Origin of the sequence: Streptomyces alfalfae (assembly GCF_004127445.1) — a bacterium.
In the GTDB taxonomy this organism is placed as follows: Bacteria; Actinomycetota; Actinomycetes; order Streptomycetales; family Streptomycetaceae; genus Streptomyces; species Streptomyces alfalfae.
In genome coordinates this window covers 224,163-279,709 of record NZ_QEXM01000037.1, presented here as the reverse complement: position 1 = coordinate 279,709, position 55,547 = coordinate 224,163, and the positions used below count along the sequence as shown (strand labels likewise).

Here is a 55,547-nt window from a genome sequence, read left to right as displayed (position 1 = left end):
TTCTTCGAGAAGAAGCGCGGCGTGCGCACCGCCGCCTCCGCCCTCGTCCTGGCGGCCGCGGCCCTGTGGCCCGTGACGCCCGCCTCGGCGGCGGCACCCGCCCCCACAGCCGACGTGAGCTGCGCCCTGCGGCCCGGCGTCACCCACACGGACACCCTGGGCAACACCTTCACCGGCGATCTGTACTGCACCAACGCCCCGGGCGACCTGTACGGACGCCCGGCCTTCGACGCCCCCGTGACCGGTCGGCTGAAGACGACCCAGAGCTGGTTCGTCTGCTACTCGATAGGTGAGGCGCACAAGGGCGGCAACAACGTCTGGTACTACACGCAGGGCGACGAGACGGTGGAGCTGCCGAGCATCAAGGCCTGGGGGAACATCCCGGCGAGCAGCGTCCTGACCAGCACCGATCCCTTCCCCGGGCTGCCCCGCTGCCCCTGGCACTGAGGACCGGGGCGGGGTGGCGCGGGCCGTGCGCCGGACGCCGTGCCCGCCACCCCGCCGCCGGGGCCCTGATCACCTAGACTCGGCCAATGGCCAAGTACTTCGACGTGCACCCCGACAACCCCCAGCGGCGCAGCATCACCACCGTGGTCGACAGCATCCGCTCCGGCGCGCTCATCGCGTATCCGACGGACTCCTGTTACGCGCTGGGCTGCCAGCTCGGCAGCCGCGAGGGGCTCGGCCGCATCCGGACGATCCGCCAGCTCGACGAGCGCCACCACTTCACCCTGATGTGCCAGAACTTCGCGCAGCTCGGTCAGTTCGTGCACCTGGACAACGACGTGTTCCGCGCCATCAAGGCCGCCACCCCCGGCCGCTACACCTTCATCCTGCCCGCGAGCAGGGAAGTCCCCCGGCAGCTCCTGCACCCGAAGAAGAAGACCGTCGGGGTCCGCATCCCCGACCACACCGTCACCCAGGCACTGCTCGCCGAGCTGGGCGAGCCGCTGCTGTCCAGCACCCTCCTCCTGCCCGACGAGGAGGAGCCCCTCACGCAGGGCTGGGACATCAAGGAGCGGCTCGACCACGTCGTGGACGCCGTCCTCGACTCCGGGGACTGCGGCACCGAGCCCACCACGGTCATCGACTTCTCCGACGGCGAGGCCGAGATCGTCCGCCGCGGGGCCGGGGACACCTCCCGCTTCGAGTGACCGCCCGCTCGGTCCCGCCGTCCGTGACCACGGTCCGCACGGCCCCCGGCCTGTGATCTTCCTCGCTGTGCCGTCGGGCCTCGCGTCCGCGCGCGGGAGGGCCGCAGCGCCGGTGGGACACCGCTCTCACGCCTGTGCGGAACCGGCGGGACCACCCGCCCTCCTCCGCCGTTTCCCCGGGGTGGGCATCGCCTCACCGGACGGGGCGCGTTACTGTCACCGGACCGCCCGGGGAGCCACCGTGCCCACTGCTGCTCCGCCGGGCGTTCAGCGGTCCCATCACGAACCTGGCAGAGGGAGACTCATTGACCGACGACCAGCCGGCGCCCCGGTCAGAGGCCGAGCAGACCTCTCCTCTCGGGCCGGAGACACGGCGGCTCGCGGCCCAGACGGCAGAGCTGCGGCGGCAAGTGGCCCAGCTGGAGGTGCAGCTCCGCTCCCGCACCAAGATCGCGCTGGCCGAAGGCGTCCTGGTGGAGCGGTACGGCCTGCCGGACACCGAGGCGGCGTTCTCGCTGATGCGCCAGGCGTCGCAGCGGGCCAACATCAAGCTGCACCAGGTGGCCGTCGCGGTGGCCCGCACCTCGGGCCCGAACCCCGGTGCCGAGTCCTGGTTCGAGCCGCGGCCGCCGGAGCCCGCCCCGCCCCTCGGCGCGCTCGGCTCCGGACCGCTCGACGCGGGGAACCAGGGAGAGGTGCTCGGCACCGCCCTGAACCGCGTGCTCGACATCACCGGCACCGACATGGGCAACGTCCAGCTGGTCGAGGACACCACCCTGCGCATGGAGAAGCACACCGGCCTGAACCGGGAGTTCACCGACTTCTTCGCGTTCGTGGACGGGGGCACCTCGTGCTCACGGGCCGCCGTCGCCAGTAGCCAGGTCACCGTCAAGGACGTGGCGACGTCCCCCGGTTTCGACGACCTCTCGCGCCGTGTGATCCTCTCGGCGGGCAGCCGCGCCTGCCACAGCGTTCCGCTGGTCGACGGGTCGGACACCGTGCACGGCGTCATATCCTCGCACCACGCGCGGCCCCTGATCGGCTTCACCGGCGCACAGCTGCGGGCGCTGCAGGCGACCAGCCGGGCCACCGGGGCGTGGATCGACTGGCACCGCCGCACCGTCCTGCCGCGGGCGCTGGAGGATCTGCACCGGCTCGCCCTCGCCCGGCAGGGCTGAGCGCGCGCACCCGCCGCCCCCTCGCCCTTCACCGGCGGTTCCTCGCGGAATCTTCACGTCGACGCGTAGTTCCCTCCCCGCTCGCGCGGGCACCCGCAAGGGGTCCTCGACGGAAAGGGGAGCGACATGATCACGGTCGCCGTCCTGCTCCTGCCGGGTCTGGCGCTCCTGCTCCTGCTGATGGCGCGGCTGGAGGACCGGCTGCTGGCCCCCGGAACCCGGCCCCGCACCGCCCGGCACGCCCGCCGGCACCACCTGCGCCTGATCCGAGGCGGGGGCGAGGTGACGCCGGAACGGGAGAGCCGGCACATCCGCGCGGCCCGGCCGCAGCGCAGAAACGCCGCCTGAGCAGGCGTGCGGCTCCCCTGCCGCAGGTTCTGCCGCCGTGGGCGTGAAAGTCTACGGTCATGACGACGAACGACTACGACCGCGTACGCGCGGGGATCGAGGCCATGACGGCCTACATTTCCGGTGAGCCCGCGATGGACGCGTACATCGCGGACATACGCGCGAAGGACGGCAATCTCGACCATCTCGCCGACAGCGCCACCGCGTTGTGCGCCGCGCTGCTCTTCCAGATCGCCGGAATGACCGGGAAGACCCAGCACGAAGTACTCCAGGAACTGGCCCATGGGCTGAACCGGAGCGAGGCGGAGCAGCAGGGGTGACCGCGCACCCCGCGCCTCGGGACACGGAGTGGGGCCTGCGGCGCACCGCCCTGCGCCGTACCCCCGTGTCCATGTGGAACGACGACGTCTCCGACTGGGCCGCGGCCCTGACGTACTACGCGATCCTGGCCCTGCTCCCCGCCCTCCTCGTCACCGTCAGCCTCATCGGCCTGGTCAGCCCGGACACCACGGAGGCGCTGATAGCCGTGGTGACGGACTGGGCGCCCGCGCAGTCGGGGCGCGCCCTGCACGCGACGCTCAGCGACATGGCGGACGCGCGTTCGGCGGCGCTGACCGTGGTGGTGGCGGGGGCGGTCAGCGCGGTGTGGTCCGCGTCCAGTTACTCGGCCGTCTTCCGGCGGGCGCTGCACGCGATGCACGGGGTGGAGGACTGCCGGCCCGTCTGGCGCAAGGCGCACCGGGTGCTGATGACCGCGGTCACGCTGCTCGCGCTGCTGGTGGCGAGCGCGCTCCTGCTGGTGCTCAGCGGTCCGCTCGCCGAGGGGGTGGGCCGGCGCGTCGGCGTCGGTGACGCGGGGCAGACGGCGTGGGGGCTCCTGAAGTGGCCCGCCCTGCTCTGCCTGGTGGCGCTGCTCGTCCTCGTCCTGTTCCGCAACGCGCCGCCCGCCGCCCGCGGCTGGCGCCGCAGTCTGCCCGGTGGCGTGCTCGCGGCGCTGCTGTGGCTGGTGTCCTCGGCGCTGTTCACCTGGTACGCGTCCGGGTTCGGCAGCTACGGCAAGCTCTACGGTTCGCTCGCGGGTGTCGTGGTCTTCCTGGTGTGGCTGTGGGTGTCCAACCTGGCGCTGCTCGCCGGGGCGCAGTACACCGTGGAGCTGGCCCGCGTGCGGGCCCCCCGCCCCGCGGTGACCGAGGACGGCTGCGCCGGTCAGGCCGCTCCGTCGTAGGGCGTGACGCGGCGGTAGGCGGCCCGGGCGTAGAGCAGCCGGCCCGTGGCCGTGCCGATGAGGGCCGCCGCGAGCAGGCAGGCCATCCAGCCGGGGTCCCGGTGCCCCGCCCAGGAGATCTCACCCGTGGGGTGGGTGGCGAACACGTTCAGCAGGGCCCAGCAGAGCAGCGCGGTCCCCGGCGCCGCGGCGAACCGGCCGAACGCGCCGAGGGCCGCGGCGAGGAGGGAGAGCGCGGCCAGCGCGAAGCCGGTGCGGTCGAGGGCGCCGAGCAGGTCGAACACGCCGATGAGCGCGAAGGAGCCCCAGGAGGCGGCCGTCCAGACGAAGGGCGTGGCCATGGGTTCGGGGACCGGCCTCGCGCCCCTGGCGATGTGCCGCCACTCCACCGCGTCCCCGGCGTGGTACCGCCACTGCGTCATCGTCGATCCTCCCCGCCACCGGGCCCGGGTGCGCCACCGCACCGGGCCCGCCCCGGCTTCTCGCTCGTGCGGCGCGACCGCCGCACCGGACCGGAGCCACGGTCCGCGATCCGGTGAGCAGATTGTCGCACCAGATCCGAGGGGTGCGTTCCGCTCCGCGGCGGCCCGCCCTCCGGCCGGGCCCGGTCCCGCCGTCAGCCCTGGGTGAGGCGGCCGACCTCCTGCGGGTCGAGACCGGTGAGCTGCGCGATGCGGGGCGCGGGGATGCCCGCGGTGAGGGCGCGGTGGACGAGCGACTCCCGCTCCCGCGTGGTGTCGCGGAAGTCCAGCAGTTCGGACTCGATGTCCGTCACGGACCGCGGCGCGCAGGCCTGTTGGACCCGGATGGTCTCCTCCGGGCTCAGCGGGACCGGCAGCCGTTCGGCCTCCTCCGGGATGATCGCCTCCGTCTCCGCGGGGAGGATCCGGACGAACTCCGACGAGGCCGACACCCCGTGGGCGTGCAGCCATCCCTGGACTGCGGGGGTCTCACGGCACTCCAGCTCGCCCACCGCGGCGAGGGGCGCTCCGATCAGGGGGTGGCGTGCGGGCAGCAGAAACAGGCAGGCGTCGTCGGCCATGGCGGCAGAACCGTTCTCTCATCGTAGGTCAGCGGCGTCTGATGCTAACGCCGCCGAGCGCCGCGGATGACCCTCTCCCCGGCCTTCCTGACACCTGCCCGGAGAGGGCGGTGGCGCACCGATCGGCTGGTGCGGCGCATCAGGTGGCCGGGTCCGGGTATCGGAGCGGGGAAGCGGACCAGAGAGGCAGGCACTTGATGTTCCCTTCGCAGGACGTAGTCAAGCTGATTCTCCGGGACCACCGGATCGCGGAGGATCTGCTGCGGCAGTTGCGCCACGGTGGTCCCTCCGAACGCCGCCACGCGCTGCGGGACTTCGCCCAGCTGTACCTCGCCCATGTTCGGGCCGAGGAGGCGGAGGTGTATCCCGCGCTCAAGCGGTACGGAGGCATCGACAACGGCCAGATCCGGCGCGGTCTCGCCCGCCACGACGAGGGGACCGAGGCCCTGCTCGATCTGCTGGAGGCCGACGAGCGGAGCCCCTGCGCCTGGGACGCCCGGCTCGATGAACTGGTCACCGCGGTGACCGACTACGCGGACGAGACGGAGCGGACACTCCTGGCGGACGCCCGCGAGCGGGTCACCCGGGCCGGCCGCACCCGTCTCGGCGCCGCGTTCGCGCGCGAGCGCGCCCAGCAACTGCGCGTGTGCAGCGGGGACGTGGACGACGTACGACGCATGATGCACGGCTGATCACCGGCTCGGCCCGCCGGGGCCGCGATCCGACGCGCGCCGCCACCGCGGGGAGCCGAGCCCTTGGCGAAAGGCGGAGGCAGTAATGGCATGGACACGCCGAACAGCGCGCGCACCTCGTCACGAGGGCCCGGCGCGGGTCACCGGGGAGGCCGAGCCGCGCAGAGCGCCGCTGTCGACGCCGGCGCGGGTGGCCGCGATGCTCGTCGCCTTCGCCGGGATGGTCGCCTTCGCGGTGGTGCTCGCCCGGCTGACGCTGGAGCCTTCGGCGGCCTCCGAGGCGCTGACCCACAGCAACTTCACGCCCGGGGACTCCATACGGGACTACCTGGCGCAGCCGGGCTTCCGTGACACGGTCAAGCAGATCGGCGGCAACATCCTGCTCGGGGTGCCGTTCGGCATGCTGCTGCCCGTGCTCCTGCCCCGCACCCGCGGCCTGGTCAGGGTGGCGCTGGCCACCGCGTTCACCATGGTCCTCGTCGAACTGGCGCAGGGCGCCTTCGTGACGGGCAGGACCTTCGACATCGACGACGTCATCCTCAACACCACGGGCGCGCTGCTCGGCTATCTGCTCCTGGGGCGCAGGCTCGGCCGGGCCGTGCATCCCCGGCGGCATCACTGGTGGCACCGCTTCACCCGGCGCGAGGCCCGGAAGGGGCGGTGAATTCACCTCCGCCTCGGAAGTGAAATGTCACCCAACGCGTTTATTCGCCGCGCATATGGTTACACGGTGTAGCGGAAGCCTCGCATGAGGGAGTCTTCGCGGAAGGGCAGGCACATGTCCGTAAGCATGCTGGCCATCCTGGGCGCGGCCGTGGCGATCATCACTGCGCTGCTGCTCGCCCGCCCGCTGAACCAGACGAGCACCGACGACCTCCGGCGCCGCTTCGGTCCCGAGTTCGACCGAGCGGTGGCGAAGCACCGAGGGGACACGGCTGCCGCCGAACGGGAGCTCAGTGAGCGCCTGCGACGCTTCGGCGGCCTCCGCGTCAAGGGGCTGAGCACGCCCACCCGTGAGCGGTACCGCGCCGAGTGGGCCGATCTGCAGGCACGTTTCATCGACGCCCCCGGCCAGACGGTGGCGCGGGCCAACGCCCTGCTCAACCGGCTGGCCGTGGCGCGCGGCTTCCCCGCGGAGTCCCGCGAGCGCCAGGCCGACGCCCTCTCCCTGCACTGTCCGCGGCACGCCCACGGCAGTCGCGAACTCCACGAAGCGGCGCGGCGGGCGGCGGCCGGCGAGGCCGGTGTCGAGGCCCTGCGGCACGCCATGCTCGCCGGACACGACCTCTTCCACGAGCTGCTGACGCCCCGCCCGCAGGACCGCAGGGCCGACGCGCTGAGCGGCCACACGCGACCGCACCGCCGTCCGTTCGGCCTGCCGACCCAGCGGTCGGCGCACCCCACCCGGCACTGACGAGCGTCACACCGGGACGGTCCCGCGCGCGGGGGAGGCCTGCCCTCCCCCGCGCGCGGAGCCGTGAACGCACGCCCATACTCTGTGCGGATGTTGGTCTACGCCCCGGCGGCCCTCCTTTTCCTCCTCTTCTGCTGGCGGATGCTGCGCGAGAGCCGCAGGTTCGGCAACGCGGTGATCCTCGGACTCGCCGCGGTCTGCGGACTCATCGCCTGGATGTCGCGGCTGCTGCGATCCGGTTCGACGACAGGCACGGTCATCGCCTGTGCGCTGCTGGCGCTCGGCGCGCTCGGCATCCTCGTACTGACCTGCCTGCTCTTCCTCAACGGGCTGCGGATGGTGCGCAAAGAGGGCCGGAGCCCCACCAATCTGCTCTCCCTGATGGCCGCCCTCGCCATCGTCGGTGTCATCGCCCTGGTGGTCACGGCGTCGCTCGTACGGAGCCCGGTTCTCCTCGGGGCGGGCGCTGCCGCCCTCGGGCTCTCCGGCTACCTGTCCTTCCTCTTCCTGTGCTTCGTCTGCTACGCCTTCCTCTACGGGCGGCTGCGGGTCCGCCGCAAGGCCGGCTTCGTGGTCGTGCTCGGCTCAGGTCTCATCGGCGGCGACACGGTGCCGCCGCTGCTCGCCAGCCGCCTCGACCGGGCGCGGAGCGTGCACGCGATGCTCTCCCGGCGCGGCGGCCCGCCGGTCCTCATCACCTCGGGCGGTCAGGGCCCCGACGAGAAGCTGCCGGAGTCGCACGCCATGGCCGACTACCTGACGGCCCGCGGCTTCCCCGCCGAACTGATCGAACGCGAGGACCGCTCGACGACGACGGAGGAGAACCTGCGCTTCAGCAAGGCCATCATGGAGCGGGCCGACCCCGGCTACCGGTGCGTCGTCGTCACCAACAACTACCACGCCTTCCGCGCCGCCCTCACCGCCCGGCGGACCGGCGTCAGGGGCCAGGTGGTGGGCTCGCCGACGGCCGCGTACTTCTGGCCCAACGCGACGATCCGCGAGTTCGCCGCCGTCCTCGTCGCCTACAAGCGGATCAACACGGCAGTCTGCCTGCTCTTCGTCCTGGCCGGGGTGCTCGTCTGGGCCACCCGCTAGAAACCCGTCCCGACACACAGCGGTGGCCGGGAGGTCTTCCTCCCGGCCACCGCTGTGTCCCGCGTCCCGTGCCCGGCGCGGGCCGGACGAAGGAGGGCGTCTCAGCCCGCCGCCGCGAGCGTGGCGTCGATCTCCCCGCAGAAGTCGTCGAGGTCGTCCGGCGTGCGCGAGGTGATGAGGTCCCAGCCCTCGGCGCCGCAGTGCATGACGGCCTTGTCGACCCAGGCGCCCTTGGCGTTGCGGATGTCGGTGGCGACCGAGGCGTACGAGGTGAGCGTCTTGCCCTCCAGGACGCCGGCCTCGACGAGCAGCCACGGGCCGTGGCAGATCGCGGCAACCTTCTTGCCGCTGCGGGCGAAGGTGCGTACGGCCTCCACGGCGTCCCCGTCGAGCCGCAGGTTGTCGGCGTTGATCGTGCCGCCGGGCACCACGAGCAGGTCGTACGAGGACACGTCCGCGTCCGCGATCTTCAGGTCCGGCCGGACCGTCTTGCCGGGGTCCTTGTCGCCGACGAGGGTCTGGATCTCCTCCGCCGAGACGGCGGCCACGTCGACGTGCGCGCCCCGGTCACGCAGGTGCTGCACCGGCACGACCAGTTCGTCCTGCTCGATCCCGTAGTTGGAGACGACCGCCAGGACGCGGCGGCCGTTCAGGGTGTTCTCAGCCATGGCGCTGCCTTTCCTTGCTGCTGTGGTTGCTCAGTGCCGTGCACGGCCGGTGAACAGGCGGTACACGAACAGGACGATGACGGCGCCGACGATGGCGGCGATCCACGTGGACAGGTGGAAGAAGCCGTTGATCGACTCCACCCCGAAGATCACCTTGCCGAGCCAGCCGCCGAGCAGGCCGCCGACGATGCCGATCAGCATGGTGACGATCGCCCCGCCCGGGTCCTTGCCCGGGGTCAGTGCCTTCGCGATCGCTCCCGCGATCAAGCCGACCAGAATCCAGGCGATGACGCCCACGGTGCTACCTTCCGTTCACTTTCGATGTCGATCGGGACATTCCGGTACCCGTCTTCAGCATGACCACACGCCGAGGGACCGCCAGACGGGTCCGGCGACCGGAGTAGCCGGTCGTGACGATCGAGTGCCCCGCGCCCGAGGCGGCATTCGGGACCAACGTCCCCCGTGAGGCGGGAAGGAGGTCCCGGAACGGGAACGACGCCGGCCCCGGCCGCCGGCCCGTGTGGGCCGGCGGCCGGGGCCGCTGGTCGGCAGCCGTGGGCCGTGGGTCAGTGGAGCTTCTTCACGGCCGTGACGGTCGTCTTCTTGAAGTCGGCGACCTGGGCGTCGTCGAAGTCGCCCATCTGCCCCCACTGCACGAGCGTCACGGTGGTGCCGTCACGGCCCACCGAGAACATGTTGATGTCGGTGGCGCCCCACGAGGCGTTCGTGTGGACGCCGTAGACATGCGCGCCCTCCTCGACGTTCAGCTTGCCGTAGTACTTCTGCTCGGCGGTGATGTCGGGGTTCTCCGCCATCACCTTCTCCGCGCATCCGTCGAGCTTGGAGCGCAGCAGGGCCGCGTAGTCCTTGGCGCGCCGCTCGCTGCTCTCGACGACCGTCACCTGAAGGGCGCCGGTGTCCAGCTCCGTGCGGTAGGCGCGGTGCACGGAGGTCGACGGGAACGCCTCGCCGACACACATCGGCAGCGGGTCCGGCTGCCCCGCCGTGACCGGCCCCGCGGTCCAGGCGGACGTGGCGTGCGGCGGCAGCTCGGACGGTGCGAGGAAGCGGGGCGTCCCCGCCGCGGCGGCCGGCGCCGTCCCGGCGGCGACACCGGCCGCCGCCACCACGGCTGCCGCGGCGACCAGGCCCCTGTTCACACGCGTGCTCTTCATCATCGTGTCCCCCAAGTCGTCGGCGGATTCCTCCGCCTTACCGCTCTGACATCCCTTACGACCCGCCGGACCCCGCGTACGTTGTCCTCCCGTACGTCACAGCTGTGTCCCGCATGTCACCGAACGGCAACAGCGCCAGGTCCCGTGCGGGCGTCAGACGAGCCCCGTCACGGTCACCGTCACCCGCGGGTCGTCCGCCGTCCCGGCCGCGCGCCGCACGGCCTCGGTGACCGCCGCGCGCACCGCCCGGGTCACGTCCACGGCCCGGTGACCGCGGCGCAGCACGACGTGCACCTCGGCGTGCCAGTTCCCGGCGTCCCGCGTCACCCGCACCCCGGAGGCGTACGAAGGGCCGCCGGACGCGGCGCCGCCGGGACGCACCCGGGCCATGGTCCTCGACGCCCGGACCAGCTGGGCGAGCCCCGGCCGCAGGAAGGCGACGCCCGCAGTGGCGAGCACCGCCCTGCCCACGGCCTCGGTCAGCTCGCCGGAGGCCAGTTGCTCGGTCACGGCCGCTCCTCGCGCTCGTCGATGATGTCCGCGATCGTCACGTCGACGGCGACGACCCGCATGCCGAGCTCGCTCTCGGCGGCTTCGAGGACCCGTCGGCGCACCCTGTCCGCGACCTCCTGAAGACCCCAGGTGAGCGCCACCTCCACCGCCAGGCGGATGACGACGGGGCCACGCGGCACGGCCTGCCCCGAAGCGGCGCCTGGCCCCTGGCCGGGCACGCCCTCGATGCGGCAACTGCCCGCCCGCACCCCCGGCAGGGTCTCGGCCGCCGCGCGGACCACCCGGGCGGCGGCGGCCTCCACGATCCAGGCGTCCTCGTCGTCCTCGCCGAGCGGCAGCGTGCGGCCCGGCCGCAGTTCGAGGCGGACCACGTCCATGACGCGGCCCACCAGCGCCGACGCGTCCGGCTCCGCCTCCGCGGGTTCGGCGTCCCTGGCGGTGGAGACGACGTCCTCCAGGCGCCGCAGCGACGTCAGCGCCTCGGTGCAGTGCGGGCACCCGTCGGAGTGGGGGTCGGGCTCGCCGGTCTCGTGGCGCTCCCAGACGCTCCACAGCTCCCTGCCGCAGGGCAGCGGCTCACGCTCCGCCCGGTCGAGCGCCGCGTCTCCCCCGCCGACGGCGCCGTACCCCTCGCCCGGTCCTGTCCCCTCGTTCACCGCCATGCGGCCATCGCCTCCGTGAGATAGCGCCGCGCCCTGAAGACGCGGCCACGCACCGCCTCCGGACTGATGCCGACGGACTCGGCGATGGTTTCGTAGGCGAGGCCGTTGAGTTCGCGCAGCACCCAGCAGACCCGTTGCTCCGGTGAGAGTCCCGCCATCGCCCGGGACAGGTCGGCCACGGCCGCGTGGGACTCGGCCACCCGGGACGGGGACGCCTCGTGTTCGGGCGCCTGGGGTTCGGGCACGCCCTCCAGGTCGACGGAGGGCCTGCGCGAACGCAGCACGTTCAGGCACCGGTTGGTGACGATGCGGTGTATCCACGTGCTGAACCGCGCGTCCCTGCGGAACTCCGGCAGCTTGCGCCAAGCGCTCACGAACGACTCCTGTACGGCGTCCTCGGCCTCCGTCCGGCTGCCGAGCAGCCGCGTCGCGAGCCGCAGCAGAGCGGGGGCGTGGCGGCGCATCAGCTCCTCGAAGGCCTCTTCGTCGCCTTCCCCGGCGCGCACCGCCAGCAATCCGTCGTGGCGCTGTGCGGACGCGTCCGCTCCGTCCTCCTGCGGCGTTCCGCCCCGGTCCCCGGGCACACGCGGCTCCTCTCGTCCAGGCCGTGCTCCTACGACACATGGAAGGCCGTCCGCGTTACGCGGCGAGGGCACGTTACCCGCCGCGGCGAAGAAATCTTCTGAGGCGCGTAACGGCGTTCCGGCATCCGTGTCGGACAGATGAGAGTGGGCGAGGGCCGGGCGCATCCGTGGGGCACGCGGTGCTGGCGGCGGCCCTGGTGGGCGCGGGCGCCGCGCTCGCCTCCGCGACGGAACCCGTGCGGGGCCGGCTGCCCGCGGGGTGGCCGCGGCTGCCGGCCGACCGGGTGTGGCTCGACGAGGACGCCCTCGGGCGGTGGCGCGACCGGGGGTGGTGGACGCCTCTGGTGATCGCCGCGCTCTGCCTGGGGGTGGTGCTGTTCCTGTGGTGGGCCGCCGGCCGACTGCGCTCGGGGCGGCTGCGGGAGCTGGCGCTCGGCCGGGCGGACGTCACGCTGTCGGGCGCCGCGCTGGCCTCCGCGGTGGCGGAGCGGGCCCGTGCGGTGCGGGGTGTGGCCGATGCGCGGGTCGTGCTGCTCGGCCGCTCCGCGCGGCTGCGGGTGCGGGTCACCGTGACGCTCGCGTCCGACGGGGTTCCGGGGGCGGTGCTGGGGGCATTGGCTCGGGAGGCCCTGGCGGAGGTGCGGGGGGTTGCGGCGCCGCGGGGGGTGGAGGCGGAGGTGCGGGTGGCCTCGTCCCGTTCTCGCCGGGGGTGGTTGTCGGGGCGGGGGCGGGTTCGCTGAGGCGGGCGCTGCGTGCTGGGCGTGGCCATGCTCGGCCCTCGCGCGGTTCCCCGCGCCCCTCGAAGCCTTCCCCTCGCCGGAACCTTGGCCCCCCCGGCCCGGCCCTGCTCGCCCTTCTGCGCAGTTCCCCGCGCTCCTCAAAAGCCTTTCCCCCTCGCCGGAGCCTTGGCCCCCCGGGCCGGCCCTGCTCGCCCTTTTGCGCAGTTCCCCGCGCCCCTCAAAAGCCTTTCCCCCTCGCCCAAGCCTTGGCCCCCCCGGCCCGGCCCTGCTTGCCCCCCCCGCACCCCTCAAAGCCTTCCCTGTTCGCGCAGGTCACCGCACCGCCCGCACGTTCATCGCAGGGGGTCGCAGCAGGCGTCTCTCTTCATCAGGCGGGAGGTTTCCAGCCAACCGCCCGGTGGTGGGGGCTGGTGGTCGAGGGGGGTGTAGGCCTCGGTCAAGTCCTTCGTGCGGTGGTGGACCCCGGCGCGTACGACCTCCGTCGTGCGTACCAGCGTGGCGAAGTCCGTGAAGGGGTCGCCGTCCACCACCGTGAGGTCGGCGATCTTGCCGGGGCGCACCGTGCCCAGGTCCTCGTCCAGGCCGAAGAGTCTGGCCGGCAGGACCGTCGCCGTGCGCAGGGCCTCCGCCGGGGAGAGGCCGCCGCGGTGCAGGGCCCGTAGGCCCAGGTGGAGTGCGAGGCCCACCGGGACCAGGGGCTGGTCGGTGCCCAGGGCCACCAGGCCGCCCGCGGCCAGGATGCGGCGGTAGATGTCGGTCTCCGTGCGCAGCGTGGCCAGTTGCGCGGCGGTCGGCGGGACGCCCGCCGCGTCCTCGATCTGCGCGACGTCCCACGGGGGCATGACCGCGGTGACCCGCGGGTCCCGCGCGAGGCCGGGGTCCGCGCCCAGCAGCGGCGCCGAGGTGAACGGCGTGGCGATGAGCGCGAAGCCCGTTCCGTAGACGGCGAGAACGTCGTCCCACGCCTTGCCCGACGCGGTCACCGCGTGGCCGAACTCCGCGCGCTGCGTGGCCTGGAGATGCGTCGTCAGGTCCTGGCCGAGCTGAACGCCCGGCGAGAGCAGGTGCCCGCCGCACCGCACCCCGAGCCGGTCGTGCGCGAAGCGCGCGGCCTCCCGCATCACCCAGCCCGGCGCCCGTACGTAGGTCTTGACGAAGTCCCAGTCCAGCGCGGCGCCCCGCGCCAGCGACCGGCGCAGTCCCGCCCGGCTCGTGTGGGCCCGGCCCATGCTGTACGCGACCCGGGCGCCGTCGAGCAGTTCGCCCGCGGTGAGCAGGCGCGGGCCCGCCAGCTCGCCCGCGGCCACGGCCTCCCTGACGCGGGCCTGCTCGAAGGCGAACCCGCCGAGCGACACCGCCGTGGTGATGCCGTACGTCAGTTGCCCGACCGTCTGCCGGCCTCCGTACGTGCTCTGCCAGGGGTGCGTGTGGCTGTCCCAGAGGCCGGGGACGACCGTGCGCCGCGAGGCGTCGACGCGGCGGTCGGACCGCGTGCCCCTGCGCGCGCGGTGCGGTTCCACCGCCTGGATCCGGCCGCCGCGGACGATGATGTCGACGTCTTCCCGGGTCCCCTCCCCCGTGCCGTCCCACAGCTGCCCCGCATGCACCACCAGGTCGTCGGGGGCGGGCCTGCGGCTGTTCAGGGAGACGGGGACGGTGCGCGGACGGCCGCCGTCCGCCGCGATCGTGCGCAGCCGGGTGCCCGACAGGTACAGGAGCGTGCGCGAGTCGCCCGACCAGGACGGGTGGTCGGCCGGTTCCTCGGTGAGGAGGCGCGGTTCGCCGCGCGGGGCGCCGTCGGCGGTGACGGGCAGGACGTGCAGCGCGGAGTCCACGATCACGGCCAGGTGGCGGCCGTCCGGTGACCAGACGGGTCCGGAGTCGTAGCGGTCGGCGAGCGAGGTGTGCGGGGCGACGGCGTGCAGGTGGTCGTCGCCCGTGGTGGTGTCGACGACGCGGATGAGGTTGTAGCCCTCGCGGAAGCGGAAGTTGAGCCGGTTGCGGTCGCACAGGGCGAGGTGCCGTCCGTCCGGTGACCAGCTCGGCCTGCCGGGCAGTCCGCCCCCGCCGAGCGGGGTGGCGAGGGTGCGTTCGGCGCCGTCCGCCAGGTCGCGGACGATCAGCCGTCCGGTCAGGTCGAGGCAGGCGAGCCGCTGTCCGTCGGGCGAGAGCGCGGGGTGGACCCGGCCGCCGGTGGCGAGCGGTGTCTCGGCGCCGGTGGCGAGGTCGTGCCGGTAGACGCCGAGCAGTCCGTCGCGGTCGTCCGCGTAGACGAGCGACCTGCCGTCCCTGGCCCAGCTGGGGCCGAGCACGTACGTGGTGGCGGTCGCCCTGCGCAGCCGGCGCGGCCGGCCGCCTCTCGTGTCCGCGAGCCAGAGGGAGTTGAGCGCGGCGAAGGCGACGCGCCGCCCGTCCGGTGAGAGCGCGGGCAGGTGGATGCCGCGCACGGGACCGCCCCTGCCGAGGCCCAGGTCGTACTCCTTGACCCGGTACCGGGGGCGGTCCACCGGCACGGTGGCGTCGAACGGGATCGCCTCGGCCGTGCCCGGGTCGTCCGGGCGTACGAGGGTGAAGCGGCCGTCCACGGTGAGCAGCAGCCTGCCGTCGGCGGTCCAGCGGGGCGGTACGGGGGCGATGTCGCCGTCGAGGGCGACGGGGGCGCCGTCGACGACGAGGGCACAGGATGCGTGGGGCGCGGCGGTGACGCGCAGGTAGGCCAGGCGGTCGCCGTGGGCGGCGACGGCCGGGGTCATCACCTGGGCGGCGGCGGTCTCGGTGTGGACGGTGGCGACCGGGCCCGCTCCCCCGGCGGCTACCGCAGCGACGGTGCGGGCTTCGAGGGCAGCGCCCCGGGGCCCCGTGACGGTCGTCCCCCGGACGAACAGGACGCGCTTGCCGTCGGGTGACCAGGTGGGGTCGAAGTCCTCCCAGTGGCCGTCCTGGAGGGGGCCCTCCTGTCCCGGCAGGCCGGTCACGCGGGTGATCTCGCCGTCGGCCAGGTCGAGGACGTGGATGCGGTAGGGGCCGCCCTTCACGGGGTCGCCGCCGCGCTCCGACGCGAAGGCGATGCGGGCGCCGTCCGGTGACCAGGCGGGGCCGCGGTCGTCCCAGGGCCCCTCGGTGCGGCGGCGCAGCCCGGTGCCGTCCGGCCGCATCGTGTAGAGGTGGAAGCCGCCGTCGCGGTACGCCCCGAAGGCGATCAGTCGGCCGTCGGGCGAGTACGCGGGCCGGTTGGGCTCCAGGTCCGCGGGGGTCAGCGGCACGGCTTCGCCGCCCGTGCGGGGCGCCGACCAGAGCATGGCCTGCGCCTCGGCGACGAGCGGGCCGCCGCCGGGCGGGAGCGTGGCGGCCCCGTTGGTGACGCGGGTGAAGGAGAGGGGCACGCCGGTCCGCGGGCGGGCCCGGGCCGGTGCGGCCCCCAGGGCCACGAGGGCCCCGCCCGCCCCGGCGGTGACGATGAGCTGACGACGGGACAGAGGCAAGCCCGCGGCGCTGCGGTCACAGTCCATGGCAGAGCACACTCGCGCACCGCGGGGGCCGGGGCAACACCCCACGGCGGTGGCGCGTGCTCTTTTCGGTCACGCGCCCCGGTCACGCGCCCCGGCTCACCGCTTCTCGGGGGCCGTCCCGTCGAGTTCCCGCTTGAGGTTGCGCAGGGTCCGGTCGATGTTGCCGGTCTGGAAGGCGGCGAACGTGTGTCCCCGGGTGGCGATCCGGTCGAAGGCGTTGGCCACGGCGTCGGGCCACGAGCGCCGGTCGTCCGTCCAGGTCTCGGTCACGCGCGTCGCCCCGCCCGGCACACCCTGGGCGCTCGTGGCCGCCTCGAAGCGGTACTCCCAGGTGGCGATGGGGCCGCGCAGGCGCGGGCGCTTGAGGCCGATCGCGTGGACGCGGAAGGCGAAGCAGGCGCCCGGGTCCGCCCGGGTCACGGTGCAGCGCGTGGTCCAGCGGACGGCGCCGCGCTTGTTGTGCCCCACGAAGACCTGGCCCACCCGGGCGGGTCCGTCCGCGTCGGCGAGGGTCGCGCCCAGGTTCTCCGGGCTCCACCGCCCCATCTGCGCAGGGCGGCCGACCTGCTCGTACACCAGTGACGGCGGTGCTTCGACCACGATGCTGCGGGACACGCTGAACGTGCGGGCCATGGGGTACTCCGTTCCTCGGCCCGCGACATTACCCGTCGGTAAGGATCGAGGGAAGCGGCGCCTTCGGGTGGGCCGGCCGCGCCCGCTCCGCCGTCAGCGCGTTGATCATCCTGCGGGCCAGCAGCGGATCGGCGGGCAGCGTGTGCGCGGCGAACCAGCGCGCGGCCGCGGGGTCGGGCGAGGGCTCCACGAACTCGACGCCCGCGTAGTCGTCGAGCGGCGGGTCGTACACGTAGCCGCAGACGAGTCCGTGGTCCACCAGGCGGTCGAGCAGGGCGTCGCGGTCGTGGACCAGGAGGGGGACTCGGAAGAGGGGCGGCGGCCCCTCCAGCGCCGAGCGGTCGCGCAGCGCCCGGCCTGCCCAGGCCGTCTGGCCGAGCAGCGAGACACCGACGCGCCTGCGGCCCAGGTCGCCCTCCAGTCGCGCCATGCGGAGCTTCAGCTGGGCGCGGACGAGGGCGCCGTGGCGTGAGCGGAAGCCGTGCAGGTCGACGCGGACCCAGGACTCGTACGCGGCCAGGCTCGGCGCGAGGCGGCCCGCCCCCGCGAGCTGCCCCGGCCGCAGGGCCATGCGGAAGGTGTCGCGTTCGAGGAGGCCCAGGCGCTGCATCGTCCGCCACACGGGACGCACCAGCCCCGAGGAACGCGCGGCCGAGCGGATCAGCGGGCGGAGGGTGGTCGTCAGATCGTGGCGCAGGCGGCGCGGCGTCAGGAGTTCGTCGCGCAGGAGCTCCACCTCGCGCCGGGTACGCGCGTCCTCGACGGCGAGGAAGCCGCCGGCCATCGCCGCCACGTGCTTGGACAGGCTGAACGCCGCCGCGTCGCCGAACGTCCCGATCGGCTGCCCGTCGACGCGCGTGCCGATGGCGTGCGCCGCGTCCTCGAACAGGGGGATGCCGAGCTGGTCGCAGCGCTTGCGCAGGGCGACGACGCGGTCCGGCACCCCGTAGAGGTTCGTGGTCAGGACCGCGTCCACGTCGCGCCACGTCGACTCCGGCACGGCGGCCGGGTCGATGTTGCCGTCCCAGGCGGACACGGGAGCCTGTACCGGGCGCAGGCCCGCCGCGAGGACCACGAAGAGGATCACGTCGTCGTTGACCGGTGACATCAGCACCCGCGCGCCCGGCCGGCACCAGCGCCGCAGTGCCAGGTAGAGCGCGAGCCGGGCCGACGGCGTGTAGACGCAGCCGCGCCCGAGGCGCCGGGTCATCTCCTCGGCCAGCCGTGCTCCGTAGGGCATGGACATCCCGCCTCTTCCGCTTCGTCGCCGTCGAAAGGGTCCGCCCGGGAGAGTCCAGGGCTCTCGGGGGCAGAGCGGGGCCGGCCTCGTGCGGGGCAGCCGGCCCGTGGAGAGGAGGTGCTCAGGGCGTGCGGACCGGCCGGGCCGCGGGGGCCTCGGACGCGCCGGACGTGCGCAGGGCGCCGACCGCCTTGAGGAGCCGGTCGGCCGGTTCCCGCAGCCGGGGGTGGGCGAGGACCGTGTTGCGCAGGCCGCGCACCGGTCTGCGCCACATGCGGTGCACCGCCGCCACGGGGTGGGGCCGTGTCGCGAATCCCTCCCCGACCCGCAGCTCACGGGTCTTGAGCCAGTCCTTGTACTCCTTCTCGCCGCGCCCCATGTCCATCAGGCGCACCCCGCGCGAGGCCGCGGCCTCGGCCATCCGCAGGTGCATCAGCAGGCCGGGCGAGTAGTAGCCGAGCTCGGGGTCGTACGCGGTGAACCAGGCCGCGAAGACCGTGCGCGACGTCGGCCCGAAGTGGGCCGCCACCGGGCGGTCACCGGCGTACACCACGGAGAGCACCCCGGCGAAGTGCTCCTCGCGCACCTCGAAGAGGTGGTCCACCAGGTCGACGATCCAGGGCCGCGCGAAGCGGTCCATGCGCCCCGTCCTGCGGTACTGGGCGGACTTCCACCGCATGAGGGTGCGCAGCACCTTCGGGTCGCGCTCGTCGTAGACGAAGCGCATGTCGCCGATGTCGCGGCCCAGGCGGCGCTCCTTCTTCAGCGTCGTCCTGGCGAGCTTCGGGTACGCCTCGCGCAGCCACCGCGCGTAGTCCCCGTCGCCCGGCCGCAGGTCGAGGACGGGTGAGGCGAACGTCCCCGTGACGTGTCCGCCGAAGGGCTTCTGCTCCTCCACAAGGTGATCGAACTCGAAGACGGAGAGGCCGCAGGCCCGCAGCAGCTCCTCGGTGTCCCAGATGACGCCGGGGCGGTGCACGAGGGCTTGGCAGTCGGAGAGGCCGAGGCCGATGGCCCGGCCGACGCCGAAGGAGTTGCGCTCGTACGGCAGGAAGCCGACCGGACGGCCGCTCTCCCGCAGGACCGCCACCAGCGAACGGCCGCGGTGGCGGCCGACGGCCTCCGCGAACTCCGGGGCCAGGAAGGGGTTCGCGTACTCGGGCGACTCGTCCATCGCCTGGTGCCAGGCGGAGCGGGTCGACGCACTCAGGTCGTCGGGTCTGTGGATGGTGATGCGCACCTCTAGATCAGCCGCCCTTCCCCGTGGTCCACGGGGGGTGAGCCGTGCGCGCGGCCGGCCGATACGGCGTATGGGCCGTTGCTCCTCGATCGCATGGGCGACCACTCCCCCCATGACGCTCTCGCGTCCTGCTGGTCTCCGGATACCGTGCCGCTCCGCGCGCACGCCCGTGCCACGGTCGGTGCCCCATGCGAACGGCGCGGCGGGCTCAAAGGTCGCGAACCCGTACGCACGTGTCAAGAGCGCCGACCGGCCCGGCGTCTCACGTGGCCCACGGGACGGTGGAGTCGTGCGGTTCGCCGTGCGCTCTCGCGATCTGGGCCAGCGCCTCGCGCAGGCTGGCCGGCCGCAGCGTCCCGCGCACGGCGGGTCCCGCCCAGCCGGGCCCGCCCAGCATGACGACGGGCCTGCCCCTGGCGCCCCGTACGCCCCAGCGGAGGTCGGCCAGGTGCCGGGCCAGCGGCACACTCGCGGTGGACCGGGACTGCGACCAGAGGAAGACGACCGGAGGGCCCGTCCTGCGGGCCGCGGCGGAGACCGCCTCGACGGGCACGGCCGCGCCGAACATGCGCTGCGGCACGCCCAGTTCACCCAGGGCGGCGCTGAGCGCCTCCAGCGGGAGCGAGTGCTGCTCGCCGGGGACGCAGGCCAGGATGAGCGGGGCCGCGGCGGACGGGGCGACGGGGGCGGTGGCGCAGCGGTGCAGGGTGCGGGAGACGTGCCAGGACAGCAGGTGCTCGACCTCCACGTACCGGTCGCCCGCCTCCTCCCACTTGCGGCCCACCGCGTGCAGCGTCGGCGTGATCACTTCCTGCCAGGCGTCGACGAGGCCGTGCCGCTCCACCGCGGTGGTCAGCAACTCCTGGACGGCGGACGCGTCGAGGCGGGTGGCCGCGCGCGCGAGGCCCTTGCGCTGCCGTACGAACATCTCCGGCGCCGAGGGCCGGGTCCGGCGCGCCCGGCGGGGCCTCGGCACGGGCGCGGAGGGCTCCTCGCCGGTCAGTTTCAGCGCCGCGTGCGCGGCCTCGGCGGGCGGCACGCCCGCGGCGGTGAGCCGGCCCATCTCCTCGACCATGGCCACGTCCCGCTCCGACCAGCGGCGGTGGTGGCCGGGCTCGCGCCGGGCGGGGCCGAGGCCGTATCTGCGGTCCCAGGTCCGCAGCGTCGTCGGTGACACCCCGAGCCGCCTGGCGAGCGCGCCGGTGGAGACTCCGGCGTCCTCCGGTCCGCCGTCGACCGGACGCTCCCGCGCCTGGTCCTCGCGCCCTTCCGGGCGCCCCCCTGAGTCATCCATCCGCCCACGATACGACGCACGACCGACGCACGTTGCGGCGCGAACGCGGCTGTTCCCAAGATGACCCCGCCGCGGCCGGGACCGTGGTGCGCCTGCCCGGTTCCGACCGGAATCAGGGCGGTTGCCGACCGATCCGAGGAGCTGACGAAGCGTCGATGAGTACAGCGGTGTCACCGTGGCCCGTCGAGGGGCCGGACACGGAGGCGGAGCTGGCGTCGGGGCTGGCGCGCGGTGACGAGTCGTGCCTCGTCACGCTGTTCCGCCGAGGGGGGCCGCGCGTGCACGCCCTGGCCCGGCGCGCCCTCGGCGACAGCCGTGAGGCGGAGGACGTCACCCAGCAGGTCTTCCTCGCCGCGTGGCGCGGCCAGACCGGCTACCGGCCCGAACTCGGCACCCCCATGGCCTGGTTGACGGGCATCACGCGGCGGAAGATCGCGGACTGCCTGGCGGCGCGGGCCCGCAGGGCGGCGCTCGTCGAGGGCGCGGGGGCGCGGTACATCCCCTGGCACACCGGCCCCGGGGAGGCGGAGGCCGCCGTCGACCGGGTGCTGCTGACGCGGGCGCTCGCGAGACTGCCGGTGCCGCAGCGGACGGTGCTGTGCCTGGCGTTCTACGAGGACCTCACCCAGCCGCAGATCGCCGAGCTGACGGGGTGGCCGCTGGGCACGGTCAAGAGCCACGCCCGGCGCGGGATGCGGCGCCTGCGTCTGCTCCTGGAGGACCCGGCTTCTTGAGGCGCCCGCTTCCCTGGGGCCGGACGTGCCGGAAAGCCGGCGCGACGCACGCCCGTCCGGTGCATCCGTGGGGCCCGCTCCGGCGGAAGCACGTGACAGCCTGCCGTGCCGGTCACCGTCACGCGGCCCGCAGATCCGCCGTGACCCCGCGGTCTGTGTGTCTCAGCGGAGTCGGCGCCGCTGAGGCCGGCCGCCGTCGTCCGTGCGACGGCGGCCGCGGGGCCGCGGGCGGTGCGCGCGTCACGCCGCCCGCGGCCCCGCTTCTCGCGGGAGCCCACGCCCGTCAGGCCGCGGACGCCTTGTCCGCGATGACGCGCTCCTCGCCCACGGGGTGGGTCACCTGGTGCACCAGCGCGGCGAGCGCGCCGCCCACCATGGGCGCCACGATGAACAGCCAGAGCTGCGACAGGGCGCCTCCCCCGGCGAACAGGGCGGGGCCCAGGCTGCGGGCGGGGTTGACCGACGTGCCGGTCAGCGGGATGCCGACCAGGTGGATGACGGCCAGCGCGATGCCGATCGGCAGCCCGTCGAAGCCGGTGACCGCCACCCGGTGCGTGACCCCGAGGACCACGAACACCAGCAGGAACGTCAGCACCAGCTCGGCGAGGAAGGCGCCGCCGATGTTGATGCCGACCGCGGACCGGCCGCCGTAGCCGTTGCTGCCGAAGGAGCCGCTCGTCCGCAGCCCCGGCACCTGCTTGGCGAGCAGGAAGAGCAGGGCCGCGCCGACGATGCCGCCGACGAGTTGGGCGACCCAGTACGTGACGGCCGTGCGGACGTCGATGCGGCGCGCGACGAGCATGCCGAGGGTGACGGCGGGGTTCACGTGGCAGCCCGAGATCGGGCCGAGCGTGTAGGCGAGGGCCAGCAGCGTGAATCCGAAGGCCAGCGCGATGCCGAGGGTGCCGATGTACTCGACGCAGAGCACCGCCGACCCCACGGCGAAGAAGACCAGGAGCAACGTACCGAGGAACTCCGAGATCACCGCTCGTTTCTCCACGACTGTCTGCACAGCTACCACCTCGCAGGCTCTGCCGGACTGTCCGGTCATCCTCCCTTCGGCCGCACGTGTCCGCCTTCCGGGCGCCCGGGGCGAAGCGGGAGAAGACGGGCGGCGGGCCGTGCGGACGACGCCCTCCCCGGGCCCGGCCGTGTCCCTCGCGGCGCCTCGCGCCTCGGTCGCCCGTACGCCCGAACGAGTGATGCGGTTGGTGAAGACCGGTGATTTCGCCGATGCGCTGGGGTGGGGATGGCCCGGACAGTGGCCGCTGCCGACAGACGCCTTCCCCCGAAAGGAACCCACCGTCGTGCAGCAGACCAGCAACGAGACCCGGCCCACCACCACGACATCCCCCGGCAGGCACCGGACCCGCAGCCGCCTCCTGCGGTCCGGCCTCGCCGCCCTGCTGGCCGCGGGCGGCCTGGTCGCCGCCCAGAGCCCCAGCGCGGGCGCCGCGGACAACCCCTACGAGCGGGGCCCGGCGCCGACCGTGTCGAGCATCGAGGCATCGCGCGGCCACTACTCCGTCTCCGAGGCGCGCGTGTCGTCCCTGAGCGTCAGCGACTTCGGCGGCGGGACGATCTACTACCCGACGTCGACCAGCGACGGCACGTTCGGCGCCGTCGCGATCTCGCCCGGCTACACCGGTACCCAGTCGTCCATCTCCTGGCTGGGCCCGCGCCTCGCCTCGCAGGGCTTCGTCGTCTTCACCATCGACACCCTCACCACGCTCGACCAGCCCGCGAGCCGGGGCCGCCAGCTGCTGGCCGCGCTGGACTACCTGACCGAGCGCAGCTCCGTACGCGGCCGGATCGACGGCGACAGACTCGGCGTCATGGGGCACTCCATGGGCGGCGGCGGCAGCCTCGAAGCCGCCAAGAGCCGTCCCGCGCTCCAGGCGGCGATCCCGCTGACCGGCTGGAACCTCGACAAGAGCTGGCCGGAGCTGCGGACGCCCACGCTCGTCGTCGGCGCCGACGGCGACACCATCGCCCCGGTCTCCTCGCACTCGGAGCCCTTCTACGAGAGCCTCCCCGGCTCCCTCGACAAGGCGTACCTGGAACTGAACGGGGCGAGCCACTTCACCCCGAACACCTCCGACACCACGATCGCGAAGTACAGCGTGTCGTGGCTCAAGCGCTTCATCGACAACGACGTGCGCTACGAGCAGTTCCTCTGCCCGCTGCCGCGTCCGAGCCTGACCATCGAGGAGTACCGGGGCAACTGCCCGCACACCTCCTGAGCGACGCCTTCCGCATCGGTTTACGCGGAAGTAACCTAACGGTCGTGGCCGGACCGACGACCGTGACGACCCCCTTCCGGACAGCTGGCCGGAGCGCCCGGCTGCGCGCCGTCGACGCCCTGTCCGACGGCGTGCACGCGGGCCGTGGCGGCGCCCTCGTGCTCGCCGCGGCCCCCGGGCTCGGGCGCACCGCGCTGCTCGCGCACGCCGCCCGCGCCTTCCGCTCCCGCCACCCCTCGGGCGCGGGCACGGTCCTGAGCACCCGGGCCGTGCCCGCGGAGAGCCTGATCCCTTACAGCGGACTGCACTCCCTGTGGTGTGCGGGAGCGGACTTCCCCGCGCCGCCGGAGTCGCCGGGGGCCCTGCTCGCCATGGTGCGCGACCTGGCGGGCCGCGGCCCCCTCCTGCTCTGCGTCGACGACGTCCACCTGTGGGACGCGGCGTCCCGCGCCGCCCTCGGCTTCACCGCCCGCCGCCTGGTCGGGCCGCACCCCGCCGGCCTGCTCGTCTCCGTCACCGAGCGCCGTGCCGACGACCCGCACCTGGCCGAGCTGCCCGTCCTGCGCCTGGACCCGCTGGCCCCCGATGAGGCGGGCGCGCTCTTCGACGAGCTGACCCGGGGCGAGGCCGCTCCCGCCGTGCGGGACGAGGTGCTGCGGGCCGCGGGCGGCAATCCGGGGCTCCTGCACGGCATCGTCGCCGGACTGACCCCGCCCCAGCTCTCCGGGCGGGCCGCCCTGCCGCGACCGCTGCCCGCGAGGCCCGCGCCGTCCTGCGGCGGCCTGGCCCCCGAGACCGGGCAGGTGCTGCTGCTCGCCGCCGCGGCGCATGTGCCCGGGGCCGAGAGCGCGGGCGCCGACGCCGATCTCGTCCTGCGCGCGGCGGGGGCAGCGGGCCTCGACGGCGCGGCCCTCGTCCCCGCGGAGGCCGCCGGGGTCGTGCACCTCGCGGACGGCCGCGTCCGCTTCGACACCCCCGGCCTGCGGGAGAGGCTCTACGCCGACGCCCCGCCCGCCCGGCGCCGGGCCGCCCACCGGCTGCTCGCCGCCGCGCTCGACGACACCCGCACCCCGCCGCTGCTCCGCCGACTGCACCGGGCGCTGGCGGCGGCCGGCCCCGACCCCGCACTCGCCGCCGCGCTGGTGGCCGCGGCCGACGACACGGGCACGGGCGTCGGCCACGCCGAGCGCGCGGCGGCCCTCGCCGCGGCGGCGGACCTCACGGAGGCGGCGCGGGAGCGCGCGCTGCGCAGGACGGCGGCCGCCGACCACGCCCGGCTCGCGGGCAGACCCGCCCGTGCCCGGGAGCTGCTGGCCACCGCGCGCGCCGAGTCCACCGACCCGCTGGTGCGCGGCGCCGTCGAGCTGACCCGGGGCCGGCTCGCGCTCGGCGACGGGCCCGTGGCCGACGCCCGCGAGGCGCTGCTGCTCGCGGCGGAACTGCTCCTGCCGCACGACCCGGACGCCGCCGCCGAGGCCCGGTTCTGCGCCATGGCGGCGGCCTGGGACATGGGGGACGCCAGGGCGTACCTCTCCGCGCTCGGCACTCCCCTGACCGCCACCGCCCCGGTGGCCGCGCCCCCGGCGGCCCCTTCCGCGATGGCCGCTCCGCCCGCGCCCGCTGCGCCCGCGGCCCCTCCCCCAGCGGCCATTTCCGCACGGCGGGACCGTACGGCCGCCGACCCGCAGGCCGAGGAGTACCGCGCCGCCATGCTCGTCGTCATGCGCGGCCGGCTCAGCGCGGCGAGCCGTCGGCTGCGCAACGTCGTCGACCAGGGCGAACGGGCCGACGACCCGGGGCGGCTGCTGCGGGCCGGGGTCGCCGCGCTCGTGGCGGGGGACCTCGCCGCGGCCTCCCGTGTCAACGCCCGGGCGCTGGCCGCCGCACGCGCGACGGGCACCGACATCCACGTCCCGCAGGCCCTTGAGCACCTGGCCTACGCCGAGCTGCGCGCCGGGCGGCACGCGCGGGCGCGGGCGCACGCCGAGGAGGGGCTGCGGGCCGCGGCGGCCACCGGGCAGTGCAACATCGCCGCCCAGCACCACGCGATCCTCGCCCTGGTGGCGTCGGTCGAGGGTGACGGCGAGGCGGTCACCGCGCGGGCGGCGGCCGCCGCGCGGATCGCCGACCGGCACGGCCTCGCCCAGGCCGCGACGCTGGCCCAGTGGGCGCTGGCCCGCCATGAGCTGAGCCGCGGGCGCGCGCCGGAGGCCGCCGCGCGGCTCGGGCCCGTGGTGCGGCCGGGCCCGCGGCGCGGCCACTTCGCGGTGCGGATGCTCGCCGTGCCCTGCTACGTGGAGGCGGCCGTGCTCGCCGGGGAGGGCGAGCGGGCGCGGAGCTGTGTCGCGGAGTTCGCCGAGTGGGCGGCCCAGGGCGCCGATCCGCAGGCCCCCGCGCAGCTGGCCCGCTGCCACGCGCTGCTCGCGGGCCCCGAGGAGAGCGACGCCCTGTACGCGGTGGCGCTGGCCCGCCACGAACTGTCGGGCGGCGACTTCGAGCACGCCCGCACCCAGCTCCTCCACGGCAAGTGGCTGCGCCGCAGGCGCCGCCCCGGCGAGGCCAGGGGCAGGCTGCGGGACGCGCTGATCTCCTTCGAACGGTGCGGCGCGCGTGCCTGGGCCGAGCAGGCGCGGGCCGAGCTGCGCGCCACGGGCGAGGCCGGGGCCGCGGAGCCGCCCGAGGGCCCGCTGTCGTCTCTGACCCCGCAGCAGCTCAGGATCGCCCGCCGCGTCGCGGAGGGCGCCACCAACCGCGAGGTGGCCCGGCACCTCTCGGTGAGTCCGCGGACCGTCGACCACCACCTGCGGAACGTCTTCGCACTGCTCGGGGTACGCTCTCGCGTCGAACTGTCCCGGCTCGTGGCCCGGTGCGAACAGCTCTCCCCGCACGACGGACGTTAGGGCCCGGGGCACCGGTTCCACCGGTTTCTGTTATCCGGACCAGGGCCGTGCGTCTCCCTTGTCGCCGGAGGAGAACAGGTCTCACAGAGAAAGCGGACACAGCGTGAGCAGCGAACGCCAAGTCGCGAGGGTCAGGGCGGCACAGGACGGGAACCAGCAGGCTCAGGACACCCTGGTGTCGGAGTACCTGCCGCTGGTCTACAACATCGTCGGGCGGGCCCTGAACGGGCACGCGGACGTGGACGACGTGGTGCAGGAGACCATGATCCGGGTCCTTGGCGGTCTGGACGGCCTGCGCGACCCGGAGAACTTCCGCAGCTGGCTCGTGGCGATCACCATGAACCAGATACGCGGGCACTGGCGGGAGCGCGCCACCGGCGCGATACCCGGCGGTGGCGGCCTCGGCGACGGGTACGACGTCGTGGACCCGGGCGCGGACTTCGTGGACCTGACCATCACCAGACTCGGCCTGTCGGGCCAGCGCAGGGAGACCGCGGAGGCCACCCGGTGGCTCGACGAGGACGACCGGGCCCTGCTGTCGCTGTGGTGGCTGGAGGCCGCGGGAGAGCTGACCCGGGCGGAGGTCGCCGAGGCGCTCGAACTGTCCCCGCAGCACGCGGCGGTACGGGTGCAGCGCATGAAGGCGCAGCTGGAGACCAGCCGCGTGGTGGTCAGGGCCCTGGCGACCGAGCCGCGTTGTGCGGGGCTCCAGCAGATAGCCTCCGGCTGGGACGGCGTGCCGTCCGCCCTCTGGCGCAAGCGCCTGGCGCGCCACGCCCGTGACTGCGCGGTCTGCACGGACCACTGGTCGAACCTCGTGCCGGCCGAGCGGCTCCTCGTGGCGCTCGCCCTCGTGCCCGTCGGGGCCGCCCTCACCGGCGCGGTCACCCGTCCCGGTCTGGTCACGGTCGGCTTCGCCGAGGACGCGCCCCTCTCCGCGCGGGTCCTCGCGCGCCGCGCTCGCGCCAAGCGGCAGCGCCGGACGGCGGGGGTGGCCGCCGCGGTCGCCGCGCTCGTCGCCGGGGGCGCGGCCGTGCACCTGCTCACGGGCCCGGAGGAGGACGAGAGCGCCAGGGCCACGGCCGCCGCCCCGGCCGAGTCCGCCGCCACGAAGACCGCGAAGAGCGCGTCGCCCTCCGCCCAGCGCTCCGCGTCGCCCTCGGCGAAGCCGTCCCCCGGCAAGAGCGAGTCCAAGGACAAGGGCGAGACGAAGGAGAAGGAGAAGGCCGGGGACAAGGCGACGAAGAAGCCGAAGCTCACGCCGACGCCCACCAAGGCCCCGCCGAAGCCGAAGCCGGAGGCGTCCGCTCCCCAGGTCCCCAGTGGCACCGCCGACCAGGTCATCTCGCTGGTCAACGCCGAGCGCGCGAAGGCGGGTTGCGGCCCCGTCCGCGCCAACTCCCAGCTCGCCACGGCCGCCACCAGGCACTCCGCGGACATGGACGCGCGGGACTACTTCGACCACACCAGCCCGGACGGCACCGACCCCGGCGACCGCATCACCGCCGCCGGATACCGGTGGAGCACGTACGGCGAGAACATCGCCCGCGGCCAGCAGACCCCGGCCGCGGTGATGGACTCCTGGATGAACAGCTCGGGCCACCGCGCCAACATTCTCAACTGCGACTTCAAGGAGCTGGGCATCGGCATACACCGCGCGTCCGGCGGGCCGTGGTGGACCCAGGCGTTCGGCGCCTCCCGCTGAGCGCGGCCCGGGGCCGCCGGACACGGCGCCGGGCCTCAGCCGACGTGCTGCGAGTGGAACTGCTCCAGGCGGCGCTGCGCCAGGGAGAGGGCGCCGCGCTGGCGGCCCGGCACCTGCCGGCGCAGGGCGATCATGGCGGGGCCGAGGGCGCGTACGGTCTCCGCGTCGCGCACGCGGTCCCAGAGGTGGTGCGCGCGGTCCGCCGCGGCCTCCACCTCCGGTGAGTCGGAGGTCTGGCCGGCCGCGAGGCGGGCCGCGGCCACCGCGAGCCACGTCTCGCAGCCGCGCGCGGGGTCACCGGCGAAGCGGGCGAGGTCGGCGCGGACTTCCATCCAATGGATGACCTCGTTCGAACCGGGGCCGTGCGTGCGCAGCGCCGCCTGCTCCCACGACGCGGCGAGGGCCGCGGCCTCGCCGTGCCGTCCCGCCTGCACGGCGGCGGTGATGGCCGCGTGCGGGTCGGCGGGCTGCCCGGGCGGTGTCTGCGGCGGGTGCGCGGGCGGCGCCGCCGCGGGGTCGAGGGCGAGCACCAGGTCCTTGGCGTCGTCGCCGAGGGACTGGGCGACGGCCTGCTGGTGGAGCTGGAGGGGCGGCGGACGGTGCCCGCTGCGCAGGACCGTGGCGAGCGCCTTCATGTACGCGGGGTCCGCGGGCGTCCTGCGGCGGGCCGGCGGGGCGATGCGGCCGTACAGCGCGACGCCGGGTCCCAGGTCGAGCGGGTGCGCGGCAAGGGCCTGCCAGCTCTCGGCGTCGGCGTGCAGGTCGGCGAAGACCGTGGTGCCGCCCGCCGGGCGCATCCGCACCTCCTGGGCGATCCAGTGCCACGGGAACCCGGTGTACCGCATGGTGGCCGGGGTGGTCCTGGCCAGCGCGAGGTGCGGCATGCGCTGGCGCTTGTCCAGGTGCACCTGTCCGACCAGGTAGACGGTCAGGGGGCCCGGCGTCATGGCCGCGGCGCGCAGCCGGGTCAGGACGGTCTGCGGCTCCAGCGGATCGGCCAGTTCCACCACGCTCGCGGTCGCGGTCCCGGCGAGCGCCGCCGGGGTCACCGCCGCGAGTACGGGCAGGACGGAGGCCGCGTCGACCAGACGGCTCTTGTTCACGGGGGCCGCCGCGACGAGCAGCGCAGTACCCGGCACCGGCCCCTCCCTCTCGATCACCACGTCAGCACCGTATCCGCTGCCTGCGCCGGGCACGACAACAGGGCGATGATCCGTGCGAATTGGTGGTGGTTGCGGCCGGTTCGGCCGGCCCGGGAAGCGCCCCCTCCGGTCACCCGGGGTACGCCGGATGGCACAGTCGGCGTGCGCCCCGAGCGTTCGGCCACTGTCCTTGGTGAGATGGAGAACCACATAGACGGCCCGCTCAGGGCGGGCCCCACCACACGACGTGAGGCCCTGCGCCTCGCCGCGGGACTCCTGGCGGGCGGCGCCCTGTCCCTGGGGGCCGCACCGGTCAGCTCCGCGGAGCCCTTCCCCACCGGAGCCGAGGACGACTGCGCGCTCGACTACGACCCGCAGTTCGAGGCGGCGCTCGCCGAGGCGGACGCCCGGTTCCCCGCGGAGGAGGACGAACGCAAGTCCGCGCCGCGCCCACGCCGCATCCTCCCCCTGCGGCGGCGCTACCGGGTCAGCGCCCGCTACGGCATCCGCGGCCCGTGGGCCGCGGGCCACCACACCGGTATCGACCTGGCGGTTCCGAACGGCACCCCGGTGTACGCGGTCGGCGGCGGGCGGGTCGTGCTGGCCCGCTGGTCGGGTGCGTACGGCATGGCCGTGACCGTGCGGATGCCGGACGGGCACTACGCGGTCTACGCCCATCTCTCCCGCATCTCGGTGCGGCGGGGCGCCCGTATCCGCACCGGCGCCAGGATCGGGAGCAGCGGCGCGACGGGCCGGGCGACGGGTCCGCACCTGCATCTGGAGATCCGCGTCCGGCGCGGCTACGGCTCGGACGTGAACCCCGTCACGTACCTGGCCCGGAGCGGCGCCCGCCTGTAATCACTGTGCGTAGTCATGCAGTTGACACCCCATCAGTTCCGGTTCTCGCTCAAAGTTACCGACGGACAAGGGTACGAACACCGCTGAGCGGGAACGATGGACATGGGACCTCAGTGCCGCCCTGGACCGTGACGGCGTCCGAACCCGGTCCCTCCAGGTCAGGCCGCCCATCAATGACTACGCTCCGTGAATTCCGTGAAGGAGGCAGGAAACTGCTGAACCGTGAGACGGACACTGCCGACTTCACCTTCGGCCTGCGTCACCGCGTGGTGAACGGCACCGATGTCCTTACGTTCTGGGGCGAGCTGGACGCCTGGGCCGATCAGGAGCTCAGCCCCCGTGTGACAACCCTCCTCGACCAAGCGGGCCACCAGGTCGTGGCCGATCTCAGAAAGGTGACGTTCCTCGACGCCGGCGGCCTGCGGCTGCTGGTGCGCATCCGCAAGCGCGTGACGGCCGACCGGGGCACCCTGTGGCTCGTCCCCGGCCGACCCGGCAACTGGCGGGTGCTCCGCCTCACCCGGCTCGACCGCGCGTTCACCATCCCGGCCAGCGCGCCGTACGTGGACGGGCGGACCGGCGCGGGGACCGGCTTCCGCTGAGCGGCATGCCTGGCGGGGGTACCGCCCCGACCGCATGAAGCGGTGGCGGCGGGGCATCCGGGAGCCATGCATCTGCCTTCGATAACAGCGCGAGGAAAGGGCCACGCCCGGCGGGCGGCCAAGGGCCGGACCGCCGACGCGGTGGCCCGGGCCGGCTTCGTCGGCCGTGGCGTGATCTACCTCCTCGTCGGGGCGCTCGCCCTGCGGATCGCCTTCTCCGACGAGGGGCAGCGCCAGGCCGACCGCGGCGGCGCCGTGGCCGAGCTGGCGGACCGCCCGTTCGGGAACGTCCTGCTGTGGCTGCTCGGGCTCGCCCTGGCCGGGATGGCCCTGTGGCGGCTCTCCGAGGCCGCGTTCGGCCAGGCCGGGCCCGACGGCCACAAGGCGAGCAAACGGGCCACGTCCGGCGCGCGTTTCCTCTTCTACTGCTTCGTCTCCTACTCCGTCCTCGCCTACGCGGCCGGCGACGAGGGAAGCGGCAGCGGATCGAGCGACAAGCACACCAAGGACGTGACGGCGAAGATCCTCGACTGGCCGGGCGGCCAGTGGATCGTCGCGGCCGCGGGCGCCGGTGTCGTCGTGGCGGGGATCTGGATCGCCGTACGCGCGATCATGCGGAAGTTCCACAAGCGGCTGCGTCTGTCCGAGATGCCCCGGCGGGTGCGCCAGGGCGTCGACGTCCTCGGTGTCGTCGGCGGAACCGCGCGGGGCGTGGTGTTCGGCGTCGCCGGCGGCTTCGCCGTGGCCGCGGCGGTGCGGCACAAGCCGGGCGAGGCCAAGGGCATGGACAACACCCTGCGCTCGTTCACCGAGACCGGTGCGGGCCCCTGGCTGCTCGCGCTCATCGCGGTCGGCCTCGTCGCCTTCGGCCTCTTCTCCTGGGCGAACGCCCGCTGGCGCAAGGTCTGAACCGGCGCCATGCGGGGGAAGGCGCGGCGTCAGCGCTGCGGGGCGAACGCGAACCGCACGCCGGTCAGCCGCGCGGAGACCTCCCACAGCCGGCGGCCGACCGCGGCGTCGGCCGCCCCCGGCGACAGCTCCACCCGCCGCGGGACGCCCCGCAGTTCCGCGGGGCCTCCGGGCCCGATGAACTCGCCGCCCAGGACGCCCGGATCGGTCGCCGCGCGAAGCTGTGACCGGGCGCCGTCCGCGGGACGCTGGGCGAACAGCGGGTTGCAGATGCGGCCGAGCAGCACGCGCCAGAGGCCGATGGGCCCGTTGAGCTGGAGGTTGGTCGCGGTGTAGCCGGGGTGGGCGAGCACGCTGCGCACCGGGCTCCCCGCCTCGGTCAGACGCAGGTGGAGCTCACGGCCGAAGACGGCGTTGGCGAGCTTGGACTGGTTGTAGTACGCCATGGGCCGGTAGCGGCGCTCGCCGTGCAGGTCGTCGAAGAAGAGCCGCCCCTGCCGGTGGTTGACCGAACTGACCGTCACCACACGCGGATCGCGGCCGGCGGCCAGCAGGTCGAGCAGCAGCCCGGTGAGCGCGAAGTGGCCCAGGTGGTTGACGGCGAACTGCAGCTCGTGCCCCTGCGCGCTCAGCGAGCGGGGCGGCGCCATCACACCGGCGTTGTTGACGAGCACGTCGAGGCGGGTGCGGTCGGCCCGGAGTCCGTCGGCGAAGGCGCGGACCGAGTCGAGATCGGCCAGATCGAGGCGGCGCACCTCCAGGCTCGCACCGGGCTGCTCCGCGGTGATCGCGGCGACCGCCCGGCGTCCCTTCGCCTCGTCCCGCAGGGCGAGGATCACATGCCCGCCCCGGTCGGCGAGCGCCCGCGTCGTCGCGAGGCCGAGTCCGCTGCCCGCCCCCGTGACGAGGAACACCCGGCCGGTCTGGTCCGGCATCTCATCCATGGTCCACTGTCGCCGCGTCATGCGGCACATGTTGCCCTCACTGGCACTGAGTGTCAACGCGTACCTTCAGTGCCATACATGGCAAGGGATGTACGATGACGGGGTGAACCATCGCCCCGAAATGACCCTGGCCGAGCGCAAACGACGGCTCGTCTCCGACGAACTGACCGAGTCCGCGCTGCAACTGCTGGCGCTGAGGGGTTTCGACGCGGTCACCATCGACGAGATCGTGGCCACCGCCGGCGTCTCCCGGCGCACCTTCTTCCGGTACTTCGCGTCCAAGGAGGACGTGGTCGTCCGGTTCCTCGCCGACATGGGCGCCGGGATGCGCGCGGACCTCGCGGAGCGCCCCGTCGGCGAACCGCCGTCGGTGGCGCTGCTGCACGCCGTGCGGGTCCCGCTGGCCACCTGCGCCGCCCACTCCGAACGGGCGCTGCGCGTGGTGCAGTTGATCCTGCGCACGCCCGCCCTGCTGGGGCGGTTCCTGGAGCGACAGGCGCAGTGGCGGGACGATCTGGCGCGGGAACTCGCGCACCGGCTCGGGCTCGGCCACGAGAGCGCCCTGTATCCGCGCCTCGCCGCCGGGACGGCGCTGGCCGCCTTCGACGCGACGCTCCAGCGGTGGAGCGACGCGGACGGCGCCGAGGACCCGGTCGCCCTCCTCGACCGGGCCTTCGCCGTGATCGCCCCGGCGCTGGACTCCCCCGAGGGGCGGTAGCCCGGGGCGGACACCGGGCCACCGTCAGCGGCGCCTCAGACGACCGCCCCCGTCCCCCGCTCCTTGCCGTGCCGCGCCTCCAGCGGGCTGTACGCGTCGGTGGAGGTCTTGCGGGGCCCGGCGGTCGGCGGCTCGGCGGGGCTGCGCTCTTCGAGGGCCACGGCGATCGGCACGGCCGTGAAGACCGTCGACGCCATGCCGACCACGACGCCGGTGATCAGCGCCAGGGAGAAGTCGGCGAGCGAGTCGCCGCCGAGCACGGCCAGCGCGGCGAGGATGAACAGCGCGCCCATGCCGGTGTTGACCGTGCGCGGCAGGGTCCGCACGACCGCGCGGTTGGCGAGGAACGCCAGACCGGCGCGCGGATCGCGGCGCCTGGCCTCGCGTACGCGGTCGAAGACGACCACCGTGTCGTTGACCGAGTAGCCGATCACGGTGAGCACCGCGGCGAGGAAGACGCTGTCGACCGGCTTGCCGAGCCAGGCGAAGAGGCCCACCACCAGCAGCACGTCGTGGACCATCGCCGACACCGCCGCCGCCGCGAAGGTCCAGCGGAAGCGCACGCTCAGATAGAGCAACTGGGCGCCGACGGCGATGGCGAGGGCGATGAGCGCCTTCTGCCGCAGCTCGTCGCCGAGGCTCGGCCCGATCAGCTCGTCGCGCTCGACGGTGACGGCGCCGCCCGACTCCTCCTCCAACGCGGCCGTCACCCGCCGCTGTTCGTCGTTGGTGAGCTTCTGTGTGCGTACGGTGATGTCGCCCTCCCCCGACTCCTGCACCACGGCGCGCGGGAAGCCCGCGTCGGAGACCGCCTCACGGGCCTTGTCCGCGTCCAGGGGCCTGCTCGTGCTGTACTCCACGAGACGGCCGCCGGTGAACTCCACGCCGAAGTCCAGGCCGCGCAGCACGATGCCCGCCACGGCCACCACGACGAGCAGCGCGCTCGCGCCGAGCCAGCGGCGGCGGTGGCGCACCAGGTCCGGGTCGCGCCGGGACAGCCAGGCGCGCACCCGTCCGGTGGTGGCGATGCCGGTCAGGGCGGGCCGCCTGCGGACGGACTCCCGGCCGACGGCGAAGTCGGCGAAGCACCGGGTGATGACGAGGGCGGTGACCATCGAGGCGAGCACGCCGACGCACAGGGTGACGCCGAAGCCCTTGACCGGCCCGGTGGCGAAGAAGAACAGCAGTCCGGCGGCGAGCAGCGTCGTCACGTTCGAGTCGATGACCGCGCTCCACGCCTTGGCGAAGCCGGTGCGCACGGGCTTCGCCAGATCCGGCGACCTGACCGCGAGGTACTCCTCCCGTGCCCGTTCGAAGACGAGGACGTTGGCGTCGACGGCCATGCCGATGGCCAGGACGAACCCGGCGAGCCCCGGCAGGGTGAGGGTCGCGCCGAGCGCCACCAGGGCGGCGTACGAGATCAGTCCGTACAGGGCGAGGGCGAGGGCGGCGAGCGCGCCGAGCAGCCGGTAGACGACGGTGATGAACAGCGCGGTCAGGGCGATGCCGATGAGGGCGGCCTGGGTGCTCGCGGCGATGGCGTCGGCGCCGAGGGTGGCGCCGACCGTGCGCTGCTCGACGACGTCGACGGGGACCGGCAGGGCGCCGCCCTTGACGAGCGCCGCGAGGTCGCGGGCCTCGGCCTGGTCGAAGCCGCCGGTGATCTGGGTGGAGCCGCCGGTGATGCCGGTCTTGCAGACCACGTCCGGGTTGACGCTCGGCGCCGAGATGATCTTGTCGTCGAGCGTGATGGCGACGCGCCGCTCGGGTGCGCCCTGCGGCGCGCAGGCCGCCTCGCCGGTGACGCGCGCCCAGGCGTCGCCCGCCCCCGAGCGGAATTCGAGCGAGACGGTCCAGCCGGCGAGCGACTGCTGGTCGAGGACGGCCTCGGCGTCCTTCACGCCGTCCCCGGAGAGCACGGCGGGGCCGAGCACGAGGCGGCTGCCCGGCCGGTCGGGATCGGGCAGGGCGCGCGCCCCCTCGGGGGCGGCCTTCTTCTTCTCGGTGGTCTCGCCGGTCACCGGGTGCACGGAGAGCTGGGCCGTGCGGCCGATGACCTCGGCGGCCTTGCGCGGGTCCTGGACGCCGGGCAGTTCGACGATGATGCGCTTCTCGCCGGAGCGGGCGATGCCGGGTTCGGAGACGCCGAGGGCGTCGACGCGCTGCCGCAGCACCTCGAGGGCGCGGTCGGTGGACGCGGCGTCGGCCTTGACCTTGGGCGCGTCCTTGGTCTCCAGGACGATCTGGGTGCCGCCCCGCAGATCGAGGCCGAGACGGGCGGACTGGGTCAGGGCGACATAGAGCGAGAGGCCGACGACGGCCAGCGCGACGAGCGCCCGCCACAGGGGCGCCCGCGACTTGGGGGTGCGTGACGCGGCCGGGCGTGACGTGGCGGTGCGGGGCTTGGACGTACCTGAGCCGGCGGCTCGTGGTCGGCGCGGGGGGCGCGGTCGGTCTTCGGGCGCACGGGGATCGGGCGCAGGGGACATGGGTTCTCCACGATGAGGGCAGGACGGAGGGACGCGTGACCGTGCGGGCGCGCGAGGCGCCGGGTCAGGCGTCGGGGAAGGTCTGCGTGCTCATCGGTGGGGCGGGCCCCGCGGGGCGGCGGCCTCGATCGCCTGATGCGGCGTCACCCGCGAGGCGGCGCGGGCGTCCGTCTCGTACGGCGGGCGGGGCGGCAGCACCTCGGGGGACGTGCGGGGGGAGGCCGGCGGCTGCGGCGCCGGGATGTGGGTGTCCAGGCGGTGGACGACGGTGACGCGGAGCGCCGGAACGTCCTCGGGTCCCGACCGCTTGCCCGCGTGCGCCGCCACCGTGTGGTGGGTGAGCCGTCCGTCGCCCTGAGCCCCGTGCACCGTCGCGGAGGACGGCACGAGCAGGGCGAGGACGGTGACGAGGAGGGAGAGCGCGGACGCGGCGAGGCGTGCGGAACGGCGCTGCTGCGGCACCCGGTCCCCCGTCCTCGCTCTGCGCACCGCCGGCCGGTGCTCCACGGCCACGCACGGTGCGGCCCCGCCCTGCCCAACGTGCGAAACGCCGTCAGAGGTTCCGCACCACGTTACCCACCCGCGACCGGTGTTCCGGCCCGGTCACGCGCCGCCGGTTGACGCTCGACCTCCCTCACACGAACACCACGTACAGCCTTGACGACGCCCCGACCGTCAGTAGGGGCTGGGCCAATGAGCCGGCCGAGGCGCCCGGTCTCCTCATTTCCCCCTCATCCCCCCCCGCCCAGAGCGAGCGGAAATGCGTTCCGAGCGGAAGCTGGCAGCCGTCGTGGGCGCGGGCGTCGCACCCGTGCTCGTCCCGGCCGCCGTCGGCCCCGCGGGCGCCCACGGCTACGCCTCCACACCGCCGAGCCGCCAGGCCCCGTGCGCCGCGGGCCCGTGGCGTGCGGGGAGATCACCCATGAGCCGCAGAGCGTCGAGGGCCCCAAGGGGCAGACGACGTGCAGCGGCGGCACCTCGCGCTTCGCCGAGCTGGACGACGACAGCGAGGGCTGGCGGGTCACCGGCGTCGGCTCGTCGCAGGAGTTCGGCTGGAAGCTGACGGCGGCGCACCGGACCAGCACCTGACAGTACCTCGTCGACGGCAACAAGATCGCCGAGGTCGACGACGGCGACGCCCAGCCGGGCTCGACCGTCACCCACAAGGTGGACTTCGGCGGCCTGACCGGCAAGGAGAAGGTTCTCGCCGTGGGGAGCATCGCGGACACCGCCAACGCGTTCTACGCCTGCGTCGACGTGCACATCACGGCGTGAACGTCACGGTGTGAGCAGCGAGGTGTGAGCCGAGGTGCGCGCGCTGGCGCTCGCGTCGAGCGCCGGTCCCCGCCCGTCCCGCCGGAACGCGGCGTTCCCGTGGGGCGAGCCGCCTCGGTGCGGTCCGGGGGCCCGGCGCCGGGCCCCGCTAGTCACCCGTATGCCAAAACGTTCCGTCCGGACGCGCATCTCCAGGCGTAGCAGGCAGTTGAAGACGTGCACTAGCTTGCCCGAGCCCCGTGCACCCCCACCGCTCGCCCGCCCCCACGCCCGGAGGAGATCGCTCATGCGGATGCCCGCACAGCAGCGCGCCGTCGCCACCCTCGCCGCCGTCACCGGAATCGCCGCCCTCGGCCTCGGCGCGGGTCCCGCCGCCGCCGAGAGCGCCGAGCCGCTGCGGTACGTCGCCCTCGGCGACAGCTACAGCGCCGGCTCGGGCGTCCTGCCCCTGGACCCGCAGGCGCCGCTCCTGTGCGCCCGCACCTCGAAGAACTACCCGCACCTCCTCGCCGCCTCGACCGGCGCGGCGCTCAAGGACGTGACCTGCGGCGGCGCGCAGACCAAGCACTTCACCACCGCCCAGTACCCGGGCGTGGCCCCGCAGTTCGACGCGCTGAAGAGCGACACGCAGCTCGTCACCCTCACCATCGGCGGCAACGACAACAGCACGTTCATCAACGCGATCCTGTCCTGCGGCAGCTCCGGCATCCTCACGGGCGGCAAGGGCAGCCCCTGCAAGGACAAGTACGGCAGCAAGTTCAAGGACCAGATCGACCAGAACACCTATCCGGCGCTCAAGGCCTCGCTCAACCAGATCAAGGCCAAGTCCCCCAAGGCCAGGGTCGCGATCCTCGGCTATCCGTGGATCACCCCGGCGAAGGCCGTCCCCGGCTGCTTCGCCAAGATGCCGATCGCCGAGGGCGACGTGCCCTACCTGCGCGACCTCCAGGCGCATCTGAACGGCGCCGCCCAGCGCGCGGCGGGCGAGACCGGCACGACGTTCGTCGACCTGGCCGCGGCCTCCGACGCGCACGACGCCTGCCGGCCCGCGGGAGAGCGGTGGATCGAGCCGGTGCTGTTCGGCAGCAACTTCATCCCCGTGCACCCGAACGCGGCCGGTGAGGCGGGCATGGCCAAGGAAGCGGCAAAAGCCTTGAACCTGACCTGACCGGGCACCCCGTGCGCAGTCCGGCGGAAGGGGCTGAGATCCTGGTGCGGTGACCGGGATCATGTGGCCTACCAGTAAGAACCGCGGCGACCAGCCCCGGAGGGACCGCTCGTCGCGGGCCCTCCGCGCCGGCGTCGGCGGTGCGTTGCTCCTCGCCCTGCTCAGCTCCCTCGCCGCCTGCTCGTCCGGCGGTTCCGACGAGGCGGGGCCCGGCAGGTCGTCCGCGGCCAGGCCCTCGCAGGACGGCGTCCGGCAGCCCGCCGCCGACGCCGTCTTCGACTACCAGTTGGGCGGGGCCTACGCTCCCCCGGCGAAGACGCGGGCCGTCTCCCGCGACCGGTCCGCGGACCCCGCGCCCGGCGCCTACAACATCTGTTACGTCAACGCCTTCCAGGCCCAGCCCGGCACGAAGGCCGCCCGCTGGTGGCAGCGCGAGCACCCCGACCTCCTCCTGCGCGACGACGAGGGGGACACGGTCATCGACGAGGACTGGGGGGAGCCCCTGCTCGACATCTCCACCGGGAAGAAGCGCGCCGCCCTCGCCGGGATCGTCGGCAAGTGGATCGACGGCTGCGCGGAGTCCGGCTTCGACGCCGTGGAGCCCGACAACCTCGACTCCTACGAACGCTCCGACGGGCTGCTCACCGCCGACCACGCGGCGGCCTTCGCCCGCCTCCTCGCCGAGCGGGCCCACCGCTCGGGTTTGGCCATCGCCCAGAAGAACACCACGGACCTGCTCGGCGAGCACCGCCGCATCGGCTTCGACTTCGCCGTGACCGAGGAGTGCGCCCGCTACCAGGAGTGCCCTGACTTCGCGGCGGCGTACGACGGGGAGGTCTTCGACATCGAGTACGTGAAGAAGGACTTCACCGCCGCCTGCCGTTCCTGGGGCAAGGAGCTGTCCGTCACCTTGCGCGACCGCGACGTCCTGCCCGCGGGCGAGGAAGGCCACGTGTACGAGCACTGCTGAGCGCGGACCGTCAGGCCTTCTCCTTTGGCGGCGAGGGCGGCTTCGGCGCCCCGCGCGGGGGCGCGATCCTCGCGTACGCCGCCGGGGCGCCGGCCGCTGACGCGCTCGCGTCGGCCCCGGCGGGCGTCCCGCCCGGCGGCGGCAGCGCGTCGCGGTGGGCGCCGGGGTCCCAGCCGGTGTCCACGACCCGCTTCTGGAAGACGACCGCGCCGAGCAGCACGGCGGCGCCGATGAGCAGCATCAGGATGACGCCGCCGGTCTCGCCCGCCTTGGCCGAGTAGCCGATCAGCGTGCCGAACCAGCCGAAGTCGGCGTCCCCGAACGTGGTGTTCTCGTCACCGAAGGCGCCGAGGACCTTCAACAGCAGCGCGGGCAGGAAGGTGATGATGACGCCGTTGACGAAGGCGCCGGCGGCGGCGCCGCGCCGGCCGCCGGTGGCGTTGCCGTAGACGCCCGCCGCACCGCCGGTGAAGAAGTGCGGGACCAGGCCCGGCAGGACCAGGACGAGCCCGAAGGCGGGGTGGAAGACCCAGGCGAGCAGGCCGAGGCTGACGAGGCCGCCGATGAAGCTGGAGATGAAGCCGACGAGGACGGCGTTCTGGGCGTAGGGGAAGACGATCGGCGCGTCCAGCGAGGGCACCGCCCCCGGCACCAGCTTCTTCGCGATGCCCTGGAAGGCCGGCACCAGTTCGCCGAGGATGGTGCGGACGCCGAAGAGGATCACGGCGACCGCGATGCCGAACTGCAGGCCCTGCATCACGGACTGCATGACGTAGTCGCCGACGCCGCTCGCGCCCGCCCCGTCGTCGCCGAAGGCCTTGAAGGCGGTCTCCTTGCCGGACTTGCCGAGGAAGACGAGCGACATGACGAGGTAGATCAGGACCATGGACAGGGCCGTCGCCACCATCGAGTCGCGCAGGAAGCGCAGCCCCTCGGGAAGGTTCATCTCCTCGGTGCTGCGGCTGCGGCGGCCCACCAGCCGGCCCGTGACGCCGGACGCGATGTAACCGGCGGTGCCGAAGTGGCCGATGGCGACGCTGTCGTTGCCGGTGACGCGCTTGGTCCAGGGGTGGGCGAAGGCGGGCATCGCCACCAGGAGGATGCCGAGCAGGACGCCGCCGACGACGACCACCGCCCAGGAGGGCTGGCCCGCGATGGCGAGGACCATCGTCAGGAGCGTGGCCATGAACAGCATGTGATGGCCGGTCAGGAAGACATAGCGCAGGGGGGTGAAGCGCGCGAGGAGCAGGCTGACGGCGAACCCGAGGATCATCAGCCAGGCGACGCGGGCGCCGTACTGCTCCTGGGCGATGCCGACGATCGCCTCGTTGGTGGGGATCACCCCGTGGGCGCCCGTGGCGCCCTGGATCATCTCGCCGAGCGGGGCGAGGGCGCCGACGACGAGCGTGGCGCCCGCCCCGATCAGCAGGAAGCCCAGGGTCGCCTTGATGGCGCCGCCGACGACCTGGCCCGCGGACTTCCTCAGCGCGAGCAGTCCCGCGGCCGTGATGAGGCCGATGAGGTAGGCGGGTTGGCTGAGGATCTCGTTGACGAGGAACTCGGCGGCCGACACGAGCCAGTCCATGGTGGTTCTCCTTGTACGGCCGGTCACCGGGACCGGTCGGTGCTTCTCGAACGGCCGGTCACCGGGACCGGTCGGTGGTTCTGGTACCGCCGGTCACCGGGACCGGTCGGTGGTTCTCGTCCGGTCAGACGTCCGGTCAGACGTCGTAGGTGTCGCGCAGCACCCGGTCGGCCTCGGCCGCGCTCGTGAAGTCCTCGACGACCTTCACGGGGACGCCCACGTCACCGAGGGTCCGCGCGATCTCCCGTGACGTGAGGATGGCGACCGCCTCGCCGGCCTTGCCCTTGGCCGAGATGGTGTCCGTCGCCTCGACGGTGACGTGCCCGCTCCACCCCCAGCGGTCCAGGACGCCTTCGAGGGTCTGCTTGAGGAAGAGGCTGGTGCCGACCCCGTTGCCGCACACGGTCAGGATCTTGTGATGGTCACCGCCGTCGCGTGCCGCTTCCTTCCGCGGCGGTGCGGATTCGGGGCCGTCGGCGGGAGCGGGGCCGCCGGCCAGCAGCGCGTGCACCGCCCGCGCGGTCGGCGCCTCGCGCAGGGCGCGCGCCGTGCCGGGGTCGGCGAGCAGCCGGGCCAGGGCGCCCATCGCCGCGGTGTGCTCGGAGGCGTCCTTCGCGGCGAGGCCGACGACCAGCTCGACGGGGTCGTTGGCCTCGTGCCCGAACGCCACGGGCTCCGCGAGCCGCACCCAGGACATGCCGGTGCCGAGGACGGCGGGCGAGGGCCGCGCGTGCGCGAAGGCGAGGCCGGGCGCGATGACGATGTACGGCCCGTTCCGCTCGACGTTCTCGATCATCTCGACGGTGTACGTGTCCGTGGCGACGCCCGTCGCGACCATCAGGTCACCGGCGCGCCGCACGGCCTCGCGCCAGTCGGCCGCGGGGGCGTCGAGGAGGACGGCTTCCACGGGGAGGAGTTCGCTCAGGGCTGCCATGCACATGATTGTCGCCGACCGGCGCGGGCTGTGCGGGGCGGGGTCGCGCGCGGCGGGCCGTGCCGCGTGCGGGGCGGGGACACGGCTCAGCGTGACGCGCGGATGTCCAGGTCGACCTGGAGGCGACGCCCCGTCATGCCTCTGGCCTTGGTGACCCCGAAGGCGTAGCGGTCGACGGTGGCCGTGCCGCGCGCGGTCAGCCACCGCCCCTCGGCCACGACCTCGGTGATCTCCACGTCGACGGGCGCACCGGCCCCGCGGACCGTCAGTCGGCCGTGCAGCACGCCGCCCCCGCCGGTCCGCCGCAGCCCCGTCCCCCTGAAGACGATCTCCGGGTGCCGGGCGGCGTCGAGGTAGTCGCCGGACCTGACGTGGTCGTCCCTGCGCCCGAGGCCGGAGTCGAAGCTGTCCGCGCGGATCACGGCGTCCACCGTCGAGGCCTCGGCGGGCTCGGCCACGACGACGCTCCCCCGCGCCAGGGTGAACGTGCCGCGCACCGGGAAGAGGCCGAAGACCGACCGGGTGCGGAACCGCACCGCCGAGGCCTCCGTGTCGACGGTGTAGGTACCGCTTCGCGGCACGTCCTGCCGCTGGGTCTGGGTTCGCTCCATGGCTCTCACGCTCCCGGTGTGTCGGTGGTGCCCGGACACTCAGCATGGGCGCGGGCCATGGCCATGCGGCAGAGCCGGATGTCGGCTGCCGGCCGGTACAAATGTCACGCCCGGCTCAGGGGGTCACGTCGGTGGCCTTCCAGCGCTGACCGGCACGCCCGGGTCGGGCGTCCGGGTCCTCACGGCCGCCGCCCGCGAGGTGGCCCGACGGCCCGACCACCTCGCGGACGGCCCCGGGTCAGGCGCCGACGTACGCCGCGAGGTGCTCGCCGGTGAGCGTGGAGCGCTTGGCCACCAGGTCGGCGGGGGTGCCCTCGAAGACGACGCTGCCGCCGTCGTGACCGGCGCCGGGACCGAGGTCGATGATCCAGTCGGCGTGCGCCATGACGGCCTGGTGGTGCTCGACGACGATGACCGACTTGCCGGAGTCGACCAGCCGGTCGAGCAGCCCGAGCAGCTGCTCCACGTCGGCCAGGTGGAGCCCCGCGGTCGGCTCGTCCAGGATGTAGACGCCGCCCTTCTCGCTCATGTGCGTGGCGAGCTTGAGCCGCTGCCGCTCACCGCCGGAGAGCGTGGTGAGCGGCTGGCCGAGGCTGAGGTAGCCGAGCCCGACGTCGACGAGGCGGGTGAGGACGCGGTGCGCGGCCGGTGTGCGGGCCTCTCCCTCGCGGAAGAACTCCTCGGCCTCCGTCACGGACATCGCGAGCACCTCGCTGATGTCGCGTCCGCCGAGGCGGTATTCGAGGACCTCGGGCTGGAACCGCTTGCCCTCGCACTCCTCGCAGGGCGTGGAGACGCCGGCCATCATCGCCAGGTCGGTGAAGATGACCCCGGCGCCGTTGCAGGCGGGGCAGGCGCCCTCGGAGTTGGCGCTGAACAGGGCGGGCTTGACGCCGTTGGCCTTGGCGAAGGCCTTGCGGATCGGGTCGAGCAGGCCCGTGTAGGTCGCGGGGTTGCTGCGCCGTGAGCCGCGGATCGCGCCCTGGTCGACCACCACCACATCGGGGTCAAGGCCCTGGGAGCCGCCGACGAGCGACCCGTGCACCAGGGAGCTCTTGCCGGAGCCCGCGACACCGGTGACGACGGTCAGCACGCCGAGCGGGATGTCCACGTCGACGTCGCGCAGGTTGTGCGTGGCGGCGCCGCGGATCTCCAGGACGCCGGTGCGCTCGCGCACCGTCTCCTTCAGGGACGCCCGGTCGTCGAAGTGGCGTCCGGTGAGGGTGCCGCTGGACCGCAGCCCCTCGACGGTGCCCTCGAAGCAGACGGCGCCGCCCGCCGCCCCCGCGCCGGGGCCGAGGTCGACGACGTGGTCGGCGATGGCGATCGTCTCCGGCTTGTGTTCCACGACGAGGACGGTGTTGCCCTTGTCCCGCAGCCGCAGCAGCAGGTCGTTCATCCGCTGGATGTCGTGCGGGTGCAGGCCGACGGTGGGCTCGTCGAAGACGTACGTGGTGTCGGTGAGCGAGGAGCCGAGGTGGCGGATCATCTTCACGCGCTGCGCCTCGCCGCCCGAGAGCGTGCCCGCGGGCCGGTCCAGGGAGAGATAGCCGAGGCCGATCTCCACGAACGAGTCGAGGGAGTTGCGCAACGCGGTGAGCAGCGGCGCCACCGAGGGCTCGTCGAGTCCGGCGACCCACGTCGCCAGGTCGCTGATCTGCATGGCGCAGGCGTCGGCGATGCTGATTTTCTTGATCTTGGAGGACCGTGCCTCGGCGCTGAGCCGGGTGCCGTCGCAGTCGGGACAGGTGGTGAAGGCGACGGCCCGGTCAACGAAGTCCCTGATGTGGGGCTGCATGCCCTCGCGGTCCTTGGCGAGGAAGGACTTCTGGATCTTGGGGATGAGCCCCTCGTAGGTGAGGTTGACGCCGTTGACCTTGACCTTGACCGGCTCGCCGTACAGGAAGGCCTGGAGCTCCTTCTCGGTGTACTCGCGGATCGGCTTGTCCGGGTCGACGAAGCCGGACTGCGCGTAGACCTGCACGGTCCACTGGCTGTCGGACTTCCAGCCGGGGATGGTGAAGGCGCCTTCGGCCAGCGACTTGGAGTCGTCGTACAGCTGGGTGAGGTCGATGTCGGAGACCTTGCCGCGGCCCTCGCAGCGGGTGCACATGCCGCCGGTGCGGTTGAAGGTGGCCTTCACCGTCTTGGTCTTGCCCGCGCCGCGCTCGACCGTGATGCCGCCGCTCGCCCGGACCGAGGCGACGTTGAAGGCGAACGCGTTGGGCGAGCCGATGTGCGGCTCGCCGAGCCTGCTGAACAGCACGCGCAGCATCGCGTTGACGTCGGTGGCGGTGCCGACCGTGGAGCGCGGGTCGGCGCCGAGCCGCTGCTGGTCGACGATGATCGCGGTGGTGAGGCCGTCGAGCACGTCGACCTCGGGCCGGGCGAGGGCCGGCATGAAGCCCTGCACGAAGGCGCTGTACGTCTCGTTGATCATCCGCTGCGACTCGGCGGCGATAGTGTTGAACACCAGGGAGCTCTTGCCCGACCCCGAGACGCCGGTGAACACCGTGAGCCGGCGCTTGGGCAGTTCGACGCTGACGTCCTTGAGGTTGTTCTCCCGCGCCCCGTGCACGCGGATCAGGTCGTGGCTGTCGGCGGCGGGCCGCGCGGCCCCGTGCCCGTCCGACGCGTGCCCGTCCGACGCCTGCTCGTCCGTACGTGGGGCCTTGCTCATCGTCTCTCCCTCTCCCGAGGCCCGCCGCGCTTCCGCACACCCTCGCGGGGGGCGGGATCCGGCGCGCCCGTGTTCTCCGTGACGCCCAATCTATGGAGGCTCCGGTGCGAACGCTTCTCGATTCCTGATCAGTTGTGAAACCGTGCCCGGCGCGCGCGTGGAGACGTTCCCCCGGCACGGCGGAGCGGGCCGGCCGGAACCCCCTGAACCAGGTGGTCCCGACCGGCCCGCTCAGCGGGTACGGCGGTGTGTCAGCGGCCCGCGGGCGCCAGCTCCCGCTCGGCCTCCGCGCCCGGCGTCACCGTGTCGCCGAGGGACTTGTGCAGCTTCTCGCCCTCCACGTCGACGTTCGGCAGCGCCTTGTCCAGCCAGCGCGGCAGCCACCAGGCGGACTTGCCGAGCAGGGCGAGCACCGCGGGGACGATCGCCATGCGGACGATGAAGGCGTCGAAGAGGACGGCGACCGCGAGGCCGAAGCCCATCATCTTGATCATGTCGTCGTTCTCCATGATGAAGCCGGAGAAGACGCTGATCATGATGACCGCGGCGGCCGCCACGACCCGTCCGCCGTGGGTGAAGCCGGTGACGACCGACTCGCCGGGGCTCGACCCGTGGACGTACGCCTCGCGCATCCGGGTCACGAGGAAGACCTCGTAGTCCATGGCGAGACCGAAGACCACGCCGATCATGAAGATCGGCATCATGCTCATGATCGGGCCCGGCTGGTCGACGCCCACGATGTCCGCGAGCCAGCCCCACTGGAAGACGGCGACGACGGCGCCGAGCGCGGCGGCCACCGAGAGCAGGAAGCCGAGCGCCGCCTTGAGCGGCACCAGGATCGAGCGGAAGACCAGCATCAGGAGCACGAACGCCAGGCCGACGACCAGGGCGAGATACGGAATGAGCGCGTCGTCCAGGGTCTGCGAGAAGTCGATGGTCATCGCGGTCTGGCCGGTGACCAGGATCTCGGAGTCCGTGTCGGCGCCGATGGCGCCGGCGTCCGAGCGGATCGTCTTGACCAGTTCCTCGGTCTGCTGGTCGCTCGGCCCGGTCTTCGGGACGACGTTCATGATCGCGGTGTCGCCGGCCTTGTTGGGCACCGGCGGCGTCACGGCGACGACTCCCTCGACCTCGGCGAGCTTGTCGCCGACGGTCTTGGCGGCGCCCGCCACGTCGGCGTCCTTGCTGACGGTGACCATCAGGGGGCCGTTGAAGCCCGCGCCGAAGGACTCGGACAGCATGTCGTACGCCTTGCGCTGGGTGGTGTCCGGCGCGGAGGAGCCCTCGTCGGGCAGACCGAGTTCGAGGCTGGTGGCCGGGACCGCCACCGCGCCGAGGCCGATGACGGCGACGGTCAGGACGGCGAGCGGACGGCGCAGCACGAAGCGGGACCAGCGGGTGCCGAGCTTGGGCTTGGCGTGCGGGTCGATGTGGCCCGCGGGCTTCTTGCGGTCCTTGCGGCGCAGCACCTTGCGGCCGGCGAAGCCGAGCAGCGCGGGGATCATGGTGAGCGCGATGAGGACGGCGACCACGACGGTGCCCGCGGCGGCGAGGCCCATCTTGGTGAGGATCGGGATGTTGACGACCGCGAGACCGGAGAGGGCGACGACCACGGTGAGGCCGGCGAAGACCACGGCGGAGCCCGCGGTCCCGGTGGCGCGTCCTGCGGCGTCCTCCGGCGTCCGGCCCTCGGCTATCTCCGCCCGGTAGCGGGAGACGATGAAGAGGGCGTAGTCGATGCCGACGGCGAGGCCGATCATCATGGCGAGCGTCGAGGTCGTGCCGGAGAGGTCGAGGACGCTGCCCAGCGCGCCGATGGCGGAGATGCCGATGCCGACGCCGATGATCGCGGTGAGCAGCGGCATGCCCGCGGCGATCAGGGAGCCGAAGGTGAGGACCAGGACGACCGCGGAGATCGCGATGCCGATGAGTTCGGCGGTGCCGCCCATCTCCTGCTCGGCCATGACGGCGTCGCCGCCGGTCTCGACGGTCAGCCCCGCGTCGCGGGTGGCGTCGGTGGCCTTGGTCAGGGCGTCGCGCGACTTGTCGGTCAGCTCGGTGGAGATGACCTTGTACGTGACGGAGGCGTACGCGGTGGTGCCGTCCTTGCTGACGGTCTTCGCCTCGTACGGGTTGTCGACGCTCGCGACCTGCGAGCCCTTGCCGATGGCCGCGACCATCTTCTCGACCTCGGCCTTGGGCTCGGCCGAGGTGATCTTCTCGCCCTCGGGGGCCCGTATGACGACACGGGCGCTCGCGCCGTCGGCGCTGGCGGCCGGGAAGCGCTTCTCCAGGAGGTCGAAGGCCTTCTGCGACTCCGTTCCCGGCATCGAGAAGGAGTCCTCGGGCGGTGCGGGGGCGGTCGACGCCGCGACGCCCGCACCGACGAAGAGCGCCACCCAGAGCAGTGCCACATAGCGGCGTCGCCGGAAGGCGAGGCGGCCTAGTTTGTACAAGAACGTAGCCACGGCGAAGGGGACTCCCGTCGGGTTGGGCAGGCAGGGACGACCCCCTTCGATGTGCGGTCTCCGCACGTCCGAGGTGCGTCTTCGCACGTCAGGGGGTCCAGCAGGATGCCCTTCCATAGTCACTGCCGATTACGGGACGGGAGTCCGACTGCGAGCCGGACTATCGACCCACGGTCGCTGTACTGCGTCCGGTGGAGTGTCATCCCGTGGGATGAGAGCACGTCCCGGCTTCTCGGCCACAGGGTGCAGTCACGTGTCAATGGTTTGGACGTCATTGGCGCGGAACTTTCGGTTCCTCTTCACCCGGTACCTGCACGATGCGCAGAAATGTCCGCATCTCGACGCCTCTCCGGCCGCCCCCTAGCCGGCCACGTACTTCCGCAGGTGCCGTGCCGTGAGAGTGTCCCCCTCGGCGACGAGTTCGGCCGGGGTTCCCGTGAAGACGACGCGTCCGCCGTCGTGCCCGCCGCCGGGCCCCAGGTCGACGATCCAGTCCGCGTGGGCCATGACGGCCTGGTGGTGCTCGATGACGACGACCGTGTTGCCGGCGTCGACCAGGCGGTCGAGGAGGGCGAGGAGCTTGTCCACGTCGGCGAGGTGCAGCCCGGTGGTCGGCTCGTCGAGGACGTACGTGTGCGACTTCTCCGCCATGCGAAGGGCGAGTTTCAGCCGCTGCCGCTCACCGCCCGAGAGCGTGTCGAGCGGCTGGCCGAGCCGCAGGTATCCGAGTCCGACGTCGAAGAGGCGGCCCAGGATGGCGTGCGCCTGCCCGGCGGGGAAGAAGGCGCGGGCCTCGGCCACCGACATTCCGAGCACCTCGCTGATGTTCTTGCCGCGCAGCCGGTAGGTGAGCACCTCGGCGGTGAACCGCTCGCCGTCGCACTTCTCGCACACCGACGCCACCCCCGCCATCATCGCCAGGTCGGTGTAGACGAGGCCGAGGCCGTTGCAGGCGGGGCAGGCGCCCTCGGAGTTGGCGCTGAACAGCGCCGCCCTGACGCCGTTGGCCTTGGCGAAGGCCGTGCGGATCGGGCCGAGGAGCCCGGTGTACGTCGCCGGATTGCTGCGCCGGGAGCCCCGGATCGGCGTCTGGTCGGCGACGGCCACGCCGTCCCGCGCGGAGAGGTAGCCGTGAATGAGGGAGCTCTTGCCCGAGCCCGCGACCCCGGTGACCACGGTGAGCACACCGGTCGGGACGTCGACCTCGACGTCCTTGAGGTTGTGCAGGTCGGCGCCCTTGATGGAGAGCTGCCCGGTGGGCGTGCGCACGGTCTCGCGCAGTCGGGCGCGGTGGTCCAGATGCCGTCCGGTCAGCGTCCCCGAGGCCCGCAGCCCCGCCACGTCACCGGTGTAGCAGACGGTCCCGCCCGCCTCACCGGCGCCGGGCCCCAGGTCGACCACGTGGTCGGCGATCTCGATGACCTCCGGCTTGTGCTCCACCACGAGGACGGTGTTGCCCTTGTCGCGCAGCCGCAGCAGCAGGTCGTTCATCCGCTGGATGTCGTGCGGGTGCAGCCCGATGGTCGGTTCGTCGAAGACGTACGTGACGTCGGTGATGCTGGAACCGAGGTGGCGGACCATCTTCACGCGCTGCGCCTCACCGCCGGACAGCGAGCCGGACGGCCGGTCCAGACTGAGGTAGCCGAGCCCGATCTCGGTCAGCGACTCCAGCAGCTCCCGCAGTCCGGCGACGAGCGGCGCGACGCCGGGGTCGTCGAGGCCGCGCACGAACTCGGCGAGATCGCTGATCTGCATCGACGAGCAGTCGGCGATGCTCAGCCCGTCGATCTTCGAGGAGAGCGCGGCGGCGGAGAGCCGGGTCCCGTCGCAGACCGGGCAGCGGGCGAAGACGACCGCGCGGTCCACGAAGGCCCGGATGTGGGGTTGCAGGGAGTCGCGGTCCTTGGCGAGCCAGGTGCGCCGCAGCTTGGCGACGAGACCTTCGTAGGTGAAGCCGTTGGAGCCGACCTTCACCTTGACGGGCTCCTTGTGCAGGAGGTCGTCCCACTCCCGCTCGGTGAAGTCCGCGAGCTTCTTGCCGGGGTCGTGGAAACCGGAGTGGGCCAGGACCTGCCAGCTCCAGGAGTCCACGGCGTGGTTCGGTACGAGGATGGCGCCCTCGTCGAGCGAGAGCGAGCGGTCGACGATCTGATCGACGTCGACCGTGGAGACCTCGCCGGCGCCCTCGCACTCGGGGCACATGCCGTCGGGCAGATTGAAGCTGAAGGCGGCGGAGGCGCCGATGCGGGGGACGCCGAGGCGGCTGAAGACGATCCGCAGCATGGTGGAGGCGTCGGTGGCGGTGCCCACCGTGGAGCGCGAGTTGGCGCCCATCCGCTCCTGGTCGACGACGATCGAGGCGCTGAGGTTGCGCAAGGCGTCGACGTCGGGCCGGCCGAGGCTCGGCATGAACGACTGGACGAAGGCGGTGTACGTCTCGTTGATCAGCCGCTGCGACTCGGCGGCGATGGTGCCGAAGACGAGCGAGGACTTCCCCGAACCGGAGACTCCGGTGAACACGGTGAGCCGCCGCTTGGGCAGGTCGACGGAGACGTCCCGCAGGTTGTTCTCGCGGGCGCCGCGGACCTGGATGAGGGTGTGGCTGTCGGCGGGGGTGGCCTGCACGGGGGCTCCTTTTCAGCGGTGAGGCAGGGGTGGGCCAGAAGTGGCCAGGGGTGACGTGAGGAGGGAAGGACGCGGGAAGCGTACACCGTACCCAGTTTCTGTGTGGCAGGTTTCCGAACACACGTGCCCGGCGGCGGTCTCCGGGTCAGGGCGGGGCCCCGTGGCCGGAAGCGGGCTCCGTGGCCGGCAGCGGGCGCGCGGGCCAAAGGCGGGCGTCTGGGCCGGAGGCGGCCCCCGTGGGCCGGAGGCGGAACCATGGGCGGAGACGGACCCGTGGACCCCAGACGAGCGCCGGGCCAGAGACAGACCCGTGGACGGGAGATGAGCGCCAGGCCAGAGACAGGCCCATGGACCGCAGACGGACCCGGGGGCCAGAGACGGGCCCCGTGGGCCGCAGACGGACCCGTGGGCCGGAGGCGGAACCACGGGCGGAGACGGACCCGTGGACCCCAGACGAGCGCCGGGCCAGAGACAGACCCGTGGACGGGAGATGAGCGCCAGGCCAGAGACAGGCCCATGGACCGCAGACGGACCCGGGGGCCAGAGACGGGCCCCGTGGGCCGCAGACGGACCCGTGGGCCCGAGACGGGCACGTGGACCGGAAGTCCTAGGTCCGTCGGCCGGGGCGGTCGCCGCCGGAGGTCCGTGGCCCGTGCGCCCCGCCCCGGCGAGACTGGCCCCATGGACATCGAACAGACCGAGGCCTACCTGCGGCGCATCGGCGCCGAGCGCCCCGCCTCACCGAGCGCGCGGGCACTGCGCGAACTGCACGTGGCCCACCTGCGCAGCGTCCCCTTCGAGAACCTCTCGATCCACCTCGGCGAGGAGATCGAGCTGGTCGACGAGGCGCTGGTGGCAAAGGTGGTGGAGGCTCGCCGGGGCGGCTTCTGCTACGAACTCAACGGCGCGTTCGCCGCCCTCCTCGCGTCCCTCGGCTTCGACGTCACGCTGCTCCAGGGCCGGGTGTACGGCGAGGGGGGACGGCTCGGCATCCCCTTCGACCACCTCGCGCTGCGCGTACGCACGCAGGAGGGCGGCGACTGGCTGGCCGACGTGGGCTTCGGCGCCCACAGCCAACTGCCGCTGCGCTTCGGCGAGCGGGACGTCCAGGCCGACCCGGCGGGCACCTTCCGCCTGGTCAGGACCGCTGCGGGCGACCTGGACGTACTCCACGACGGCACCCCGCAGTACCTCCTTGAGGAGCGCCCTCGCGAACTGGCCGACTTCAGGGCCGGCGCCTGGTACCACCGGACGTCCCCGGAATCCCACTTCACCCGCAACCTGGTCTGCTCGATCCTCACGGAGGACGGCCGGATCACGCTCAGCGGCCGCAGGCTCACGACCACGGTGGACGGCGAACGGCACGTGAGCGAGCTGGCGTCGGAGGCGGAGGTGCTGGCGGCGTACGAGCGGCACTTCGGCATCGTCCTGAAGGGGGAGCCCGTACTCGGGCGCGTCACCTGAACCCGCGGTCGGGCGCACCGCCTGACCCGCGATCGGGCGCACCGCCTGGCGGCGTGGCGATGAGTTCCGGGAGGCGCGACGGTCTGTCCTATGAGGAGCGCGGCGGCGGCCCGCTGCCGCGACACGGGACAGGAGAGTGCTGTCATGCCCAAGATCACGCCCGCTCTGTGGTTCGACACCCAGGGCGAGGAGGCCGCGACGTTCTACTGCTCGGTCTTCCCGAACAGCTCCATCAAGAACGTCTCGCACTACGGCGAGAACGCCCCGCGCCCGGCCGGCACCGTGCTGGCGGTCGACTTCGAACTGGACGGCGAACAGTTCACGGCGATCAACGGCGGCCCCGAGTTCACGTTCACCGAGGCCGTCTCCCTCATGATCGACTGCGCTGACCAGCAGGAGGTCGACCACTACTGGTCCAAGCTCTCCGAAGGCGGCGAGGAGGGCCCCTGCGGCTGGCTCAAGGACAGGTACGGCCTGTCCTGGCAGGTCATCCCGAGGGCCCTCCCCGAGCTGATGAACGACCCGGACCCGGCGCGCGCGCAGCGGGCGGCCCAGGCGATGTTCGGCATGAAGAAGCTGGACGTGGCGGGTCTGTACGCGGCGGTGGACGGCACGGGCTAGGCGGCCCGGAAGCGGCCCGTACGGGAACAGTCCGTACGGAAACGGCCCGTCCGGAAACGGTCCGTAGGGAACGCGCCCCCCGGCGCCGGGGGCACACCGGACCCAGGCGCCGGGCACGCGATTGGCGCACGCTCGCCGCGCGCGATTGGCCCAGTCACGCCCCTCGCCCGCCGCCTAGCTTCGACACGTCAACCAGGGCCGGCCGCCAGGCCGCCGACTCGGGGAGCTTCGTGTCGATCCGCATCCTTCCGCCGCCGGGGGCGCCCCGCGTCCTCGCCGCGGCCCAGCTCAGCAACTCCGTCGGAGACGGGGCCTTCTACGCGTCGTCCGCGCTGTACTTCACCCGGGTGATCGGGCTCTCCCCCGCCCAGATCGGCCTGGGGCTCACGCTGGCCTGGGCCGTGGGGTCCGTGGCCGGGGCGCCGCTGGGCGCGCTGGCCGACCGGTCGGGGCCGCGCGGGGCCTCCGTGCTGCTCGCCGTGGCGACGGGGGCGGCCGTCGGGTCGTTCCTGTTCGTCCGCTCCTTCGCGCTGTTCGTCGCGGCGGCCGTGCTCTACGCCGTCGCCCAGTGCGGTCTCGCCGCCGCCCGGCAGGCGCTGCTCGCGGGGCTCGTGCCACCCTCGGCGCGCACGGCCGTGCTCGCCCACCTCCAGGCGACGCTCAACGCCGGGCTCGCGGTCGGGGCCGCCGTCGGTGGGCTCGCCCTGCGGTACGACACCGCCGACGCGTACCGCGCGGTGTTCGTGGTGGACGCCGTGAGCTTCCTGCTCTGCGCGGCCGTGCTGCTGCGGCTCCCCGCGGCGGCACGCCGCAGGAGCGCGCCCCACGAGCCCCGGCTCGCCGTGCTGCGCGACCGGCCCTACGCCGTGGTCACGCTGCTCAACGCCGTACTGCTGCTGCGCATGCCGCTGCTCAGCCTGGCCGTGCCGCTCTGGATCGTGGAGCGCACCGAAGCCCCCGGGTGGCTGGCCTCCGCGCTGTTCCTCCTCAACACCCTGGCCGTCATGGCCTTCCAGGTGCGGATGGCCCGGGGCGTCGCCGGGCCTGCCGCCGCCTCGCGCGCGGTGCGGCGGTCCGGGTTCGTCATGGCCGCCTCCTGCCTCGTCTTCGCCCTCTCGGCGGCGGCCGGGCTGCCGCCCTGGGGAACCGTCACCGTCCTCGTCCTGGGAGCCCTGCTCCATGTGGCCGGTGAGATGCGGCAGTCCGCGGGGGCGTGGCAGATCGGCTTCGCGCTGGCGCCCGCCGCGCACGTCGGGCAGTACCAGGGCTTCTTCGGCACGGGCGTGCCCCTGGCCCGTGCTCTCGGGCCGCTGCTGCTGACCTGGCTCCTCGTGGTGTGGGGCGCGCCGGGCTGGCCGGTGCTCGGGGCGCTCTTCCTCGGCGCGTCCCTGGCCATGGGGCCCGCGGTGCGGTGGGCCGAGCGGACGGCGCGGGCCCGGCCCGGCGCCGGCGCCGGTGCGGTCACGGCCGCCGGGGCGGTGGCGGGATGACGTACGGGATCGTGTCCCGTCACGTCTTCCGCGCCACGACGAGCCGCCAGTTCGGGCTGCCGTCGGGGCGCCGCCCGAACTCCTCCAGGGGCAGCAGCCGCACCGCGAAGCCCGCGTCCGCGAGGTCGTCGCGCACGGCCGCGAGGCCGAAGGTCCGGTAGTACATGACGAACGGCGGGCGCCACAGCGCGTTGCGCACCCGCATCACCCCGTCGAAGCCGAGCATCGCCCAGTGCCACGGGGAGCGGACCGGCTGCGGAGCCCCGATCGGGAACGCGAAGAGACCGCCGGGGCGCAGCGCCCGGTGGACGCCGGCGAAGAGCGCGGGGCGCTCGGCGGGCAGGAAGTGGCCGAAGGCCCCGAAGCTGACGGCCAGGTCGTGGCGTTCGGCGAACGGCAGGGCGCGGGCGTCGGCCCGTACCCAGGCGACCGCGGGGCCTTCGGCGCGACCGGCCGGCACCGCCGCCGCGGCGGCGGCCAGCATTCCCGCGCTGAAGTCCACCCCGGTGACCCGCTCCCGGCACAGCGGCAGCAGCGCGGAGACGCCCGCTCCCGTGCCGCAGCACACGTCGAGACCGGCGTCGAAGGGGCCGAGCGGGCGCAGCGCCTCCGCCGTCGCCGCGAGGAACCGGTCGGGCGTGCGGAACGGTGTCCGGTCGAACTTCGGGGCGAGCAGGTCGTAGCCCCGCTCGGTGGAGGAGAGCGCCTGGACGGCCAGCTCGCGCAGCGTGGGACCCCGGGAAGTGAACATCGGCATCAGGATAGGCCTGTGTCAGAGCGTCAGCACGTAACTGGTGCCCGGTCTGCCGTCGACGCGGATGTCGCCGGTGGGCACGAAGCCGGTGCGGGTGAGCACGGCACGCGAGGCGGGGTTGTCCAGCGTCGTGACGGCGCGCAGTTCACTGAGGCCGTACGCCGTGACGGCGAGGTCGCAGGCCTGGCGCACGGCCCGCGTGGCGAGGCCCCGGCCCGCGGCCTTCTCCGCGATCCGGTACCCGAGTTCGGCGCCGCCGTCCGCCACGTCGACGAGGTTGACCCGTCCGAGCACCTCGCCCTCGTCCCCCACGAGCACGTGGAAGTAGCAGTCCCCCGCGGCCTGTTCGGCGAGGAGGGCCGCGTGCCGTGCCGCGAACCGCGCGAAGTAGGCGTCGCCCCGGTCGGGCACCGACGCGGCGAAGTAGGCGCGGTTCGTCTCCTCGAAGGCGAGCAGTGCGGGCGCGTGCTCGGGGCGAAGCAGCTGCAGCGAGGGGGGTGTTGAGGCTGTGGACATGAGACAACCCTACGCATGCGCCCCACGGTGCGGGGCCGCCGGCGAAGGCGGCCCCGCCCCCGCTATCCGGCGTCCCGGACGGTGCCGGTGACCACCGGGCCGCCCGGTCGCGGCTCCCAGTTCTCGTCGTAGACGGAGAGCCGGGCCTTCAGAGACTCGGCCGGTTCACGCGCGTCGTCCTTGACGGTCGGCACGCGTACTTCGGCGCTCTTCTTGCCGGCGGGCACGGTGACGTACACGGCGTCGCCCTCCGTCATCCGGGACAGCGCGCGCACCGGGCGGACCGGTACGCCCACCTCGTGCTCGAGCCAGCGCTTGTCCACGTCCAGCGTGGACAGTTCGGCGCCGCGGTCGACCGGCAGGAAGGTGAGGCCCGCCATGATGTCCACGTCGACGGCCTCCGACAGCGTCATCCGCCACTTCAGCGGCTTGCCCTCGGTGACGCGGTCCGCGACGGGTTCGAGCGTGACCTTCGGCATCGGGTCGTCGTTGCGCGCCGTCACACCGCCGTGGTACGAGCCGACGACGGCGCCGCGCACCGCCTTGACGTACGCGTCGTGGCTGACGTCGTAGCCGTAGCGGGTGTCGCCGCGCACCTCCACCGGTACGTCGACGTCGTTCGTGCCCGGCCGCACCGTCACCGTGCGGTGGGTGAACCGGTCGGTGCCCGGCTCGGGGACGGACACCCTGACCGTGCCGCTGCCCTGCCCGGAGACGCGGACGGGGATGTGGTGGG

The 55,547-nt window shown here is 73.7% G+C and carries 51 protein-coding genes and 1 pseudogene (2 of these 52 cut by a window edge); 25 read left to right on the top strand and 27 right to left on the bottom strand.

The genetic code is table 11. From position 1 onward, the window contains the following. From DCW30_RS16370 to DCW30_RS16345, 6 genes are all read left to right on the top strand, one after another. Window positions 1-447 carry the 3' portion of a hypothetical protein gene (locus DCW30_RS16370; RefSeq protein ID WP_062775677.1) on the top strand. Its footprint begins 6 nt before the window's first position, so 447 of the gene's 453 nt are visible here — the last part of the coding sequence; its start codon lies off the left edge, out of view; the stop codon is at window positions 445-447. 86 nt (window positions 448-533) lie between these two features. Beyond that, entirely contained in the window at window positions 534-1,154 is a 621-nt protein-coding gene (locus DCW30_RS16365; protein ID WP_076687548.1) for an L-threonylcarbamoyladenylate synthase, read from the top strand. Window positions 1,155-1,459: 305 nt separating this feature from the next. Then, window positions 1,460-2,332, top strand: a complete 873-nt coding sequence (locus DCW30_RS16360; protein ID WP_237283469.1) for an ANTAR domain-containing protein — start codon at window positions 1,460-1,462, stop codon at window positions 2,330-2,332. A 126-nt stretch (window positions 2,333-2,458) separates the two neighbouring features. Then, window positions 2,459-2,680 (top strand): hypothetical protein, encoded by a 222-nt coding sequence (locus DCW30_RS16355; RefSeq protein ID WP_076687547.1) that lies wholly within the window; start codon window positions 2,459-2,461, stop codon window positions 2,678-2,680. 59 nt (window positions 2,681-2,739) lie between these two features. Next, on the top strand, window positions 2,740-3,000 hold the full coding sequence (locus DCW30_RS16350) for a hypothetical protein (protein WP_062775684.1): 261 nt from the start codon (window positions 2,740-2,742) through the stop codon (window positions 2,998-3,000). Further along, window positions 2,997-3,905 carry a YihY/virulence factor BrkB family protein gene (locus tag DCW30_RS16345; RefSeq protein ID WP_232626602.1) on the top strand — a complete coding sequence of 303 codons (909 nt, stop codon included), beginning with the start codon at window positions 2,997-2,999 and terminating at the stop codon, window positions 3,903-3,905. The genes DCW30_RS16350 and DCW30_RS16345 overlap by 4 nt, the downstream gene beginning before the upstream one ends. Here DCW30_RS16345 and DCW30_RS16340 read toward each other — a convergent pair. Together DCW30_RS16340 and DCW30_RS16335 are read right to left on the bottom strand one after the other, a co-directional pair. Continuing rightward, window positions 3,887-4,327, bottom strand: coding sequence for a hypothetical protein (locus DCW30_RS16340; RefSeq protein ID WP_076687546.1), 441 nt, complete (start codon window positions 4,325-4,327; stop codon window positions 3,887-3,889). The genes DCW30_RS16345 and DCW30_RS16340 overlap by 19 nt on opposite strands. A gap of 194 nt (window positions 4,328-4,521) precedes the next feature. After that, entirely contained in the window at window positions 4,522-4,947 is a 426-nt protein-coding gene (locus DCW30_RS16335; RefSeq protein ID WP_062775693.1) for a DUF6003 family protein, read from the bottom strand. 197 nt (window positions 4,948-5,144) lie between these two features. On the opposite strand from DCW30_RS16335, the gene DCW30_RS16330 reads away from it, so the two are divergent. From DCW30_RS16330 to DCW30_RS16315, 4 genes are all read left to right on the top strand, one after another. Beyond that, complete coding sequence (locus DCW30_RS16330; RefSeq protein WP_076687545.1) at window positions 5,145-5,639, top strand: hemerythrin domain-containing protein; 495 nt, start codon at window positions 5,145-5,147, stop codon at window positions 5,637-5,639. An 85-nt stretch (window positions 5,640-5,724) separates the two neighbouring features. Continuing rightward, on the top strand, window positions 5,725-6,303 hold the full coding sequence (locus tag DCW30_RS16325; protein WP_232626603.1) for a VanZ family protein: 579 nt from the start codon (window positions 5,725-5,727) through the stop codon (window positions 6,301-6,303). A 114-nt stretch (window positions 6,304-6,417) separates the two neighbouring features. Next, entirely contained in the window at window positions 6,418-7,053 is a 636-nt protein-coding gene (locus tag DCW30_RS16320) for a hypothetical protein (protein ID WP_123985632.1), read from the top strand. Window positions 7,054-7,143: 90 nt separating this feature from the next. Next, window positions 7,144-8,148, top strand: coding sequence for a YdcF family protein (locus DCW30_RS16315; RefSeq protein WP_076687543.1), 1,005 nt, complete (start codon window positions 7,144-7,146; stop codon window positions 8,146-8,148). 101 nt (window positions 8,149-8,249) lie between these two features. Here DCW30_RS16315 and DCW30_RS16310 read toward each other — a convergent pair whose 3' ends face one another. The 6 genes from DCW30_RS16310 to DCW30_RS16285 all read right to left on the bottom strand — a co-directional run bounded on the left by DCW30_RS16310 (window position 8,250) and on the right by DCW30_RS16285 (window position 11,750). Continuing rightward, entirely contained in the window at window positions 8,250-8,816 is a 567-nt protein-coding gene (locus tag DCW30_RS16310) for a DJ-1/PfpI/YhbO family deglycase/protease (protein ID WP_076687542.1), read from the bottom strand. Window positions 8,817-8,846: 30 nt separating this feature from the next. Further along, the gene (locus DCW30_RS16305) at window positions 8,847-9,113 is read right to left on the bottom strand and encodes a GlsB/YeaQ/YmgE family stress response membrane protein (protein WP_076687541.1); all 267 of its coding nucleotides are present in this window, start codon (window positions 9,111-9,113) and stop codon (window positions 8,847-8,849) included. Between the two features lie 269 nt (window positions 9,114-9,382). Then, window positions 9,383-9,994: a hypothetical protein gene (locus DCW30_RS16300; protein WP_076689665.1), complete on the bottom strand. Its 612-nt coding sequence runs from the start codon at window positions 9,992-9,994 to the stop codon at window positions 9,383-9,385. Window positions 9,995-10,144: 150 nt separating this feature from the next. Continuing rightward, entirely contained in the window at window positions 10,145-10,501 is a 357-nt protein-coding gene (locus DCW30_RS16295; RefSeq protein ID WP_079250235.1) for an Asp23/Gls24 family envelope stress response protein, read from the bottom strand. Continuing rightward, window positions 10,498-11,166: an Asp23/Gls24 family envelope stress response protein gene (locus DCW30_RS16290; RefSeq protein ID WP_205576631.1), complete on the bottom strand. Its 669-nt coding sequence runs from the start codon at window positions 11,164-11,166 to the stop codon at window positions 10,498-10,500. Before DCW30_RS16290 ends, DCW30_RS16295 begins: the two co-directional genes overlap by 4 nt. After that, entirely contained in the window at window positions 11,157-11,750 is a 594-nt protein-coding gene (locus DCW30_RS16285) for an RNA polymerase sigma factor (RefSeq protein WP_373569010.1), read from the bottom strand. Before DCW30_RS16285 ends, DCW30_RS16290 begins: the two co-directional genes overlap by 10 nt. Window positions 11,751-11,917: 167 nt before the next feature. Between DCW30_RS16285 and DCW30_RS16280 the strand changes: the two genes are divergently transcribed. Further along, on the top strand, window positions 11,918-12,490 hold the full coding sequence (locus DCW30_RS16280; protein WP_076687540.1) for an Asp23/Gls24 family envelope stress response protein: 573 nt from the start codon (window positions 11,918-11,920) through the stop codon (window positions 12,488-12,490). A gap of 332 nt (window positions 12,491-12,822) precedes the next feature. Here the strand turns inward: DCW30_RS16280 and DCW30_RS16275 are convergent, their stop codons facing one another. The 5 genes from DCW30_RS16275 to DCW30_RS16255 form a co-directional block, all read right to left on the bottom strand. Beyond that, window positions 12,823-15,999: an amidohydrolase family protein gene (locus DCW30_RS16275; RefSeq protein WP_076687539.1), complete on the bottom strand. Its 3,177-nt coding sequence runs from the start codon at window positions 15,997-15,999 to the stop codon at window positions 12,823-12,825. A gap of 96 nt (window positions 16,000-16,095) precedes the next feature. Next, window positions 16,096-16,632, bottom strand: a complete 537-nt coding sequence (locus tag DCW30_RS16270) for an SRPBCC family protein (RefSeq protein ID WP_062775725.1) — start codon at window positions 16,630-16,632, stop codon at window positions 16,096-16,098. A 28-nt stretch (window positions 16,633-16,660) separates the two neighbouring features. Then, window positions 16,661-17,878 carry a DegT/DnrJ/EryC1/StrS family aminotransferase gene (locus tag DCW30_RS16265; RefSeq protein ID WP_076687538.1) on the bottom strand — a complete coding sequence of 406 codons (1,218 nt, stop codon included), beginning with the start codon at window positions 17,876-17,878 and terminating at the stop codon, window positions 16,661-16,663. Between the two features lie 115 nt (window positions 17,879-17,993). Continuing rightward, the gene (locus DCW30_RS16260) at window positions 17,994-19,112 is read right to left on the bottom strand and encodes a GNAT family N-acetyltransferase (protein WP_076687537.1); all 1,119 of its coding nucleotides are present in this window, start codon (window positions 19,110-19,112) and stop codon (window positions 17,994-17,996) included. 262 nt (window positions 19,113-19,374) lie between these two features. Beyond that, entirely contained in the window at window positions 19,375-20,406 is a 1,032-nt protein-coding gene (locus DCW30_RS16255; protein WP_076687536.1) for a MerR family transcriptional regulator, read from the bottom strand. 155 nt (window positions 20,407-20,561) lie between these two features. Here DCW30_RS16255 and DCW30_RS16250 point away from each other — a divergent pair, with 155 nt between their 5' ends. Continuing rightward, on the top strand, window positions 20,562-21,140 hold the full coding sequence (locus DCW30_RS16250; protein WP_076687535.1) for an RNA polymerase sigma factor: 579 nt from the start codon (window positions 20,562-20,564) through the stop codon (window positions 21,138-21,140). A gap of 283 nt (window positions 21,141-21,423) precedes the next feature. Here DCW30_RS16250 and DCW30_RS16245 read toward each other — a convergent pair whose 3' ends face one another. Then, window positions 21,424-22,140, bottom strand: a complete 717-nt coding sequence (locus DCW30_RS16245; RefSeq protein ID WP_076689659.1) for an MIP family channel protein — start codon at window positions 22,138-22,140, stop codon at window positions 21,424-21,426. A gap of 307 nt (window positions 22,141-22,447) precedes the next feature. Here DCW30_RS16245 and bdeA point away from each other — a divergent pair, with 307 nt between their 5' ends. From bdeA to DCW30_RS16230, 3 genes are all read left to right on the top strand, one after another. Beyond that, window positions 22,448-23,383 (top strand): bis(hydroxyethyl) terephthalate hydrolase, encoded by a 936-nt coding sequence (bdeA, locus tag DCW30_RS16240; RefSeq protein ID WP_076687534.1) that lies wholly within the window; start codon window positions 22,448-22,450, stop codon window positions 23,381-23,383. Window positions 23,384-23,427: 44 nt separating this feature from the next. Further along, on the top strand, window positions 23,428-26,283 hold the full coding sequence (locus tag DCW30_RS16235; protein ID WP_237283468.1) for a helix-turn-helix transcriptional regulator: 2,856 nt from the start codon (window positions 23,428-23,430) through the stop codon (window positions 26,281-26,283). Between the two features lie 103 nt (window positions 26,284-26,386). Beyond that, complete coding sequence (locus DCW30_RS16230) at window positions 26,387-27,988, top strand: sigma-70 family RNA polymerase sigma factor (protein ID WP_076687533.1); 1,602 nt, start codon at window positions 26,387-26,389, stop codon at window positions 27,986-27,988. Between the two features lie 35 nt (window positions 27,989-28,023). Here the strand turns inward: DCW30_RS16230 and DCW30_RS16225 are convergent, their stop codons facing one another. After that, window positions 28,024-29,127 (bottom strand): hypothetical protein, encoded by a 1,104-nt coding sequence (locus tag DCW30_RS16225; RefSeq protein ID WP_076689655.1) that lies wholly within the window; start codon window positions 29,125-29,127, stop codon window positions 28,024-28,026. 201 nt (window positions 29,128-29,328) lie between these two features. On the opposite strand from DCW30_RS16225, the gene DCW30_RS16220 reads away from it, so the two are divergent. From DCW30_RS16220 to DCW30_RS16210, 3 genes are all read left to right on the top strand, one after another. After that, window positions 29,329-29,988 carry a M23 family metallopeptidase gene (locus tag DCW30_RS16220; RefSeq protein WP_079250233.1) on the top strand — a complete coding sequence of 220 codons (660 nt, stop codon included), beginning with the start codon at window positions 29,329-29,331 and terminating at the stop codon, window positions 29,986-29,988. Between the two features lie 173 nt (window positions 29,989-30,161). Further along, window positions 30,162-30,590 (top strand): STAS domain-containing protein, encoded by a 429-nt coding sequence (locus tag DCW30_RS16215; RefSeq protein WP_079250232.1) that lies wholly within the window; start codon window positions 30,162-30,164, stop codon window positions 30,588-30,590. Between the two features lie 66 nt (window positions 30,591-30,656). Further along, on the top strand, window positions 30,657-31,499 hold the full coding sequence (locus DCW30_RS16210; protein ID WP_076687532.1) for a DUF1206 domain-containing protein: 843 nt from the start codon (window positions 30,657-30,659) through the stop codon (window positions 31,497-31,499). Between the two features lie 29 nt (window positions 31,500-31,528). Here DCW30_RS16210 and DCW30_RS16205 read toward each other — a convergent pair whose 3' ends face one another. Then, the gene (locus DCW30_RS16205; RefSeq protein WP_076687531.1) at window positions 31,529-32,464 is read right to left on the bottom strand and encodes an oxidoreductase; all 936 of its coding nucleotides are present in this window, start codon (window positions 32,462-32,464) and stop codon (window positions 31,529-31,531) included. 100 nt (window positions 32,465-32,564) lie between these two features. Here DCW30_RS16205 and DCW30_RS16200 point away from each other — a divergent pair, with 100 nt between their 5' ends. Beyond that, on the top strand, window positions 32,565-33,161 hold the full coding sequence (locus DCW30_RS16200) for a TetR family transcriptional regulator (protein WP_076687530.1): 597 nt from the start codon (window positions 32,565-32,567) through the stop codon (window positions 33,159-33,161). Window positions 33,162-33,196: 35 nt separating this feature from the next. Here the strand turns inward: DCW30_RS16200 and secD are convergent, their stop codons facing one another. Then, window positions 33,197-35,650: a protein translocase subunit SecD gene (gene secD / locus DCW30_RS16195; RefSeq protein WP_079250231.1), complete on the bottom strand. Its 2,454-nt coding sequence runs from the start codon at window positions 35,648-35,650 to the stop codon at window positions 33,197-33,199. Between the two features lie 90 nt (window positions 35,651-35,740). Then, complete coding sequence (locus tag DCW30_RS16190; protein WP_123985631.1) at window positions 35,741-36,157, bottom strand: hypothetical protein; 417 nt, start codon at window positions 36,155-36,157, stop codon at window positions 35,741-35,743. A gap of 253 nt (window positions 36,158-36,410) precedes the next feature. On the opposite strand from DCW30_RS16190, the pseudogene DCW30_RS16185 reads away from it, so the two are divergent. From DCW30_RS16185 to DCW30_RS16175, 3 genes and pseudogenes are all read left to right on the top strand, one after another. After that, window positions 36,411-36,925: pseudogene (locus DCW30_RS16185) on the top strand (lytic polysaccharide monooxygenase auxiliary activity family 9 protein). 292 nt (window positions 36,926-37,217) lie between these two features. Beyond that, on the top strand, window positions 37,218-38,093 hold the full coding sequence (locus tag DCW30_RS16180; RefSeq protein ID WP_373569011.1) for an SGNH/GDSL hydrolase family protein: 876 nt from the start codon (window positions 37,218-37,220) through the stop codon (window positions 38,091-38,093). 61 nt (window positions 38,094-38,154) lie between these two features. Continuing rightward, the gene (locus tag DCW30_RS16175; RefSeq protein WP_076689647.1) at window positions 38,155-39,063 is read left to right on the top strand and encodes an endo alpha-1,4 polygalactosaminidase; all 909 of its coding nucleotides are present in this window, start codon (window positions 38,155-38,157) and stop codon (window positions 39,061-39,063) included. A gap of 10 nt (window positions 39,064-39,073) precedes the next feature. On the opposite strand, the gene DCW30_RS16170 is transcribed toward DCW30_RS16175, so the two are convergent. The 6 genes from DCW30_RS16170 to DCW30_RS16145 form a co-directional block, all read right to left on the bottom strand. Beyond that, window positions 39,074-40,648, bottom strand: a complete 1,575-nt coding sequence (locus DCW30_RS16170) for a PTS ascorbate transporter subunit IIC (RefSeq protein ID WP_076687527.1) — start codon at window positions 40,646-40,648, stop codon at window positions 39,074-39,076. Window positions 40,649-40,784: 136 nt separating this feature from the next. After that, window positions 40,785-41,582: a PTS sugar transporter subunit IIAB gene (locus DCW30_RS16165; RefSeq protein ID WP_076687526.1), complete on the bottom strand. Its 798-nt coding sequence runs from the start codon at window positions 41,580-41,582 to the stop codon at window positions 40,785-40,787. 86 nt (window positions 41,583-41,668) lie between these two features. After that, window positions 41,669-42,193 (bottom strand): YceI family protein, encoded by a 525-nt coding sequence (locus tag DCW30_RS16160; RefSeq protein WP_076687525.1) that lies wholly within the window; start codon window positions 42,191-42,193, stop codon window positions 41,669-41,671. A 238-nt stretch (window positions 42,194-42,431) separates the two neighbouring features. Beyond that, the gene (locus DCW30_RS16155; protein WP_076687524.1) at window positions 42,432-44,873 is read right to left on the bottom strand and encodes an ATP-binding cassette domain-containing protein; all 2,442 of its coding nucleotides are present in this window, start codon (window positions 44,871-44,873) and stop codon (window positions 42,432-42,434) included. A 251-nt stretch (window positions 44,874-45,124) separates the two neighbouring features. Beyond that, a complete protein-coding gene (locus DCW30_RS16150; protein ID WP_076687523.1) occupies window positions 45,125-47,341 on the bottom strand; it encodes an MMPL family transporter in 2,217 nt (738 codons plus the stop codon). A gap of 360 nt (window positions 47,342-47,701) precedes the next feature. Further along, on the bottom strand, window positions 47,702-49,966 hold the full coding sequence (locus tag DCW30_RS16145) for an ATP-binding cassette domain-containing protein (RefSeq protein WP_076687522.1): 2,265 nt from the start codon (window positions 49,964-49,966) through the stop codon (window positions 47,702-47,704). Window positions 49,967-50,647: 681 nt separating this feature from the next. Here DCW30_RS16145 and DCW30_RS16140 point away from each other — a divergent pair. From DCW30_RS16140 to DCW30_RS16130, 3 genes are all read left to right on the top strand, one after another. Further along, window positions 50,648-51,430 (top strand): arylamine N-acetyltransferase family protein, encoded by a 783-nt coding sequence (locus DCW30_RS16140; protein ID WP_076687521.1) that lies wholly within the window; start codon window positions 50,648-50,650, stop codon window positions 51,428-51,430. 144 nt (window positions 51,431-51,574) lie between these two features. Continuing rightward, entirely contained in the window at window positions 51,575-52,051 is a 477-nt protein-coding gene (locus DCW30_RS16135) for a VOC family protein (protein WP_076687520.1), read from the top strand. A 230-nt stretch (window positions 52,052-52,281) separates the two neighbouring features. After that, on the top strand, window positions 52,282-53,541 hold the full coding sequence (locus tag DCW30_RS16130; RefSeq protein WP_076687519.1) for an MFS transporter: 1,260 nt from the start codon (window positions 52,282-52,284) through the stop codon (window positions 53,539-53,541). Window positions 53,542-53,560: 19 nt separating this feature from the next. On the opposite strand, the gene DCW30_RS16125 is transcribed toward DCW30_RS16130, so the two are convergent. From DCW30_RS16125 to DCW30_RS16115, 3 genes are all read right to left on the bottom strand, one after another. Next, on the bottom strand, window positions 53,561-54,292 hold the full coding sequence (locus DCW30_RS16125; protein ID WP_076687518.1) for a class I SAM-dependent methyltransferase: 732 nt from the start codon (window positions 54,290-54,292) through the stop codon (window positions 53,561-53,563). 21 nt (window positions 54,293-54,313) lie between these two features. Beyond that, entirely contained in the window at window positions 54,314-54,811 is a 498-nt protein-coding gene (locus DCW30_RS16120) for a GNAT family N-acetyltransferase (protein ID WP_076687517.1), read from the bottom strand. Window positions 54,812-54,873: 62 nt separating this feature from the next. After that, window positions 54,874-55,547 carry the 3' end of a hypothetical protein gene (locus DCW30_RS16115; protein ID WP_076687516.1) on the bottom strand. 2,092 nt of this gene lie beyond the right edge of the window, so 674 of the gene's 2,766 nt are visible here — the last part of the coding sequence; its start codon lies beyond the right edge, outside the window — the gene reads right to left on this strand; the stop codon is at window positions 54,874-54,876.

What these genes read in the sequence shown, in the direction of transcription:
- DCW30_RS16365 (WP_076687548.1), top strand. Translation starts at nt 534, where the DNA reads ATGGCCAAGTACTTCGACGTGCACCCCGACAACCCCCAGCGGCGCAGC.
- DCW30_RS16355 (WP_076687547.1), top strand. Translation starts at nt 2,459, where the DNA reads ATGATCACGGTCGCCGTCCTGCTCCTGCCGGGTCTGGCGCTCCTGCTC.
- DCW30_RS16350 (WP_062775684.1), top strand. Translation starts at nt 2,740, where the DNA reads ATGACGACGAACGACTACGACCGCGTACGCGCGGGGATCGAGGCCATG.
- DCW30_RS16340 (WP_076687546.1), bottom strand. Translation starts at nt 4,327, where the DNA reads ATGACGCAGTGGCGGTACCACGCCGGGGACGCGGTGGAGTGGCGGCAC.
- DCW30_RS16335 (WP_062775693.1), bottom strand. Translation starts at nt 4,947, where the DNA reads ATGGCCGACGACGCCTGCCTGTTTCTGCTGCCCGCACGCCACCCCCTG.
- DCW30_RS16330 (WP_076687545.1), top strand. Translation starts at nt 5,145, where the DNA reads ATGTTCCCTTCGCAGGACGTAGTCAAGCTGATTCTCCGGGACCACCGG.
- DCW30_RS16325 (WP_232626603.1), top strand. Translation starts at nt 5,725, where the DNA reads ATGGCATGGACACGCCGAACAGCGCGCGCACCTCGTCACGAGGGCCCG.
- DCW30_RS16320 (WP_123985632.1), top strand. Translation starts at nt 6,418, where the DNA reads ATGTCCGTAAGCATGCTGGCCATCCTGGGCGCGGCCGTGGCGATCATC.
- DCW30_RS16315 (WP_076687543.1), top strand. Translation starts at nt 7,144, where the DNA reads ATGTTGGTCTACGCCCCGGCGGCCCTCCTTTTCCTCCTCTTCTGCTGG.
- DCW30_RS16310 (WP_076687542.1), bottom strand. Translation starts at nt 8,816, where the DNA reads ATGGCTGAGAACACCCTGAACGGCCGCCGCGTCCTGGCGGTCGTCTCC.
- DCW30_RS16300 (WP_076689665.1), bottom strand. Translation starts at nt 9,994, where the DNA reads ATGATGAAGAGCACGCGTGTGAACAGGGGCCTGGTCGCCGCGGCAGCC.
- DCW30_RS16290 (WP_205576631.1), bottom strand. Translation starts at nt 11,166, where the DNA reads ATGGCGGTGAACGAGGGGACAGGACCGGGCGAGGGGTACGGCGCCGTC.
- DCW30_RS16275 (WP_076687539.1), bottom strand. Translation starts at nt 15,999, where the DNA reads ATGGACTGTGACCGCAGCGCCGCGGGCTTGCCTCTGTCCCGTCGTCAG.
- DCW30_RS16270 (WP_062775725.1), bottom strand. Translation starts at nt 16,632, where the DNA reads ATGGCCCGCACGTTCAGCGTGTCCCGCAGCATCGTGGTCGAAGCACCG.
- DCW30_RS16265 (WP_076687538.1), bottom strand. Translation starts at nt 17,878, where the DNA reads ATGTCCATGCCCTACGGAGCACGGCTGGCCGAGGAGATGACCCGGCGC.
- DCW30_RS16255 (WP_076687536.1), bottom strand. Translation starts at nt 20,406, where the DNA reads ATGGATGACTCAGGGGGGCGCCCGGAAGGGCGCGAGGACCAGGCGCGG.
- DCW30_RS16250 (WP_076687535.1), top strand. Translation starts at nt 20,562, where the DNA reads ATGAGTACAGCGGTGTCACCGTGGCCCGTCGAGGGGCCGGACACGGAG.
- DCW30_RS16220 (WP_079250233.1), top strand. Translation starts at nt 29,329, where the DNA reads ATGGAGAACCACATAGACGGCCCGCTCAGGGCGGGCCCCACCACACGA.
- DCW30_RS16215 (WP_079250232.1), top strand. Translation starts at nt 30,162, where the DNA reads ATGACTACGCTCCGTGAATTCCGTGAAGGAGGCAGGAAACTGCTGAAC.
- DCW30_RS16210 (WP_076687532.1), top strand. Translation starts at nt 30,657, where the DNA reads ATGCATCTGCCTTCGATAACAGCGCGAGGAAAGGGCCACGCCCGGCGG.
- DCW30_RS16205 (WP_076687531.1), bottom strand. Translation starts at nt 32,464, where the DNA reads ATGACGCGGCGACAGTGGACCATGGATGAGATGCCGGACCAGACCGGC.
- DCW30_RS16200 (WP_076687530.1), top strand. Translation starts at nt 32,565, where the DNA reads ATGACCCTGGCCGAGCGCAAACGACGGCTCGTCTCCGACGAACTGACC.
- secD (WP_079250231.1), bottom strand. Translation starts at nt 35,650, where the DNA reads ATGTCCCCTGCGCCCGATCCCCGTGCGCCCGAAGACCGACCGCGCCCC.
- DCW30_RS16180 (WP_373569011.1), top strand. Translation starts at nt 37,218, where the DNA reads ATGCCCGCACAGCAGCGCGCCGTCGCCACCCTCGCCGCCGTCACCGGA.
- DCW30_RS16175 (WP_076689647.1), top strand. Translation starts at nt 38,155, where the DNA reads ATGTGGCCTACCAGTAAGAACCGCGGCGACCAGCCCCGGAGGGACCGC.
- DCW30_RS16170 (WP_076687527.1), bottom strand. Translation starts at nt 40,648, where the DNA reads ATGGACTGGCTCGTGTCGGCCGCCGAGTTCCTCGTCAACGAGATCCTC.
- DCW30_RS16165 (WP_076687526.1), bottom strand. Translation starts at nt 41,582, where the DNA reads ATGGCAGCCCTGAGCGAACTCCTCCCCGTGGAAGCCGTCCTCCTCGAC.
- DCW30_RS16160 (WP_076687525.1), bottom strand. Translation starts at nt 42,193, where the DNA reads ATGGAGCGAACCCAGACCCAGCGGCAGGACGTGCCGCGAAGCGGTACC.
- DCW30_RS16155 (WP_076687524.1), bottom strand. Translation starts at nt 44,873, where the DNA reads ATGAGCAAGGCCCCACGTACGGACGAGCAGGCGTCGGACGGGCACGCG.
- DCW30_RS16140 (WP_076687521.1), top strand. Translation starts at nt 50,648, where the DNA reads ATGGACATCGAACAGACCGAGGCCTACCTGCGGCGCATCGGCGCCGAG.
- DCW30_RS16135 (WP_076687520.1), top strand. Translation starts at nt 51,575, where the DNA reads ATGCCCAAGATCACGCCCGCTCTGTGGTTCGACACCCAGGGCGAGGAG.
- DCW30_RS16125 (WP_076687518.1), bottom strand. Translation starts at nt 54,292, where the DNA reads ATGTTCACTTCCCGGGGTCCCACGCTGCGCGAGCTGGCCGTCCAGGCG.
- DCW30_RS16120 (WP_076687517.1), bottom strand. Translation starts at nt 54,811, where the DNA reads ATGTCCACAGCCTCAACACCCCCCTCGCTGCAGCTGCTTCGCCCCGAG.